53 protein-coding genes and 2 pseudogenes (1 of these 55 cut by a window edge) are annotated in these 57,394 nt (G+C 54.2%); 32 read left to right on the top strand and 23 right to left on the bottom strand.

Going from position 1 to position 57,394, the window contains the following annotated elements; genetic code table 11:
- Positions 1–49: 49 nt before the first annotated feature.
- Positions 50–658 carry an undecaprenyl-diphosphate phosphatase gene (ybjG, locus tag HF650_RS08220; protein ID WP_187801924.1) on the top strand — a complete coding sequence of 203 codons (609 nt, stop codon included), beginning with the start codon at positions 50–52 and terminating at the stop codon, positions 656–658.
- 64 nt (positions 659–722) lie between these two features.
- A complete protein-coding gene (deoR, locus tag HF650_RS08215; protein ID WP_187801923.1) occupies positions 723–1,481 on the top strand; it encodes a DNA-binding transcriptional repressor DeoR in 759 nt (252 codons plus the stop codon).
- 29 nt (positions 1,482–1,510) lie between these two features.
- Here the strand turns inward: deoR and dacC are convergent, their stop codons facing one another.
- A complete protein-coding gene (dacC, locus tag HF650_RS08210) occupies positions 1,511–2,713 on the bottom strand; it encodes a serine-type D-Ala-D-Ala carboxypeptidase (protein ID WP_187802634.1) in 1,203 nt (400 codons plus the stop codon).
- 233 nt (positions 2,714–2,946) lie between these two features.
- On the opposite strand from dacC, the gene HF650_RS08205 reads away from it, so the two are divergent.
- Positions 2,947–3,576, top strand: a complete 630-nt coding sequence (locus HF650_RS08205; protein ID WP_187801922.1) for a glutathione S-transferase family protein — start codon at positions 2,947–2,949, stop codon at positions 3,574–3,576.
- A gap of 163 nt (positions 3,577–3,739) precedes the next feature.
- Here HF650_RS08205 and HF650_RS08200 read toward each other — a convergent pair whose 3' ends face one another.
- Both HF650_RS08200 and HF650_RS08195 read right to left on the bottom strand, forming a co-directional pair.
- A complete protein-coding gene (locus HF650_RS08200) occupies positions 3,740–4,846 on the bottom strand; it encodes a PQQ-dependent sugar dehydrogenase (protein WP_187801921.1) in 1,107 nt (368 codons plus the stop codon).
- 131 nt (positions 4,847–4,977) lie between these two features.
- On the bottom strand, positions 4,978–5,361 hold the full coding sequence (locus HF650_RS08195; RefSeq protein WP_187801920.1) for a biofilm formation regulator BssR: 384 nt from the start codon (positions 5,359–5,361) through the stop codon (positions 4,978–4,980).
- Between the two features lie 183 nt (positions 5,362–5,544).
- On the opposite strand from HF650_RS08195, the gene HF650_RS08190 reads away from it, so the two are divergent.
- Positions 5,545–5,910 carry an SH3 domain-containing protein gene (locus tag HF650_RS08190; RefSeq protein WP_187801919.1) on the top strand — a complete coding sequence of 122 codons (366 nt, stop codon included), beginning with the start codon at positions 5,545–5,547 and terminating at the stop codon, positions 5,908–5,910.
- An 11-nt stretch (positions 5,911–5,921) separates the two neighbouring features.
- On the opposite strand, the gene HF650_RS08185 is transcribed toward HF650_RS08190, so the two are convergent.
- Complete coding sequence (locus HF650_RS08185; protein WP_187801918.1) at positions 5,922–6,971, bottom strand: NAD(P)-dependent alcohol dehydrogenase; 1,050 nt, start codon at positions 6,969–6,971, stop codon at positions 5,922–5,924.
- Between the two features lie 109 nt (positions 6,972–7,080).
- Between HF650_RS08185 and HF650_RS08180 the strand changes: the two genes are divergently transcribed.
- Positions 7,081–7,464: a helix-turn-helix domain-containing protein gene (locus HF650_RS08180; protein WP_139568160.1), complete on the top strand. Its 384-nt coding sequence runs from the start codon at positions 7,081–7,083 to the stop codon at positions 7,462–7,464.
- 18 nt (positions 7,465–7,482) lie between these two features.
- On the top strand, positions 7,483–8,064 hold the full coding sequence (locus HF650_RS08175) for a phosphoglycerate mutase family protein (RefSeq protein WP_187801917.1): 582 nt from the start codon (positions 7,483–7,485) through the stop codon (positions 8,062–8,064).
- Positions 8,065–8,073: 9 nt separating this feature from the next.
- Here HF650_RS08175 and HF650_RS08170 read toward each other — a convergent pair whose 3' ends face one another.
- Complete coding sequence (locus tag HF650_RS08170) at positions 8,074–9,132, bottom strand: alpha/beta hydrolase-fold protein (RefSeq protein ID WP_223284285.1); 1,059 nt, start codon at positions 9,130–9,132, stop codon at positions 8,074–8,076.
- On the bottom strand, positions 9,077–9,742 hold the full coding sequence (locus HF650_RS08165) for a DUF2625 domain-containing protein (protein WP_187801916.1): 666 nt from the start codon (positions 9,740–9,742) through the stop codon (positions 9,077–9,079). Before HF650_RS08165 ends, HF650_RS08170 begins: the two co-directional genes overlap by 56 nt.
- A 210-nt stretch (positions 9,743–9,952) precedes the next feature.
- On the opposite strand from HF650_RS08165, the gene HF650_RS08160 reads away from it, so the two are divergent.
- On the top strand, positions 9,953–10,321 hold the full coding sequence (locus HF650_RS08160; RefSeq protein WP_187801915.1) for a hypothetical protein: 369 nt from the start codon (positions 9,953–9,955) through the stop codon (positions 10,319–10,321).
- Positions 10,321–10,779, top strand: a complete 459-nt coding sequence (locus HF650_RS08155; RefSeq protein WP_187801914.1) for a DUF3828 domain-containing protein — start codon at positions 10,321–10,323, stop codon at positions 10,777–10,779. The genes HF650_RS08160 and HF650_RS08155 overlap by 1 nt, the downstream gene beginning before the upstream one ends.
- 52 nt (positions 10,780–10,831) lie before the next feature.
- Here the strand turns inward: HF650_RS08155 and HF650_RS08150 are convergent, their stop codons facing one another.
- Positions 10,832–11,434, bottom strand: a complete 603-nt coding sequence (locus tag HF650_RS08150) for a LysE family translocator (RefSeq protein ID WP_187801913.1) — start codon at positions 11,432–11,434, stop codon at positions 10,832–10,834.
- A gap of 13 nt (positions 11,435–11,447) precedes the next feature.
- Positions 11,448–11,834 carry an NUDIX hydrolase gene (locus HF650_RS08145; RefSeq protein WP_187801912.1) on the bottom strand — a complete coding sequence of 129 codons (387 nt, stop codon included), beginning with the start codon at positions 11,832–11,834 and terminating at the stop codon, positions 11,448–11,450.
- Positions 11,835–11,938: 104 nt separating this feature from the next.
- Between HF650_RS08145 and HF650_RS08140 the strand changes: the two genes are divergently transcribed.
- Both HF650_RS08140 and HF650_RS08135 read left to right on the top strand, forming a co-directional pair.
- Entirely contained in the window at positions 11,939–12,688 is a 750-nt protein-coding gene (locus HF650_RS08140) for a DeoR/GlpR family DNA-binding transcription regulator (RefSeq protein ID WP_187801911.1), read from the top strand.
- 15 nt (positions 12,689–12,703) lie between these two features.
- On the top strand, positions 12,704–13,453 hold the full coding sequence (locus tag HF650_RS08135; RefSeq protein ID WP_187801910.1) for a nucleotidyltransferase domain-containing protein: 750 nt from the start codon (positions 12,704–12,706) through the stop codon (positions 13,451–13,453).
- Here the strand turns inward: HF650_RS08135 and HF650_RS08130 are convergent.
- Positions 13,450–14,784 (bottom strand): PLP-dependent aminotransferase family protein, encoded by a 1,335-nt coding sequence (locus tag HF650_RS08130; RefSeq protein WP_187801909.1) that lies wholly within the window; start codon positions 14,782–14,784, stop codon positions 13,450–13,452. The two genes, HF650_RS08135 and HF650_RS08130, sit on opposite strands and share 4 nt — an antisense overlap.
- 102 nt (positions 14,785–14,886) lie before the next feature.
- Between HF650_RS08130 and HF650_RS08125 the strand changes: the two genes are divergently transcribed.
- The 5 genes from HF650_RS08125 to rimO all read left to right on the top strand — a co-directional run bounded on the left by HF650_RS08125 (position 14,887) and on the right by rimO (position 18,543).
- Positions 14,887–15,777, top strand: coding sequence for a DMT family transporter (locus HF650_RS08125; protein ID WP_187801908.1), 891 nt, complete (start codon positions 14,887–14,889; stop codon positions 15,775–15,777).
- Positions 15,778–15,849: 72 nt separating this feature from the next.
- Entirely contained in the window at positions 15,850–16,194 is a 345-nt protein-coding gene (locus tag HF650_RS08120; RefSeq protein ID WP_187801907.1) for a cupin domain-containing protein, read from the top strand.
- A 1-nt stretch (position 16,195) separates the two neighbouring features.
- Positions 16,196–16,501 (top strand): hypothetical protein, encoded by a 306-nt coding sequence (locus HF650_RS08115; RefSeq protein WP_187801906.1) that lies wholly within the window; start codon positions 16,196–16,198, stop codon positions 16,499–16,501.
- An 84-nt stretch (positions 16,502–16,585) separates the two neighbouring features.
- Positions 16,586–17,062, top strand: coding sequence for a DUF943 family protein (locus HF650_RS08110; RefSeq protein ID WP_187801905.1), 477 nt, complete (start codon positions 16,586–16,588; stop codon positions 17,060–17,062).
- Between the two features lie 155 nt (positions 17,063–17,217).
- The gene (rimO, locus tag HF650_RS08105) at positions 17,218–18,543 is read left to right on the top strand and encodes a 30S ribosomal protein S12 methylthiotransferase RimO (protein WP_042716724.1); all 1,326 of its coding nucleotides are present in this window, start codon (positions 17,218–17,220) and stop codon (positions 18,541–18,543) included.
- Between the two features lie 251 nt (positions 18,544–18,794).
- Here rimO and HF650_RS08100 read toward each other — a convergent pair whose 3' ends face one another.
- Positions 18,795–19,865: a LacI family DNA-binding transcriptional regulator gene (locus tag HF650_RS08100; protein ID WP_187801904.1), complete on the bottom strand. Its 1,071-nt coding sequence runs from the start codon at positions 19,863–19,865 to the stop codon at positions 18,795–18,797.
- Positions 19,866–20,068: 203 nt separating this feature from the next.
- On the opposite strand from HF650_RS08100, the gene HF650_RS08095 reads away from it, so the two are divergent.
- Both HF650_RS08095 and HF650_RS08090 read left to right on the top strand, forming a co-directional pair.
- Positions 20,069–20,254: a hypothetical protein gene (locus tag HF650_RS08095; protein ID WP_187801903.1), complete on the top strand. Its 186-nt coding sequence runs from the start codon at positions 20,069–20,071 to the stop codon at positions 20,252–20,254.
- Between the two features lie 55 nt (positions 20,255–20,309).
- Positions 20,310–21,575, top strand: coding sequence for an MFS transporter (locus tag HF650_RS08090; RefSeq protein ID WP_187801902.1), 1,266 nt, complete (start codon positions 20,310–20,312; stop codon positions 21,573–21,575).
- 225 nt (positions 21,576–21,800) lie between these two features.
- On the opposite strand, the gene HF650_RS08085 is transcribed toward HF650_RS08090, so the two are convergent.
- Entirely contained in the window at positions 21,801–22,190 is a 390-nt protein-coding gene (locus tag HF650_RS08085; protein WP_187801901.1) for a hypothetical protein, read from the bottom strand.
- Positions 22,191–22,446: 256 nt separating this feature from the next.
- Between HF650_RS08085 and HF650_RS08080 the strand changes: the two are divergent.
- Positions 22,447–22,563, top strand: a pseudogene (locus tag HF650_RS08080) (integrase); the annotation flags it as partial.
- A 68-nt stretch (positions 22,564–22,631) separates the two neighbouring features.
- On the opposite strand, the gene HF650_RS08075 reads toward HF650_RS08080, so the two are convergent.
- Together HF650_RS08075 and HF650_RS08070 are read right to left on the bottom strand one after the other, a co-directional pair.
- A complete protein-coding gene (locus HF650_RS08075; protein WP_187801900.1) occupies positions 22,632–22,904 on the bottom strand; it encodes a hypothetical protein in 273 nt (90 codons plus the stop codon).
- Between the two features lie 897 nt (positions 22,905–23,801).
- On the bottom strand, positions 23,802–23,975 hold the full coding sequence (locus HF650_RS08070; RefSeq protein ID WP_187801899.1) for a hypothetical protein: 174 nt from the start codon (positions 23,973–23,975) through the stop codon (positions 23,802–23,804).
- A gap of 1,090 nt (positions 23,976–25,065) precedes the next feature.
- Between HF650_RS08070 and HF650_RS25235 the strand changes: the two are divergent.
- Positions 25,066–25,551, top strand: a pseudogene (locus tag HF650_RS25235) (tyrosine-type recombinase/integrase); the annotation flags it as partial.
- A gap of 122 nt (positions 25,552–25,673) precedes the next feature.
- On the opposite strand, the gene gsiD reads toward HF650_RS25235, so the two are convergent.
- The 4 genes from gsiD to gsiA are packed head-to-tail and all read right to left on the bottom strand — an operon-like array spanning position 25,674 to position 31,001.
- Positions 25,674–26,585, bottom strand: coding sequence for a glutathione ABC transporter permease GsiD (gsiD, locus tag HF650_RS08065; protein WP_034813897.1), 912 nt, complete (start codon positions 26,583–26,585; stop codon positions 25,674–25,676).
- 2 nt (positions 26,586–26,587) lie between these two features.
- Positions 26,588–27,508 carry a glutathione ABC transporter permease GsiC gene (gene gsiC / locus HF650_RS08060; protein ID WP_187801898.1) on the bottom strand — a complete coding sequence of 307 codons (921 nt, stop codon included), beginning with the start codon at positions 27,506–27,508 and terminating at the stop codon, positions 26,588–26,590.
- A 49-nt stretch (positions 27,509–27,557) separates the two neighbouring features.
- Positions 27,558–29,096: a glutathione ABC transporter substrate-binding protein GsiB gene (gsiB, locus tag HF650_RS08055; protein ID WP_187801897.1), complete on the bottom strand. Its 1,539-nt coding sequence runs from the start codon at positions 29,094–29,096 to the stop codon at positions 27,558–27,560.
- A gap of 33 nt (positions 29,097–29,129) precedes the next feature.
- Positions 29,130–31,001 (bottom strand): glutathione ABC transporter ATP-binding protein GsiA, encoded by a 1,872-nt coding sequence (gene gsiA, locus HF650_RS08050; protein ID WP_187801896.1) that lies wholly within the window; start codon positions 30,999–31,001, stop codon positions 29,130–29,132.
- Between the two features lie 172 nt (positions 31,002–31,173).
- Between gsiA and moeA the strand changes: the two genes are divergently transcribed.
- The 6 genes from moeA (at position 31,174) to HF650_RS08020 (ending at position 39,148) form a co-directional block, all read left to right on the top strand.
- A complete protein-coding gene (gene moeA / locus HF650_RS08045; RefSeq protein ID WP_187801895.1) occupies positions 31,174–32,406 on the top strand; it encodes a molybdopterin molybdotransferase MoeA in 1,233 nt (410 codons plus the stop codon).
- A gap of 2 nt (positions 32,407–32,408) precedes the next feature.
- On the top strand, positions 32,409–33,179 hold the full coding sequence (gene moeB, locus HF650_RS08040; protein ID WP_187801894.1) for a molybdopterin-synthase adenylyltransferase MoeB: 771 nt from the start codon (positions 32,409–32,411) through the stop codon (positions 33,177–33,179).
- A 180-nt stretch (positions 33,180–33,359) separates the two neighbouring features.
- The gene (locus HF650_RS08035) at positions 33,360–34,259 is read left to right on the top strand and encodes a glycyl-radical enzyme activating protein (protein ID WP_187801893.1); all 900 of its coding nucleotides are present in this window, start codon (positions 33,360–33,362) and stop codon (positions 34,257–34,259) included.
- Between the two features lie 4 nt (positions 34,260–34,263).
- Entirely contained in the window at positions 34,264–36,696 is a 2,433-nt protein-coding gene (locus HF650_RS08030) for a formate C-acetyltransferase/glycerol dehydratase family glycyl radical enzyme (protein WP_187801892.1), read from the top strand.
- A 226-nt stretch (positions 36,697–36,922) separates the two neighbouring features.
- Positions 36,923–37,738: a Cof-type HAD-IIB family hydrolase gene (locus HF650_RS08025; RefSeq protein ID WP_187801891.1), complete on the top strand. Its 816-nt coding sequence runs from the start codon at positions 36,923–36,925 to the stop codon at positions 37,736–37,738.
- Positions 37,739–37,882: 144 nt separating this feature from the next.
- Positions 37,883–39,148 carry a DUF1479 domain-containing protein gene (locus tag HF650_RS08020; RefSeq protein WP_187801890.1) on the top strand — a complete coding sequence of 422 codons (1,266 nt, stop codon included), beginning with the start codon at positions 37,883–37,885 and terminating at the stop codon, positions 39,146–39,148.
- Here the strand turns inward: HF650_RS08020 and HF650_RS08015 are convergent.
- Positions 39,145–40,218, bottom strand: a complete 1,074-nt coding sequence (locus HF650_RS08015; RefSeq protein WP_187801889.1) for a LacI family DNA-binding transcriptional regulator — start codon at positions 40,216–40,218, stop codon at positions 39,145–39,147. The two genes, HF650_RS08020 and HF650_RS08015, sit on opposite strands and share 4 nt — an antisense overlap.
- Positions 40,219–40,522: 304 nt before the next feature.
- Between HF650_RS08015 and HF650_RS08010 the strand changes: the two genes are divergently transcribed.
- Together HF650_RS08010 and HF650_RS08005 are read left to right on the top strand one after the other, a co-directional pair.
- Positions 40,523–41,824, top strand: a complete 1,302-nt coding sequence (locus HF650_RS08010) for an MFS transporter (RefSeq protein ID WP_187801888.1) — start codon at positions 40,523–40,525, stop codon at positions 41,822–41,824.
- Positions 41,825–41,839: 15 nt separating this feature from the next.
- Complete coding sequence (locus HF650_RS08005; protein ID WP_187801887.1) at positions 41,840–44,206, top strand: glycoside hydrolase family 31 protein; 2,367 nt, start codon at positions 41,840–41,842, stop codon at positions 44,204–44,206.
- 546 nt (positions 44,207–44,752) lie between these two features.
- Here HF650_RS08005 and HF650_RS08000 read toward each other — a convergent pair.
- On the bottom strand, positions 44,753–46,345 hold the full coding sequence (locus HF650_RS08000; protein ID WP_187801886.1) for an ABC-F family ATPase: 1,593 nt from the start codon (positions 46,343–46,345) through the stop codon (positions 44,753–44,755).
- Positions 46,346–46,552: 207 nt separating this feature from the next.
- Here HF650_RS08000 and ldtB point away from each other — a divergent pair, with 207 nt between their 5' ends.
- Positions 46,553–47,473 carry a L,D-transpeptidase gene (gene ldtB, locus HF650_RS07995; RefSeq protein ID WP_187801885.1) on the top strand — a complete coding sequence of 307 codons (921 nt, stop codon included), beginning with the start codon at positions 46,553–46,555 and terminating at the stop codon, positions 47,471–47,473.
- A gap of 191 nt (positions 47,474–47,664) precedes the next feature.
- Here the strand turns inward: ldtB and HF650_RS07990 are convergent, their stop codons facing one another.
- The 3 genes from HF650_RS07990 to HF650_RS07980 are packed head-to-tail and all read right to left on the bottom strand — an operon-like array spanning position 47,665 to position 51,117.
- A complete protein-coding gene (locus HF650_RS07990) occupies positions 47,665–48,381 on the bottom strand; it encodes a GntR family transcriptional regulator (protein ID WP_023481777.1) in 717 nt (238 codons plus the stop codon).
- A 16-nt stretch (positions 48,382–48,397) separates the two neighbouring features.
- Positions 48,398–49,717, bottom strand: a complete 1,320-nt coding sequence (locus tag HF650_RS07985; RefSeq protein WP_187801884.1) for a PTS transporter subunit EIIC — start codon at positions 49,715–49,717, stop codon at positions 48,398–48,400.
- Between the two features lie 23 nt (positions 49,718–49,740).
- Positions 49,741–51,117 (bottom strand): glycoside hydrolase family 1 protein, encoded by a 1,377-nt coding sequence (locus HF650_RS07980; protein ID WP_187801883.1) that lies wholly within the window; start codon positions 51,115–51,117, stop codon positions 49,741–49,743.
- Between the two features lie 315 nt (positions 51,118–51,432).
- Here HF650_RS07980 and HF650_RS07975 point away from each other — a divergent pair, with 315 nt between their 5' ends.
- Genes HF650_RS07975 through HF650_RS07960 form a run of 4 tightly spaced genes read left to right on the top strand, consistent with a single transcriptional unit; the run spans position 51,433 to position 56,894 of the window.
- Complete coding sequence (locus tag HF650_RS07975; RefSeq protein WP_130053402.1) at positions 51,433–52,281, top strand: TnsA endonuclease N-terminal domain-containing protein; 849 nt, start codon at positions 51,433–51,435, stop codon at positions 52,279–52,281.
- Positions 52,268–54,388, top strand: coding sequence for a hypothetical protein (locus HF650_RS07970; protein WP_057521438.1), 2,121 nt, complete (start codon positions 52,268–52,270; stop codon positions 54,386–54,388). Before HF650_RS07975 ends, HF650_RS07970 begins: the two co-directional genes overlap by 14 nt.
- A 2-nt stretch (positions 54,389–54,390) precedes the next feature.
- Positions 54,391–55,854, top strand: coding sequence for an ATP-binding protein (locus HF650_RS07965; RefSeq protein WP_130053403.1), 1,464 nt, complete (start codon positions 54,391–54,393; stop codon positions 55,852–55,854).
- Positions 55,855–55,883: 29 nt separating this feature from the next.
- Complete coding sequence (locus HF650_RS07960) at positions 55,884–56,894, top strand: TniQ family protein (RefSeq protein WP_187801882.1); 1,011 nt, start codon at positions 55,884–55,886, stop codon at positions 56,892–56,894.
- A 182-nt stretch (positions 56,895–57,076) separates the two neighbouring features.
- On the opposite strand, the gene HF650_RS07955 is transcribed toward HF650_RS07960, so the two are convergent.
- Positions 57,077–57,394, bottom strand: partial view of a hypothetical protein gene (locus tag HF650_RS07955; protein WP_130053476.1) — the 3' portion only. 606 nt of this gene lie beyond the right edge of the window; only the last 318 of its 924 coding nucleotides appear in the window; its start codon lies off the right edge, out of view; its stop codon occupies positions 57,077–57,079.

Genomic DNA, 57,394 nt, shown 5'->3' with positions numbered 1-57,394 from the left:
TGGTGAGCGCTTTGATCAATACGGACTGTCATCAAAGAGTAACCTGTCTATGTTAGAGAGCCTGAATCACACCCTGTTTTACTGGATCAACGCCACGCCCGACTCGCCGGCCTGGCTCCTGACCGTTGCCCACTTTGTTGCCAAAGATCTGATCAATATCGTGCCGCTGCTGGCGGTTGGGCTGTGGCTATGGGGGCCGCGCAGCCAGGTCAGCGCCCAGCGTCAACTGGTGATCAAAGTGGCACTGGCGATCGTCGTCAGCCTCTCGCTTTCATGGATTTTAGGCCATACCTTTCCGCACGACAGACCTTTTGTCGATCATGTCGGCTATAACTTCCTGCCGCACGCGGCGGATGACTCCTTCCCAAGCGACCACGGTACGGTGATCTTCACCTTTGCCGTCGCGTTTTTTGCCTGGCACCGTTTCTGGTCCGGCGCGGCCCTGATGGTGACGGCGCTGGCCATCGCCTGGTCACGCGTTTATCTCGGCGTCCACTGGCCGCTGGATATGCTCGGTGGCTTGCTGGTTGGCATCTGCGGCTGCCTGGGCGCGCAAATTCTGTGGCAGGCCTTCGGTGAGAAGATTTATCACACCGCGCAGCAGATCTATCGTCTCTGTTTTGCCTTCCCGATCCGTCGCGGCTGGATGCGTGACTAAGCGCCAGGGCGCAGGTAAGATAAAGGCCCCGCTTATGCGGGGCTTTCTTTTATTCGGGTGAATTATGGAAACAAGACGTGACGAGCGGATCAACCAGCTGCTGGCAGCGCTCAAGCGCAGCGACAAGCTCCATCTGAAAGAGGCAGCCGGCCTGCTGGGCGTTTCTGAAATGACCATTCGTCGCGACCTCAGCGCCAACAGCGCTCCGGTGGTGCTGCTCGGCGGCTATATTGTGCTCGAACCGCGCTCCGCCAGCCACTATCTATTAAGCGATCAGAAAAACCGCCTCGTCGAAGAGAAGCGCCGCGCGGCAAAGCTCGCCGCCGCCCTTCTGCAACCGCACCAGATGGCCTTTTTTGACTGCGGCACCACCACGCCGTGGATCATCGACGCACTGCCTCAGGAGCTGCCCTTCACCGCCGTCTGCTACTCGCTGAACACCTTTCTGGCACTGCAAGAAAAACCGCTGTGCCGCGCCATTCTCAGCGGTGGCGAATTTCACGCCAGCAATGCCATTTTTAAGCCGCTGAACTTCAATGAAACCCTGAGCAACCTGCGCCCGGACATCGCTTTCTACTCTGCGGCGGGCGTACACACGGAGCAGGGCGCGACCTGCTTTAACCTTGAAGAGCTGCCGGTAAAGCACTGGGCAATGAACAGCGCCCAGCGCCATGTGCTGGTGGTCGATCACAGCAAATTTGGCAAAGTGCGCCCTGCCTGCATGGGCGCGTTAAACCGTTTCGATGTGATTGTCAGCGACCGCCGGCCGGATGATGGCCTGGTCAGCGCGGCGAAAAAAGAGCAGATCACCCTTCTCTACTGACCTCGCCCGCCAGGCACGGTCACGTGCGGTTATGAGAACCAGCTACCAAACCACTGGTGGAACTTCAGCAGGACAAAATCCCACATCCGGCCAAAGAAGCCCGCTTCATTCACTGCTTCCATCACCACCAGCGGGCGCTGCTCAATGGTTTTGTCATTGAGCTGGAAGTTGATGGTGCCCACCACCTGGCCCTTCTTCAGCGGTGCTTCAAGCTCCGGCTGATTGAGGGTGAAGCTCGCTTTCAGGTTTTTAAACTGCCCTTTGGGAATGGTGATCGATCCCGCCTCGCCTGCGCCAAGCTTCGCTTCACTGCTGTCGCCAAACCAGACGCGCTGGCTGACAAACGTGGCGTCAGGTTTCACTGGTGTGACCGTTTCGAAAAAGCGGAAACCCCAGGTGAGCAGTTTCTCTGACTCGTTAAAGCGGATGCGATCGGTTTTCGCTCCCAGCACCACGGAGATGAGGCGCATATCACCCTGGGTTGCCGAGGCGACGAGGTTGTAGCCTGCCCCCTCGGTGGTACCGGTTTTCATGCCATCCACGTTCATGCTGGTGCTCCACAGCAGCCGGTTACGGTTGGGCTGGCGGATCTTATTGAAGGTGAACTCTTTCTCTTTATGGATCGCGTACTCGTCCGGCACGTCGTGGATTAACGCTTTGCCGAGCAGCGCCATATCGCGCGCAGTGCTGAACTGCCCCGGCGCATCAAGACCGTGGACGGTTTTGAAGGTGGTATTGGTCAGGCCGAGCTTTTGCGCATAGCTGTTCATCAGGCTGACAAAGGAGTCCTGGCTCCCTGCGACATAATCGGCGATGGCGATGCTGGCATCATTGCCGGACTGAATAATGACCCCTTTATTCAGATCTGCCACTGATACCTGATCGCCAGGTTTGAGAAACATCAGTGACGAGCCGCGCAGCGCCGGGTTGCCGGTCGCCCACGCATCTTTGCCGACGGTGACGGTATCGGTCAGGTGGATTTTCCCCGCTTTCAGCGCCTGGCCGACCACATAGCTGGTCATCAGTTTGGTCAGGCTGGCAGGGTCGAGTTTTTCGTCGGCGTTGCCCTCCGCCAGCACTTTGCCGCTGGCGTAATCCATCAGGATCCACGCCCGGGCATCAACCGGGGGTGCGGCAGGGGTTTGTTCCACTGCATATAACGAAGGGGAGAAGAGAAACAACAGCGCGGATCCTGCTGCCAGGCCGCGAAGGGATAGAGAGAACTGCGTCATATAAGCCACCCGAGTATCCTTTCAATAAAACGTCACATCACCGTGCCGTAACAAACGGTGAGTAATAACGCACAAACGAAACGAAAAAAACCGCTACTGGGTAAAGTTTTTAAAGTTTACGCAATAACAGCCTGTTGCGCGCCTGTTGTGCATTATTTTTCTAAGTCGTTGCCAGAACGTTAAGTTTCGCCCACGATAGATCCACTGAAACACACTTTTGCACGGGGGTAAAAATGATCACGCTATGGGGACGGAATAATTCGACGAATGTCAAAAAAGTGCGCTGGCTGCTGGATGAACTGGAGCTGCCCTATGAGCATATTCTGGCGGGCCGGGAGTATGGCGTTAATCACGATCCTGAATACCTGGCGATGAACCCTAACGGGCTGGTGCCGCTGTTGCGCGACGACGAAACCGGTGCCGTGCTGTGGGAATCGAACACCATTGTGCGCTACCTGGTTGCACAGTATGGTCAAAGCCGGTTGTGGCTGGAGTCTCCTGCCGCACGGGCGCAGGGCGATAAGTGGATGGACTGGGCGCTGAGCACGCTGGCACCGAAACATAGCCCGCTGCTGATGAACCTGGTGCGAACGGCAGCAGAAAATCGCGATCATGCGGTGATTGCGTCGTCAAAAGAGGCGCTCGATAACGCGTTACAGCTGCTTGATGATGCGCTGGCAAAGACGCAGTGGCTCTCGGGCGAGGCATTTGGCTGTGGCGATATCGCCGTCGGCCCGTTTGTCTATAACCTGTTTAATATTCCCGGCCTGAGCTGGGCCACGCACCCGCATCTGCAGCGCTGGTACGCGCAGCTTTGTGAGCGCCCGGCGTTTCGCCATAACGTGATGATCCCGGTGACGTGATCGATTAATTGCCGGATGGTTTGATTGCCGGATGGCGCTGGCGCTTATCCGGCCTACTCGGTTTCAGCAGCTTCATTCCCGTAGGCCAGATAAGGCGCAGCCGCCATCCGGCAAGACAAACCGCATATACGCTATGTGGGATAACCAACGACATACGGCGCGATTACGATGCCGGGCTCACCTTCCACAACTCGCCGTTGCTCTCGTCTGTTAAGACATACAAATACCCATCCGGGCCAACGCGCACGTCGCGGATACGGTGATTGCGATCGCCAAGAATGCGGCCATCTTCACTCACCTTGTTGCCATCGACGCTCATCACAATCACATCCTTATCCTTCAGCGCGCCGATAAAAAGCTTGTTCTTCCATAGCTTAAAAGTATCTGCATTGTAAAAAGTCATGCCGCTGACCGCCGGAGACTCCTTCCAGTAGAAGATTGGCTGCTCGGTCCCCTCGACAATGCCGCCTTTCGCTTCCGGGATCTTCAACCCGCTGTAGTTGATCCCCCAGGTGGCAATCGGCCAGCCGTAGTTTTTACCCTTTTCAGGCACGTTGATCTCATCCCCGCCGCGCGGGCCGTGCTCATTTAGCCACAGCGCCTGGCTCCAGGGGTTGATCGCCATCCCCTGCGGGTTACGAATGCCATAAGACCAGATCTCCGGTCGCGCGCCCGGCTTGTCTGCAAACGGGTTATCCGCCGGCACCTTGCCCTGATCCGTCAGCCGCACCAGCTTGCCCTGCAACTTATCCAGCTCTTGCGCCGTCGGGCGCTGATTGTTCTCACCCAGCGCAATCCACAAATAGCCTTTGCCATCAAACACTAACCGACCGCCAAAGTGGTTGCCGGTTGAAAGCTTAGGCTGCTGGCGGAAAACGGTCTGGAACTGCTCCAGCGCTTTACCATCGGCGCTCAGGCGACCAAACCCGACGGCGGTTCCCGCTTTACCATCCTGCCCCGCTTCGGCGTAGCTCAGCCATACGCGTCTTGATGAGGCAAAATCGGGTGCCAGCGCCACATCAAGCAAACCTCCTTGACCCTGCGCCCACACTTTTGGCACACCGCTTATCGGATCGGAAAGCCCCTTGCCCGCCTGCCAATGGCGCAGCTCGCCGCCCCGCAGGGTGATCAGCATTCCGCCGTCATCGGGTAAAAAGGCCAGCGCCCAGGGGTGATCGAGTTTCGTTTGCAGGACATCAACATTCACCGCAGCCGGGGCGGCAAGCACAGAGGTGGAGAGAAAAAGTAATGACAGAGGAAGATGGCGCACAGGGCACTCCTTTATTAAGCGGTAAGCCTCGATAAAGGTTAGCCATCGATTTCGCGGGTGGGTTTGCTTTTACAAAAGCTTAAGCATAAAGGGGAGCGGGCTCCCCTTATGGGTCAGGGTGTGGAAGCGTCTCAGGCTTCAGCAAGCGGAGAGTGCTCATTCAGGTATTGAATGCTGTAATCGAGGATATTGAGCGAAAGCTCCAGCTTATCGACGTTTACCGAGATAAAGTTGGCACAATCTCTTCGCCCGCTCATCAGTGAAACGGCGGCGGAAGAGAGCGCCTCTTCGGCACTGTACATAGCACTGCGCGTATCGCGATCCTGTATCTCTTGCAATCTTTCGCTTTTATCGCGGATCTCCAGCGCCAGGGCAAAAAACATCTCACGCAGACGATCGTTTTCGTTGACCGACATATACCCTTTCGCTTTGCGCATCTGGATATAGGCCGCAAGGTCTGTTCTGGCAGTCATCAACTTCATTACCAAACGACGAGCGAGTTCATCAGCGGTCATACTTATACCTCCCTTGTCAGCCATTGGGCAGATAAATAGTATGGCTGCTTTTTGACCAAGGGTATGGGTTTGGTCAATAATATTCTCCTTTTGACGATCTTTTACACAGACCGCGCCAGCTCTGGGCTGGCCTGCCGTTTCGCTTGTTAAAAACGCGCTTCGTGATGTCAGGAGAGAAGGAGAATGAAAGCAGTCTCTTACCCGCTGCCAACCAGCGTAAAAGTGATGCGTGATTATCGCTCGGCCTATCCCGATCCGCTGACCATCCGCGAGGGGGAAAGAGCACAAATTAGCCACTGCGATCTGCAGTGGCGCGGCTGGATTTGGGTAACGTTAGATTCGGGAAAAGCGGGCTGGGCGCCGCAGCAGCTCTTTACACCGGTTAGCGCCCATGAAGGGATCTGCCAGCAAGCCTACTGCGCACACGAACTCACCGTGCAAACCGGCGAGCAACTTACGGTGCACCAGAGCCTTAACGGCTGGTATCTGGCAGAAAAAGCGGACGGCGACCTCGGCTGGGTGCCGCAGGAGCACGTCGCGCTTGTGTGAGGCTGGGCCAGTTACCAGCGTGTAGCCTGCATATCGATAACAAAGCGGTATTTCACATCGCCTTTCAGCATGCGGGCGAAGGCGTCTTCAATTCCCTCACCGCCGATCATCTCTACATCCGCCGTGATGCCGTGCTGGCCGCAGAAATCGAGCATCTCCTGAGTCTCGCGGATGCTGCCAATCGACGAGCCGCTGATGCTTAAACGGCGAAAGACCATCGGTGTGATGTTGGGTGACGCATGCGGCTGATCGGGGATCCCCACCAGCACCAGGCGGCCGTTGGTTTTCAGCGTCGCCAGGTAGGGGTCGAGATCGTGGGGCGCCGCGACGCAGTCGATAATAAAATCCAGCGACGTTTGGCAGGCAGCCATTTGCGCCGCATCGCGCGAGACAACCACGCGTTTTGCGCCGAGACGGCGGGCATCTTCGCCCTTCTCCGGCGAGGTGGTAAACAGCGTTACCTCGGCACCCAGCGCGCTCGCCAGCTTAACCGCCATATGCCCTAACCCGCCAAGGCCGACAACACCCACCGCATCACCCGCTTTAACGTTGAAGTGGCGCAGCGGCGACCAGACGGTAACGCCTGCGCAGAGCAGCGGGGCCACGCCCGCCAGCGGCAAGTTTTGCGGTACCGAGACGACAAAATCCTGATCGACAATCACGCTTTCGGCGTAACCGCCCCAGGTGCTCTCGCCGGTGTATTTATCAATCCCGTTATAGGTGGCGGTAAAGCCCGCTTCGCAATACTGCTCTTCATGCTGTTTGCAGAAGTGGCATTCGCGGCAGGAGTCGACCATCACCCCGACGCCAACAATATCGCCAACCTGAAAGGCGGACACTCCCGCGCCGGTGGCGCTGACGCGGCCGACAATCTCATGTCCCGGCACCAGCGGATAGCGGCTTACCGCCCACTCATTGCGCGCCATATGCAGATCGGAGTGGCAGACGCCGCAGTAAAGAATGTCGATTTTGACATCCTGGTTTTGCAGCGGGCGAAGGGTAATGTTGCCGGGCGTCAGCGGTTTTGCGGCATCGACCGCGACCAGTGCATTGATTTTCATAAGGTCTCCAGATGGGCTGGCGTTAATAACGTGAAGACGGCAGACTATAGTCCGCAAGGTTCACAATTGATAGTAGTTACCATTTGGTGACCAATGATGAGGGCTTTCTATGCCAGCCTGGGTTGATGGCAAACTCTTTTTTTATGCGGATTCGCCGCCGCGCCGCCTGATGGATCTCTTCTCCGTCAAGTGGAGCACCATGGTGCTCCACGCGCTCTACCACTGGCCTGACGAGCGCGCCCGCACTGGCGAGTTGCAGCGCAGCCTGCAGGGGATCTCCAAAAAAATGCTCTTCCAGACGCTAAAAGAGCTGGAGCAGCGCGGCCTGATCGCCCGCCACGTTTATGACGTCGTCCCGCCGAAAGTCGATTACCGCCTCACGCCGCTGGGCAAAACCTTCGCCGGGCCGATTGAGCAGATGTACCAGTGGGGGCTGGAGAACCAGGCCGCGCTGGATGAGATGGAAGCCCATTACCGTAAAGCACAGGGCTAAAACGCACAGGAGCGTGAAATGGAGATAGTTTTAGTACGTCACGGCGAGCCTGAATTTAGCGCTCAGCAGGGTTCGGCACGGGTCAAAGCCACGGACATGCCCGGCTGGATTGCAGGCTATGATGCCTCCGGCATCATTGGCGAACCCAATTGCCATGCCGTTCTGGCGGATAAGCGCCGCGCTTTTGTTATTAGCAGCCCGCTGCCGCGCGCCCGGGCCTCGCTACAGGCGATGAACCTCACCCCCGATTTGATTGCCGACGATCTGCGCGAAGCGCCGTTGCCGATATTTAACCTCCCCTGGGTTCAATTCTCGCCGCAGGCGTGGCTGGTGCTGTTTCGTCTCTGCTGGCTCAGCGGCGCGCTGGCCGGGCCGGAATCCAGAAAGCAGACGATGCATCGGGCAAAGAAAATGACGCATACGCTGATCGCCCATGCGCAGCAGCATGAGCGCGTGATCGGCATGGGGCACGGCGTAATCAACCGACTGATTGCGCGCGAACTGGAGAAGGCAGGCTGGGTAAAAAGCGCGCATACCGGAAACGGCTACTGGTCATCGGTGACCTTTACTGCCGCCGGGCGTGATAACCCCGCAGCATAAAGAGAGCAGTTATTTCTCCGCCTGCGAGATCTGGCGTAACGCCGCCTGCAGCGAGGCGGTGAACATCGCCCCATGCGTCAGGCCAGGGAACACGCGATAGGTAGCGGAAACGCCATGCTGATTAAGCTTTTTGAGCGTACTGCGAACACGCGGCAGCACGCCAGACTCGCTGTTCTCATCCTGCGTGCGGCGATCCCCATCCCCCTCCATAAGATAGAGATGCTTACCCGCTGCCTGCTGCGGCGAGAGCGCTTCCATCGCTTTCAGCAAGCGAAAATCATTACGCGCCAGCGAAGGCACGGCCGAAAAAGTGGCAGTGAAAAAGGAGGAGGAGAGCCAGCTCTCCAGCACGAACAGCCCGCCATAGGAGTGGCCCCACAGCCCGCGCTGCGCTGGGTTGATGGCAATCCCCTTTTCCACCGCAGGCGCGATGCGCGCCTCCAGTAGCTGGCGAAAGGCGGTACTGCCGCCGCCCGCTCTGCCGCGCAGCTGCTCCGTTTCGGTACCCGCCGGCGTGTAATCATACGCCCGGCTATCGAGATCGAATGGCAGATCGGTTTGGTACCCGATCGCTACCAGCACCGGCGGGTTGGCAGCAAAGAGTTTGTGTAAAAACGCCTCCGAAAGCTTATCCATCGCCGCGTTGCCATCCAGCATATAGAGCACCGGGAAACCGCCAGGTGGCGCGCTTTTGTTGGGCACGCCGGTCCATACTTTGTAGTGACGTTTGCCATCAAGGGAGTCAAATTGCTTTTGCGTGAAGTGATAGTAAGCCGAGCCGCGATCGGCGATGTTCGACCCAAGCGGGGCCATATCTGGCCTGGCATACGCCGTTTGCCAGCCGAGCAGCAGAACCAGCGCCGCCAGACGCACAGCATGAAAACAGTGAAACAGACCCCTTTCTCCCGGTACATCAGCCGCAAAGGCTGGAGATAACATCAGGGTGGAGACGTTAATAGGAATCATTATTGATTGCAACAGGAATGGCAGTCGTTTTCGCTGCCCTTTACCTTTATGGCCGAGAATGATCCCCTGCCAGCTGCTGCGCGAGCCGCCACTGTTCGTCAACAGGCGTCACCGTGCGCTTGCGCTCTGCGGCGGACAACTTCGGCTCGGTCCAGAGAAAGGGAAAGAAGGCGTAAACCTGTTCTCCGCTGAGTGCACGCACCTCTTCCTGCCAGCCGGGCCAGCGCACCGTCTGGTAGAAGAGCGCCAGATCGCCGCACAGCGCCCACTCGACAAACGCAGAGTAGCCCACTTCCAGCCCTTCCCAGGCCAGCGCATCCGGCGCGAAGTAGTAGACGTTGCCAATGTCCTCTCCGAGGCCGCCACCGTTGAGGGCAAAAAAGCCACCCGACGCATCATCGGCAATCAGCAGGGCACCAAATGAGGCTGCGTCAGTCACCTCTTGCGTCCAGCTCACCGGATCACGCATCAGCCGCGCACTGCCGGAGCCGAGGATCCTAAGCCAGCCATCATCAATCAGTAGCCCGCCGGTTTCATACACCAGTGCTCCCAGCGGTGAGCGGGTAGTGACCTGGAGTTGCAGTAGCACCTGTTCGGCACGCGCCTTCTCTTTCGGCAACACCTCATAAGGGTTGCTGGAGTCGTTGAGCCAGCTTTGCACCACTGCCCAGCCCGGATCGTGCAAATCGAGTAGTTCAGTTAATGTTTTCATTTCAGTTCCCGTCAACGCGGCCTCATCCTCACTTAAACGCCTGAGATCATAACGTAAAAGCGGGTCATAAATAGCGTGTAGTAAAGGTGCTAAGACCTACCAAATTCTGCACTTCCATCCAGGATAAATCTTATTCTCCGGCCCCTTCCCCACGGTAGGATTGCTGCGCGTAAATCGCATATTGAATGGTTTCATTTCTAAGGGAATTTTATGGGATGGGATAGATCTGCAGCGGTAGATTATCTGGTAAAACATGCGCACGCGAAATCACGTTCAGAGTGTGCAAAATATACCCGCCTGGCAATTGCTGCAGGAGGAATAAACCTGGTACAAACACGCTACGCAAAAGATTATGGCGATTCGCTGCTAAAAGCGGGCTTTGTTGCCCTGCCGCAATCAACCACGCCACAAAAAGGCGATGTTGCGATTATTCAGCCATATGCGGGCGGGAATGGTATCGGGCACATGACAATGTTTGATGGGACTACCTGGTATTCGGATTTCAAACAGCGCGATATGTATCCGGGACCGGGTTATCGTCGGCTTCATCCACCATATGTTATCTACAGGAAAAATTGATGCGCCTGATAATATCGCTGCTGCTCTCGCTCTATCTGCCTTTCGCCAGCGCCAATACCGCGACCGAGGTGCAGAAAAACGTGACCGCGTTTTATAACTTCTATCTGCATGCCTTTGAGAACACGCCGCCGGATGAAATGATCAAGATGAAGGTGATGCATAAGTGGGTCTCAAATAAGCTGCTTACGCGTATGGCTGAAATTTATGACATGCCGGAACAGGAGCTTCTCTCAGCAGACTATTTCACCTACTCTCAGGACTACGACCCGGCGTGGATCCCACGTCTGAAGGTTTCACCCGCTCGCCCTGACGGCGATAGCATGATGCTCGATGTCTGGTTAGGTATTGAAGATAACAAGCTGGCTCATCTTCAGGTGTGGACACGTAAAGAGGCGGGCGCATGGAAGATCTGGCGGGTGATTGACGCCGGGGAACATATCGAACAAAAACTCTATTAAGCCTTGCGATAGCTCGTGGCGACACGGGCTATTATCAACATTGTGACTGCGCTCAGTGCAATACCATTAGCGCGGAGAAGATGATCAGCACAACTCCGCCCGCAAGGTTCACCCCCCTCTTTACGTTTGCCGGGTTCGCTCTCTGCGCGGAGAAGATTAGCACATTGCTCAGTGCGATAAGCCAGACGCCCATCACCAGAACATGCACCGTTGCCAACAGCAGATAGTGGCTGACATCGCCCCGACTGCCGGCAAATTGCGATACCACTGTAAGATAAAAAACGATCGCCTTCGGGTTAAGCACATTCGCCAGCCACGCCTCTTTCAGCGTCACCGTGGGTCCATCTTCTTGCAGCGTAACCTCTTTCGTGGTTAAGCCACTGCGGATCAACTGCACGCCAAGCCATATCAGATAGGCTGCGCCCGCATATTTCAGGGCATTGAACAGTGCGGGAGAGGAGACGAGGATCGCCGTCACCCCAAGGCCAATCAGCAGCGCGTGGGTATAGATACCAAGCGCGGTGCCCGCCAGCGTGCGCAGCAACCCGCCCCGCCCGCCGGCCAGGGCGCTGTTCATTGCGAGGGTAAAGCTCGCGCCCGGAGAGAGCGCGACAGGTAAAAGGACGGGGATAAACCCCATAATGTTGATTTCCATTAAGTACCGTTCGTTATGCCAGAGATGACGCCCGTGTTTCGCCATCGGGGATCTCATCAAGGGCGCGGTAAATCGTCAGGCCACGCTCGCGTCCGATGCGCACATCGTTATCGGCGCCCGCTGAGTCACCGGGCAGTCGCAAAATGGCGTCGCAGTGCTGGATCAGGCGATGGGCTACGGGGTACAAAAAGGTCTGGCTAATCTCATCGCCAATCTTTTTCGACCCGGCCGCTTCCGCCAGCGGCATCGCCAGCCACTCACCAATCACCGGCGTGTGGCCCTTTTCGAACACTATCGCGGCAACCCGCGCCATCTCATCCAGGTTCTGTTTGATTAACGTATCATCACCGTTGGTGCCGCTGCGTACGGGTCCGGCGATTAAAATAAGCATGGCGTGCATAGTTTCCCCTGTAAACTGCGTAAAATTAGGATCGTCAGGCTGACAAACGGCACGCTAACATGCATAATCGTGCAAGATCAAGATAAATCGTGAAAGGGGAAATCGTGTTATCCAGTCAACGTAAGCAGAAGATACTTGAGATGCTGGCGCGCGATAAGCAGGTCTTGTCCCGTGAATTAAGCCAGCATTTTGCTATCTCTGAAGACTCTATTCGCCGGGATTTAAGGGAGTTAGCGGCAGAAGGACTGCTGCAACGGGTGCACGGCGGTGCGCTGGCGGTGTCGGCGGCTATTGCGCCGTTTGAAGTGCGCAAAAGCGTGAACATTCATGCAAAACGCGTCATTGCGCAGAAAGCGGTGGATCTTATTCAGCCTGGCAATATCGTTATCATCGACGGCGGCACGACCTCGGAAGAGATGATCACCCTACTGCCAGCAGATCTGGCCTTTACCGTAGTCACCCACAGCCCGACCATTGCCGCCGGATTGATTAACCTGCCAAATGTCGACGTGATCGTTATCGGCGGGCAGTTATATAAACACTCGATGGTCACCGTGGGCGCATCAATGATTGAGTCCATTCGCCGTATCAATGCTGATCTCTTTTTTATGGGCGTCACCGGCGTGCATGAGCAGGCTGGCTTTACCACGGGTAACTATGAAGAGGCCTGCGTGAAGCGTGCTCTTTCGGCGCGCGCGGCGGAAACCGTGGTGCTGGCGTCGCCGGAGAAGATCAACTCCGCTTCGGCTTTTGGTATCGGCGACCTGACGCTCGCCAGCACGCTGCTGGTCGATAAGCCGCTTGATGAGAAGATGAGCGCCCTGTTCCGGCAGTTGCAGATCAGCGTCCTGTAAGCGGAGGCCCTTTCGATGGTTGATGCCGACGGTTTTATCGCCTGTTTACCCGTCACCCCGCTGCAACCGGCGTTTCACCCGGCGGTGGATGATGTGATCGACCTGCTGTACGCAAGGCTCGGCGCGGTCGTGCACAGCCTTTACCTCTACGGCAGCGTAGCGAAAGGTGCGGCGGTGGCGGGCGTCTCGGATCTCGATGTCTGCCTAATCACCCGGCGCACGCTGAACGCGGCAGAGCACGATTGTCTCCGGGAGATAGCCGCTCGCGCGCAGGCACTGCATCCGGTTATCAGCAAAGTCGATTTTGATTGCGGCACGCTGGCAGAGGTACTGGCCTCCGAAAATCAGTTCAGCTGGGGTTACTGGCTCAAGCACCACTGCCGCTGCGTGGCGGGCGAGGATCTCGCGAGCCGCTTTCCGCGCTTTACCCCCTCGCGCGCGATTGCCGTGGCGGTAAACGGTGATTTTATTCCCGTCCTGCAAGGCTACCTTCTACGACTGGCGGAGACGAGCGATGGGCGACAGCTCAAGCGCGCTGCGGCGCGTAAACTGCTGCGCGCCACCAATCTGCTACGCCGCAAAGAGGATAACGACTGGCCCGAGACGCTGGAGGAGTATGCCAGCCGGGTTGTACGACGCTTTCCGCAGCAGCGACAGGCCATCGGCTGGCTGCTGCAACAGTGCCATACGCCTGAGGATGATACGGCGCACTTCACCGCCTGTCTTAAGGCGCTAATGCGCTGGCTGGATGAGGCACGCCGCTAGCGGCTCGCTTCATACTCTATCGCTTCGCGAATGGTCAGCAGCGCTGTGCGCAGGGTGTCGATAGCGACCGAGCCGAGGGCAACGCGCAGCGCCTGCGGCGTTGATTGCGCGGTGCTGAAGGGTTCGGCGGTGGAGAGGGAGATATTGTTATCCATTAGTTGTTTCACCACCCGATCGGCACGCGACTCTTCAGCGAGCGGCAGCCAGGCAAAGTAAGAGTCGGGATGAGACACGCACGGCAGACCGGTCAGCGTTTCGTGCAGGATGCGCTGGCGCAGCCGGGCATCTTCCCGCTTGCGTTTTTCAAGTTCAGCCACCCTCCCCTCCTCTATCCAGTGGCTGACCAGCGAGGTCATGAGCGACGGCGCATTCCAAGTCGTGGCGCGGATCGCTCGCTCCAGCGCAGACCGCAGTGCGGGCGGGCAGATCACCGCCCCGACCCGCAAACCGGTCGCCACATTTTTTGAAAATCCACTGACATAGACCGTTCTTTCAGGCGCGAAACAGGCGAGCGGCGGCGGCGCGCGGCGAACCAGCCAGGCGTAGGCGGCATCTTCAATAATTAGCAGATCGTGGGCACGGGCGATATCGGCCAGCGTTTTGCGCGACTGGCGGTTCGCCACCCAGCCCAGCGGATTATGCATGGTCGGCATGGTATAGACCGCGCGAATACGCCGCTGCTGGCAGAGCTGGCGCAATGCCGCCAAATCCGGGCCACCTTGCGCTGCCGGGATCGCCACCAGCTCCAGATGATAGAGCGTAGCCAGCGCTTTAAAACCGGGGTAGGTCAGCGTGTCCACCGCTACCACATCGCCAGGCTTAAGTAGCCCCATCACGGCAATAGCCAAACCGTGCTGCGCGCCATTGACCAGCAGCAGATTTTCAGCCGCCGGACGAAACGCGCCCTGCGTAAAGTGCGCGGCGAAGACCTCCCGCTCAGTGATTCGCCCACCATGAGGCTGGTAACGCAGATGCGCCTCAATATTGCCCTCCACCGCCATGCGTTTAAGGGCCTCGCGTAGCATATCGCTCTGCCCGCCGACCGCCGGATAGTTGAAGTTGAGTTCCAGCACATCGCTGGCGACGGCAAGCTGATCGATGCCGTGACCGGGAGGAAGAGCAATCTCTCTGACAAACGTGCCGCGGCCGGTTTCACCGCTGACCAGCCCCATCATCTCCAGCTCACGATAGACGCGGGTAGCTGTCGCCAGCGAAATATGCTGCTGTCCAGCGAGGCAGCGATGCGTAGGCAAGCGAGTGCCGGGTGGCAGCTCGCCGGAACGGATCTGAATAGCGAAACGATCAACCAGCTGTTTGTAGCGCGCTTTCATCAAATGTATCCATGACAATAATTTGATTGTCCTAAACACCTCAACCTACCATTCAGCCCATCAATGCTCAAGCTCCTACTAATCACTGATAACGAGGTTAAGATGGAAAACTCCGCGCTAAACAAACCGGCGCACCCTGCGCTGGCAGGCTGGCTCAACGGCCTGCTTGGAGTGGTAATTTTCAGCGGCTCGTTACCCGCCACGCGCATCGCCGTACTGGAGATGACGCCCTTTTTTCTCACCTTCCTGCGTGCCTCGCTCGCCGGGGGAGTGGCGATTGTTCTTGTTTGCGCCTTGCGCGAACCGCGCCCGCAGCGCGCGCAGCTGTTCCCGCTGCTGATCGTCTCCGGCGGCGTGGTGATTGGTTTTCCGCTCCTGACCGCGCTGGCGCTACAGCATGTCACCTCCGCCCACTCGATTGTTTTTCTCGGCCTTCTGCCGCTCTGCACGGCGATTTGTGCGGTGTTGCGCGGCGGCGAGCGGCCAAAGCGCGCCTTCTGGCTCTTCTCACTGCTTGGCAGCCTGCTGGTGGTAGCCTTCGCGCTGGCGCAGAGCAACGCCGTTTCGCTGATCGGCGATCTGCTGATGCTGGCAGCGGTGGTAGTCTGCGGGTTGGGCTATGCCGAAGGAGCAGCCTTAACCCGCACGCTCGGCGGCTGGCAGGTGATCTGCTGGGCGCTGATCCTGTCGCTTCCGGTGATGCTGCCCGCCGCCTGGCTGACGCAGCCCGGCACGCTCGCTAACATCAGTGCGTCAGCCTGGTACGCGCTGGGCTATGTCTCGCTCTTCAGCATGCTGATCGGCTTTATCTTCTGGTACAACGGCCTTGCCCGCGGCGGGATTGCCGCCGTTGGCCAGTTGCAGCTGTTGCAGCCCTTTTTCGGCCTTGCCCTCTCTGCCCTGCTACTCAACGAGAGGGTCAGCCCGCTAATGCTGCTGGTGACGCTGGGCGTGATCCTCTGCGTGATCGGCTCGCGGAAGTGCGCCCGCTAATTCAGGCAGGTTATGTCGTGCGTCGATGATGGGTATAACGGTAGGGAAAGAGGTGTACATCAGGAGAAGTAAATGATTTCCAAAGAGAATGCCGAGCACTATCTCTGGGGCGCGGGGTGCGACGGCTGGTACCTGGTGAAGCGGCCAGAGATGATGATCATTCACGAGAAGATGCCCGCTGGCACGCAGGAGCAGCGCCACTACCACTCCGTTTCGCGACAATTCTTTTTTGTACTGAGCGGCGTGCTGACTATGGAGCTGGCGGGCGAAAAACAGGAGATTGCGGCCCAGCAAGGGATTGAGATCCCACCATTAGCAAAACATCAGGCACGCAATGATTCTGATTCGGCGGTTGAGTTTATCGTCTTCTCTCACCCCACCCCGCGCGGCGACCGTACTGATATTACGGAGTCGTAAAATGAACCAGAGTGCGGAAGCGATACGGATTCTCGACGCAAATATCAACGTCCCGTATGGCATTTTCAGCATCATTGACGGCAGCGGCTACTTTCCGCCGCTGGCCTTTCTGAATGCATTCTTGTTACAGGGCAGCGATCCCTGCGACCAGGATGGCCGGATGGGCACCTGGCGCCCCTTTGCGCTGACTTCTGAGGAGTATGCCACCGTTAAAAAATGGTGGTTTGAGGCCAATGAAAACGCGGTGGTCGCCGACCTTGGCTGTGCATGCTGGGATGAGTGGGTGCAGGAGATTCTGAATAATTGAATATTTGGATTACTCTTTTTTCAAGGTAGGGTATAAAACATGCCAGGCTACTGAGAACGTAAGCGATCGCTATGGATAATAAATATGCTTGAGCCAAAAAATATCAAATATATATTAACAGCCGGGCTAATTATCATGCTTACGCTTGTTTTTTTTCGCTCTAATACGTTTTCCAGCAATAGCAAAATTATGGCTGTTTTTAATGGTGCAGTATTTATTAAAAACCCACCAGCCACAGCTAAAGATAAACTGGCATGGTGGAGAGAAAATCAAACTGCTCTTAAAGAAAATTATAAGGTTGTCCCGCAGAGCGGATTCTTTAGAGTTCCGGTGATGGATTTTGGCGAGGGTTTCGTTGAATTGCCTCATGCTAATTTCTTAAACGGCGTAAGCGAAGATGATTATATTTGCAGTCAAGAAATAAAAAGCCCCAAACGATGCATAAAGAAAAACACGCTGTTTGCCATTTCGGGAGAGGGTAAAAATAAAATATTCATCGATGTGGGTGATGAAGTGTATATTCAAACACCTGACGGGAAAACTTTCTTACGTAAGAAATAGCGTATGAACATCTGCCCCCCCCTCAAGCAGCCTGAAGCGACACGGATACAAGATCACCATTGGCGTAAACTAGCAGGTACTTCCCTCTATAATTCCGGGCAATAGCCCTGTACAATCCCTCGCCTAAGATCCTATAACTGATTACTTTTTGAACTATGAGCAATGTGAACCTGCAGCCGAAAATCGGCTTTGTCTCTCTTGGCTGCCCAAAAAATCTCGTCGACTCCGAACGCATCCTTACGGAGCTGCGTACCGAAGGTTACGATGTTGTCCCGAGTTACGATGATGCCGATATGGTGATCGTCAATACCTGCGGTTTTATCGACAGCGCCGTGCAGGAGTCGCTGGAAGCGATCGGCGAAGCGCTGAATGAAAACGGCAAAGTGATTGTCACTGGCTGCCTGGGTGCGAAAGAGGATCAGATCCGCGAAGTGCACCCAAAAGTGCTGGAGATCACCGGCCCGCACAGCTATGAGCAGGTTCTCGCCCATGTTCATCACTATGTGCCGAAACCGCAGCACAACCCCTTCTTAAGCCTGGTGCCGGAACAGGGCGTGAAGCTGACGCCGCGCCACTACGCTTATCTGAAAATTTCCGAAGGGTGTAACCACCGCTGCACCTTCTGCATCATTCCGTCGATGCGTGGCGATCTGGTGAGCCGCCCGATTGGCGACGTGCTGTCCGAGGCGAAACGTCTGGTTGATGCCGGCGTTAAAGAGCTGCTGGTAATTTCGCAGGATACCTCTGCGTACGGCGTTGATGTGAAGCACCGCATGGGCTTCCACAACGGCGAGCCGGTGAAAACCAGCATGGTTGGCCTTTGCGAGCAACTGGCAAAACTCGGCGTCTGGACCCGTCTGCACTACGTTTACCCTTACCCGCACGTGGATGATGTGATCCCGCTGATGGCAGAAGGCAAAATTCTGCCCTACCTCGACATCCCGTTGCAGCACGCCAGCCCGCGCATTCTGAAGCTGATGAAGCGCCCTGGCGCGGTCGATCGTCAGCTGGCACGCATCAAGCGCTGGCGCGAGATCTGCCCGGAGCTGACGCTGCGCTCCACCTTTATCGTCGGCTTCCCTGGCGAGACCGAAGAAGATTTCCAGATGCTGCTCGACTTCCTGACCGAAGCGCGCCTCGATCGCGTAGGCTGCTTCAAATACAGCCCGGTTGAGGGTGCCACCGCCAACGAACTCGCGGATCAGGTGCCGGAAGAGGTAAAAGAGGAGCGCTGGAACCGCTTTATGCAGCTGCAGCAGCGCATCTCCGCTGAGCGTTTGCAGGAGAAGATTGGTCGCGAAATCCTGGTGATGATCGACGAAGTGGATGAGGAAGGCGCGATTGGCCGCAGCATGGCCGATGCCCCGGAAATCGACGGCGCGGTCTATCTGAACGGTGAAACCAACGTCAAACCGGGCGATATAGTCCGTGTGAAAGTGGAAAACGCTGACGAGTATGACCTGTGGGGCACACGCGTTTAAGCGATAAAAAAACCCGGCGCCCGCCGGGTTTTTTGTGCTTATTGCCAGCGAATATCTCAATGAACATGTAGGCCGGATAAGCGTTTACACGCCATCCGGCAATGTGCTCGCTGGTATCTGATGTTGCGGCACGTTTGTTGTTCAGGGATATAAAGCCGCGGGTAAGCAACATTGGGCGGCATCACTTTCAGGGAGTGCCTGTGGACGTTGATTAATAAGATGGGTCGCTCCACGGACAGAATCTGTAGATCTTACAGCTTTTTCACCAGTGTTTTTAATTGCGTAATTAGCTGCGCGTTATCATCCCCGGTGTGACCGGCTACGGGCCAGGTTGACTGACGAATAACCAGTCGTGTAGGCAGCAGTTCACGGATCCTTATTTGCGGGTCGGCCATGAGCTGGATAAGCAACTCTACGGCCCGCTTACCCAGTTTGTTGAAATCCTGCGCCACGGTCGTCAACGGCGGCTGGAAGTAAAGGCTATCTGCTGTATCGTCATAACCCGTGACGGAGACTGCCTGGCTCCCGTTGCGATTGAGCTGCGCCAGAGCACTCAACACGCCGAGTGCCATCTGATCGTTCGCCACAACGATGGCACTTATCTTCGGGTACTGATGTAACAGTTTGAAAGCATTGTGCCAGCCGCTGGCCGCACTCCAGTCGCCAAAAACCGTCACTGCATTACTGACCCCAAGTCGATGCAACGTCTCACGCCAGCTGCTCAGGCGCATGCGCGCTGAAACAGAACTTTCAGGTCCGGCAAGCAGACCGAAATCCCGGTGCCCCAGTTCCCAGAGATGATGAATGCAAGCGCTACAACCATCAAGATGGTCAAAGCGCACGCAGCAGACATCGGTCTCTGGCGAAATATCCAAAAACAGACAGCAGATATCCGGATTCTCACTTACCAGCTTTTCGGCAATACTGCCCTCCAGCGGCAGATTAATAATTGCACCACGAATATTCTGTGCGCGAAACTCATTTAGCCGTGCCTGAAGTGAGGTGTAATCGACGATCGCAGGCATCGCAATAGCGACCTCAAGCTGGTGTGCGCTGGCGTGACTTTTTATAGCCGCGGCAATTTGTGAGGGTGCATGCAGGGTCAACGACGCGGTAATCAAACCAATCGACGGCGCAGACTTCCCCGCCAGCAATTGTGCCGAACGGTTAGGCACATACAGCAACGCCTGCATCGCGCTGATAACCTTGTCGCGGGTGCGTTCAGACACAACCCCAGGTTTATTCAGTACACGCGAAACCGTCTGTTGCGACACCCCGGCCTTGCGAGCCACATCTTCTAACGTTGCCGTACGGCGCTGCATAAATCACTCCTTTACACGTCCGCAACAATGTCGTCCGCTAACATTTTATGTCTCAAACACGACAAAATTACATCATTTCCGTGGTATTTCGTGATCGTGTATGAGTTTCACTTTCGCAAGTATTGTGGCTTTAAGCAAAATATCTGATAACTCACTCATCTTGTCTAGCGAACGACATTGTCATTTATCAGGCGAATATACCTATGCAATATCACGATCCCCGGACGTCGCCGGGCCACCTGTTTAATGACGTGCTGGCGCGAGAGGCCTGGCAACGCCCGACAGGCTGCTACGCATTGACGTTAAGCCTGGAGGAAAACGGGCAGGCTGGTGACCAGACGCAGATTATCTTCGATGGCGATAACACCCTGAACGGGGTGAAATCGTGAAACCACCAAAAAGCGGCTTTACTAATGACGCGTATCACAGGATGGAATATAGACAATGAAACTCTCTGAACTCGCGCCAAGAGAACGGCATAACTTCATCTACTTTATGCTCTTCTTTTTCTTCTACTACTTCATTATGTCGGCCTACTTTCCCTTTTTCCCGGTCTGGCTGGCGGAAGTTAATCATTTAACCAAAACAGAAACGGGGATCGTTTTCTCCTCAATCTCGCTGTTCGCGATTATATTTCAGCCAGTATTTGGCCTGATATCTGACAAACTGGGGTTACGCAAACATCTGCTGTGGACCATTACGATCTTGCTGATCTTGTTTGCGCCCTTCTTTATTTTTGTGCTGTCTCCGTTATTGCAGTTGAATATTTTCGCCGGTGCGCTAGCGGGCGGTATTTATCTGGGGGTGGTCTTCTCCAGCGGTTCCGGGGCGGTAGAGGCCTATATTGAACGCGTCAGCCGCGCGAACCGTTTTGAATATGGGAAAGTGCGCGTTTCCGGTTGTATTGGCTGGGCACTGTGCGCGTCTATCACCGGTATACTGTTTGGCATTGATCCCAATATCACCTTCTGGATTGCCTCAGGTTTTGCACTGGTGCTGGGAGTGCTGCTGTGGATGTCACGTCCGGAAGGGAGCAACAGTGAACTGGTAATCGACGCGCTGGGAGCCAACCGTCAGGCCTTCTCGATGCGCACCGCTGCGGAACTATTACGCATGCCACGCTTCTGGGGGTTTATTGTCTATGTAGTTGGCGTCGCCAGCGTATATGACGTATTTGATCAACAGTTTGCCAACTTTTTTAAAGGCTTTTTCTCCAGTCCGCAACACGGAACAGAAGTATTCGGTTTCGTCACCACCGGAGGGGAATTACTTAACGCAACGATTATGTTCTTTGCCCCTGCCATCGTGAACCGGATTGGCGCGAAAAACGCGCTGATCACCGCCGGTATTATTATGTCAGCGCGTATTCTGGGTTCTTCTTTTGCCTCTTCAGCTATCGAAGTGGTGATCTTAAAAATGCTGCATATGTTTGAACTCCCGTTCTTGCTGGTGGGCACCTTCAAATACATATCATCCGCCTTTAATCCGAAACTGTCGGCAACGCTGTTCCTGATTGGTTTTAACTTATCGAAACAGCTTTCAGGTGTTGTACTCTCCGCATGGGTCGGAAGGATGTATGACACCGTTGGCTTCCACCAGGCTTATCTCATTCTGGGCAGCATTACGCTGAGCTTTACCATCGTCTCACTCTTTACCCTGAAAGGGAGTAGAACACTGCTCCAGACTACCGAATATAACAGCGCAGCCTAATAATAAGAGCCCGCTCTACAAAGCGGGCTTAATAGTTTATAGCCTTTGATGTAATGACCGAATAACAGATTGGCGCCAGGAGCGGATGTCACAAACGCCAGATTAGTCAGGACTGATTTCTAGACGTATATGACCCGCCTGAATGGGATACTTACATCTTCATTGAAGGGAGTGCTATAACCGAATCATTAAATTGGGAGTATTGCCATCAATTGCATCGGATTGTTATGAGTGAACACTAAAATCGTTTTGCCCTGCTATTTCCCACGCTGAAGCAAACTCGGTTGCCGTTGGTGGAATAATATCAAACCAGTCAAAATTAAAGACTTTTTCTCTCTGTTTATGTAAATCACCTGTCGTATCAAACCCATCGCCAGGTAATCCAGTCTCAGAATTTACAACCAATACACTTAATGGTGGTAACTTGTTTTGAGCACAAAAATGTAGAATATGACCTAGTTGACGATCCATTGTACCTGCGCCTTTATAACCAAGAATATCAGCAATCTCTCTATATGTAGTTATCTTACGCTCATAAGAGAATCCGATAAGAATTTGCCATATTTGTAATGCTCTATTCTCAAGGGTATTTTTTTCAGAAAAATATTGGACCATAGATTCCTCTTCGGAGTTACGATACACGTAACAGGCATATTAAATAAACGTAATGGTTTTGTGTGTCCTGCAACTAAAGGGAGAGCACACTGCTTGCGATACTTCTTCCTTCAATAGAATATCATGATCAAAGTTGTCCGCCATTCCCCAATTTTCAGTAGTGCAGCGTTATAGAGTGGAAATATCTGCCAAAGAGAGTAATTCGCTCATAAGGCACAACCATACTCAAATTTCCCACATTGCAGGAGATTTGAGTATGAACACGTCGCCATGGAACAAAGGCCGTATCGTCGGTCAAAAAAGATCACTTCAGATATCTTATATCTGGGGGATTCGCATCCTGCTTGAACTGGAAAGTAAAACGCGGGATTTAACCCCGCTTTCCATGTGGAGATGGCAGAAACGCGCTGAGACGTTTTCTGAGGGGCGTGCAACCAGATGTTATGGTAAATCGGGCGGGTATTCCTCTCCGATACTGTGCAGAAAGCGGTGGCCGGATTCTGATACGCGATAGTAGTTCATTCCTGATGGGCTTCCGCCTGGTACTATATCGACCAGACCTGCTTTAGACAGATTATCGACAAGCCTTACGACGTTACCAATGCCATTCATTTTTCTGACACTCATTGCCCTATCAAGATTGTACCAGGTCCAGTTAACGTCATTTCTGGAGGCCAGAAGTTTCAAAATATTCAGTTCTGTATGATTTACCATAATGGTGCGTCCGGGTAATAGAGCTCTTGTCTGCTGGAGACCTACAGTCGCTTAGCTCTTTGTGATCAGATATAGGTATATAAATGATTATGCGTTTTTAGTTAAGTGTGTTTATTATGATGGTAGAATAATATAGTATGTTATTCTAGTTTTTTTCCATAATGGATTAACTTGTATGAATTTTAATTTAAAAAAAAACAGCCTATTTCTTTATGATGGTGCTTTCTGTTATTATTTTTTTGTTCTTGATGTTCGCTATCTATTCGTTCGGAGAAACTCTTTTGTATATTAAATCAACTGGAGGACTATCTGCACTAAATTACCCAGAGGTCACAGGGCATCTTGTTATTATGTTCTTTGGGTTGGGTTGCTTTTATTTTTGTCTTAAAGCCACACAAAAACTAAAAAAACACTGATTATCCTTCGCCTAATTCACTAGACAACCTCATTAAAATCTCGTCCCATATGGCGAGATTTTTTCTTTTTATTATAAGGGCATCCAATAATGTCCCTGCATAGGCTTCAACAAGAAAGTAGAATATATCCAGCTCGCCGGCCACTCTAAGCGCGCTATATACCTCGCAGTTATCCCCTCTAAATCTTTCCGATGTATAAATTACTCAAAGCGTAGAGCCGCCGATTGAATATATTGTAGTTATTATTACCTCGGTAATTATTTTTTCTATAAACTTTTGAGAAAAATTAGATGTTAGATCGTTTATTGCCGCTGCATTTATGAATGTTTTTACGGTAACTGTTACCTATATATCACTGGCATAATTAAGATTATTATTTTGTATTTCGTGTACACACCTTTTTTTTACAATGTTTATTATTGCTGCTGAGATCTTAATCGCGCAACCCTCTTTTCAATTGATAGAGGAGTCTGTATGCATCTTATTTATTTCTAATACGACTCTCTGTGCCAATAAACCTAATGGTTATGGTATCAATGTCATTTACAAAACCTAAAACAACATCTCCAAATTTTGCATAACGTATGTAAAATGATTTTTTTCTTTTTTGTAATATCACAAGCGTTCTATTTGCAAGCTTGTCTGATTCTGTCATGGTATATTTCATTATATTTAAGTTGTTTTTTTGCTTAATCATTTTATCAGATTAATTACTAAGTAAAGGTTTTTGTTTGTCGTATTAAATTACTTGTGTTTTAAGCTTTTAATTTATATTGGAGTTTTGTCAATGGGGGGCAGGCTATTGGGCTTCGATTGCCTTTCTATTTCTTTCAGAACATAAAGGTTGAGGTGATGGTCTGTAGGGAGAGGCGATTGTGAGGTAGTTCAATCAACGGGATATAGAAGTCTGCTTAAATTAAAGGATCTTCTTGAGATCCTTTTTTCTGCGCGTAATCTTTTGCCCTGTAAAAAACCCCCTGCCAACAGTGGTTCGTGTGCCGGAATTAAGAGCCAGCAACTCTTTGTTCCGATGGTAAATGGCGCTAATTTCAATACCCTGTAGACACCCTCGACTCCGTGAAGCCAGTTACCAATGGCTACCTTCACTGGCGATATTCCGTGTCTGTTCCGGGTTGGACTCAAGTGATACTTACCGGGACGATGTGGTAGTCTTGCTGAATGGGAGGCTTGCATACAGCCCGGACTGGAGCGAACTGTCTAAACGGAACGGTGCGTGGGGATTCAGGGAAAGCTTCCACCACAACACGGACGCCGCATGACGGGAACAGGAGAGCGCAAGAGGGAGCCATCAGGGGGGCACGCCTGGTTGCTTTATACTCCATCAGGTTGCACTGCAACTGATTGAGCATCGTTTTTTCTTGGTTATTTTATATCTTCTTAAAAAAAGGAAGGTGGGATGAAATTATTAAAGGGAGCTTTTCTAAAGGAATTTTTTTCTGGTATTTTTGTTAACATCGTTATCGTCTTATTATTTATTTTTTTCTATTTTTTTTTATTCCAGATTATTGGTTCCTGTGTAGCTTATTGACTTTAATAATATACGGTTGCGTTGATGTTTTTCTTTATCAGAAAAAGAAAAGAAAGAAATGAAAGATAGAGGGGGATCTTTTTAGTCAGGGTGACAGGGAGCAGGGCTTAAGTTATAGGATTCCTTTAGACTATCTCGTGCTACGAGTCATCTTGTGCCTGGAAACGAAAAAACTACCCTGGCAGGTGGTTTTTTTCGAAGTTTAGCTCTGTTTAATATAGCTCTGGGCAGTAAACTACGCGGCTGTGATCTGGTTAAGCTAAAAGTTTCTGATGTAGGCTATGGGCACTCTGTTTCGGGCAGAGCGACAGTGCTGTAGCAAAAACGGGAAATCTCATTCAGTTTGAACTGACTAAGGGAACCCGTAAGGCTTTAGCAGCATGGATCAAAATGGCTCATCTAGTAGTAGCGACTGTCTGTTCCAGTCCCGCGTCGGTTCTTCACAACATATCTCAATCAGGCAATATAACCGTATTTCTCATGAATGGATTAATACGTTGATTCTCGACGAGACTCTGTACAGTACGCATTCTATGCGAGGAACCAAGCCATATCTGATCAATAAAAAACGAAGCATCTTCGAGTTATCCAGCTACTGTTAGGTCACAAAAAACTCGAAAGTACAGTCCGTTATCTCGGTATTGTGGCCTGCTCCCGGCTGTGTATTACATACCACTATTAGTCCTACATCCCTGCGGTTATAACAAATGCGAACTTCCGCTCCTCGCTCGGAGCGGACCTCAGTTAAATCTCTCTTCTCGATGAGTTGTGGCTCGCGTTAGTTTTATTAACTGCGCCCCCTGCTCACCCCTTAATTTTCGGATCCAGCGCATCGCGCAGCCCGTCTCCCAGCAGGTTAAACGCCAGCACCGTGACGAAAATCGCCAGCGACGGGAAGAGCGCCACATGCGGGGCGATCACCATATCCGCGCGGGCTTCGTTGAGCATCGCGCCCCATTCAGGCGTCGGTGGCTGCGCGCCGAGGCCGAGAAACGAGAGGCTGGCCGCCGAAATAATCGAGGTGCCAATGCGCATGGTGAAATAGACCACGATGGAGGAGACTGTGCCCGGCAGAATATGGTGGAAGAGGATCACCGCGTCGCTGGCACCAATGCTGCGTGCTGACTCGATAAAGGTTTGCTGTTTCAGCACCAGCGTATTGCCGCGCACCAGTCGGGCAAACGCAGGGACGGAAAAGACCGCCACGGCAATAATCACATTCGCCATACCGCTGCCCATTACCGCCACCACGGCAATCGCCAGCAGAATGCCGGGAAAAGCGAACAGTACATCGCAGATGCGCATAATGATGCGATCCCACCACCCTTCGTAGTAGCCCGCCAGCAGCCCCAGCACCGTGCCGATCGCCGCGCCAATCAGCACCGCGAAGACACCCGCTGCCAGCGAGATCTGCGCGCCCACCAGCACGCGGCTAAAGATATCGCGCCCGAGCGAATCGACGCCGAACCAGTGCACCAACGATGGCCCCTCGTTCAGCCGGTCATAATCAAAGTAGTTCTCCGCATCAAAGGGGGCGATCCACGGCGCAATCACCGCCAGCAGGATCAGCAGCAGGACAAACAGCCCGGCGGTCATGGCCACGGGCTGACGGCAGAAGCGCCGCCAGAACTCATGCCACGGAGTGCGCACATGACCCGGTTTTACCGTGGGCATGGCATTTAAAATCGCCTGTCGACGCCAGTTTAACAATCGCATCCTTACTTATACCTGATAGCGGGATTAAGGGCGGCGTAGAGAACATCCACCACTAAATTGATAAGAATAAACTCCAGCGAGAAGAGCAGCACTTCCGCCTGAATCACCGGGTAGTCGCGCATCTCCACCGAGTCGACCAGCAAACGCCCGAGCCCCGGCCAGTTGAAGACCTTCTCCACCACAATCGACCCGCCGAGCAGGAAGCCAAACTGCAGCCCCATCATCGTCACCACCGGGATCATGGCATTGCGCAGGCCGTGCTTGAGGATCACCCACTTTTCGCTGACGCCCTTTGCCCGCGCGGTGCGCATATAGTCCTCATTGAGCACTTCAACGAAGGAGGCGCGGGTGAAGCGCGCCATAACGGCAGCCACCGCTGCGCCAAGAGTGAGCGACGGCAAAATGTAGTGCCGCCAGCTATCCGCGCCAACGGTCGGCAGCCAGCCCAGCTCAACGGAGAAGACCTGCATCAGCAGCATCCCCAGCGCAAAGGCCGGGAACGAAAGGCCTGTGACTGCTATCGCCATTCCCAGATGATCGGGCCAGCGGTTGCGCCACACGGCGGCGGCGATACCCGCGCCCAGGCCAAAAAACATCGCCCACAACATGCTAGAGAGGGTGAGCAAGAAGGTCGGCATAAAGCGGCTGGCAATCTCATCCACAACCGGGCGGCGGGAGGCCATTGAAACGCCGAAATCCCCCTGCAGCACATTGGTAACATAGTGCCAGAACTGCACCCACAGCGGCTGATCCAGCCCGAGCTGTCGACGCACCAGTTCAATCACCTCGGCGTCCGCTTCCGGCCCGGCAATCAGGCGCGCCGGATCGCCCGGCAGCAGGTGGACAAATAGAAACACCAGCACGGCCACAATCAGCAGCGTCGGAATCAGGCCCAGCAAGCGTTTAATAATATAATTCAGCATCTCATTTTCCCTCACTCCGCCCCCAGTTCAGCAAGGCGGCGTGAGTTATCTATTGCAAATCGGCGTTATCAAAACTAAAGCCGGTATCCGGCATGATGTAAAAACCGGTCAGCTTTTTGTTATGCGCGGAAACCAGCTTCTCAACCACCAGCGGCACCCACGGCGACTCTTTCCAGAGGATATCCTGCGCCTCTTTATAGAGCCGCGCTTTTTCATCTGTGCTGGTGGTTTTCAGCGCGTCGGCCAGATCTTTATCCACTTGCGGATTACTGTAGAAAGCGGTGTTGAACTGGGTTGGCGGCCAGTTCCATGAGGCAAACAGCGGCGAGAGCGCCCAGTCGGCTTCGCCGGTGGAGGAGGTCCAGCCGGTATAGAACATACGCACTCCGCTCTGCTTCTGCCCTTTCGCTTCGACTTCCGCTGCGCGCTGCCCGGCATCCATCGCCGTCACCTGCACTTTGATCCCCACCTGCGCCAGCTGCTGCTGGGTAAATTGCAGCACCTTCTGCGCGGTGCTGTGATTATGGGAAGACCAGAGCGTGGTGGTGAAGCCCTGCGGATAGCCCGCCTCTTTCAGCAGCTCGCGCGCTTTAGCCGGATCGTAGGGCCAGGGTTGATAGCTCTGCGAATAAGCGATGGTCGGTGGCAGCACGCCGGTCGCCGGCGTGGCAAAACCGGCAAACGCCACTTTCACCAGCGCCTGGCGGTTAATGGCATAGTTGATTGCCTCGCGCACTTTCGGGTTGTCGAAGGGCTTTTGCGTCACGTTCATGCTGATGTAGCGCTGCATTATCGACGGGCTGGCAACCAGCTCCAGCTTACTGTTGCGTTTAAGTACCGCCGCCTGCTCATAGGGGATCGGGAACGCAAACTGCGCCTCGCCGGTCTGCAACATCGCCGCGCGGGTGTTGTTATCTACCACCGGGCGCCAGGTGATGGAGTCCAGCTTCGGCAGGCCCTGCTGCCAGTAACCGGCAAACTTTTTCACCTTCACAAAATCGGTCTGGTTCCATGCTTCCAGCGTATAGGGGCCGGTGCCGACCGGATGAAAACCGATCTCTTTGCCATATTTTTTCAGCGCCGCAGGCGAAATCATCGCCGACGCCGGGTGGGCCAGAATATTGATAAACGCCGAGAAGGGCTGCTTAAGGGTGATCTTCACCGTGCTCTCATCGACGGCCTCGGTGCTGGCGATATTTTTATAAAGGTTGTAACGCTTAAGGCTGTTGGCCGGGTTGCTGGCGCGGTCGAGGTTCGCTTTCACCGCTTCGGCGTTAAAATCGGTCCCGTCCTGGAACTTCACCCCTTTGCGCAGCTTGATGGTGTAGATCAGCCCGTCGTCAGAGACGGCGTAACTCTCTGCCAGCACATTGACCAGCTTCATCTCTTTATCGAGGCCAAACAGCCCCTGATAGAAGGATTTTGCCACCGCCTGCGAGAGCGTATCGTTGGCGTCATAGGGATCAAGGGTGGTGAAGTTGGAACCGACCGCTACCACCACATCTTTCGCGGCAAACGCCGGGAGGGCGCTCAGCGCGGCAACCACGCCTGCAACGGCCCGCCAGTGTCGGGAAATGATCTCTGTCATGCTGCTCTCCTGAAAAACCCTGTCTGTCATCAATTAAAAACGCGACTGCGTGCTGCCGGGCGTCGTTCTGGCGACGAAGTGACCCGGCCCCACATTTTGCAGCTGTACGCGCTGCATGGTTTCCCTGCGTTTACGAATATTGCTCGGCATATCATCGGATAAGAGCACCCGCTGCGGCGGCTGGTGGGCAGGATCGGCCACCGGCACCGCCGACATCAGCTTGCGGGTATAGGGGTGCTGCGGGTTCTCAAACACCGCGCGGCGCGGGCCGATCTCAACAATCTGCCCGAGATACATCACCGCCACACGGTGGCTGATCCGCTCCACGACCGCCATATCATGGGAGATAAAGAGAAATGCGATCCCCAACTCGCGCTGCAGATCGAGCAGCAAATTGATGATCTGCGCGCGAATCGAGACATCCAGCGCCGAGACGGACTCATCGGCGACCACTACGCGCGGGTTCAACGCCAGCGCGCGGGCAATGCAAATACGCTGCCGCTGGCCGCCGGAAAACTCGTGCGGATAGCGCCAGGCGTGCTCCGGCTTCAGTCCGACGCGCTCCAGCAGCCACTCCACACGCTGATGTGCTTCCGCTTCGCCGAGAAGATTGTGCACGCGCAGCGGCTCAATAATCGAATCCCCCACCGTCTGGCGCGGATCGAGCGAAGCATACGGGTCCTGAAAAATAAACTGAATATCGCGGCGCACCAGCTTCATCTTATGATCCGGCAGGGTATCAATGCGCTCGCCGTTAAAGGTGATCGAGCCACCCTGGCTCTCCACCAGCCGCAGCAGCGCGCGCCCGGTAGTCGATTTTCCGCTGCCTGATTCACCGACAATCGCCAGCGTTTCGCCAGGCCAGAGATCGAAGCTGATGCCCTCTACCGCATGCACCTCTTTGGTGATGCGGTTTAGCAAGCCGCCGCGCAGGGGGAAGCGCGCCACCAGGTCGCGAACCTGCAAAATCGGCTCGCCGGGCACCACGGTGTTCTGCTCCGTTTCCGGCTCCTGCACCTGCGGGTTTTTCGCCGAGATGAGCGGGAAGCGGCGCGGCAGATCGCTGCCGTTCATCGCGCCAAGCTTCGGCACTGCCGCCAGCAGCGCTTTGGTATAGGGGTGCTGCGGGTCGCGGAAGACGCACTCGACGCTGCCGCTCTCCACCGCTTCGCCCTGGTTCATCACCAGCACGCGATCGGCAATATCTGCCACCACACCCATATCGTGGGTAATAAAGATCACACCCATCGACATCTCTTTTTGCAGCACGGCGATAAGCTGCAAAATCTGCGCCTGAATGGTGACATCCAGCGCGGTGGTCGGCTCATCGGCAATCAGCACCGCCGGGCGACAGGAGAGCGCCATGGCGATCATTACCCGCTGGCGCATGCCGCCGGAGAGCTGATGGGGAAAACTGGAGAGAATGGATTGCGCTTCGGGAATGCGCACCAGGTCGAGCATACGCCGCGCTTCGCGCATCGCCTGCTCGCGGCCCAGTTTCTGATGGAGGCGAATCGACTCGGCAATCTGCTCCCCAACCGGGAAAACCGGGTTGAGCGAGGTCATCGGCTCCTGGAAAATCATCGCGATATCCGCCCCGCGCACGCTGCGCATCTGCGAGGAGGAGAGCGTGTTGATATCGACCTTCTGGCGGTTACGCCGCGTCAGGCAGATATGATCGCAATTCACTTCGCCGCCCGCCTGCTCAATCAACTTAAGCAGCGAGAGCGCAGTAACCGACTTCCCGGAGCCAGATTCGCCGACAATCGCCAGCGTTTCGCCCCGTTTCAGATTAAAAGAGAGGTTACGTACCACCGGGGTAAGCTGCTTCTCATGGCTAAATGCGATATTCAGATTGCTGACGTCAAGAACCACGTCCGCCTCTGGTTCAAAGCCTTGCGACACCCCACACTCCTTCTCTACGATAGCTGTGCCTTTGTGAAAGACGATTTCTGAATATAGGAAGTCGTTACAACGATGTAAAGCAATGTGATAACAATGAGCTAGACGCAAGTCATATTGACCCCTCCCCTTTTCTGCCATAATGGCCGCTTCTCGCGTTGACTGGATAGAAATTATGGAATCTGCAAATGGCCTGATCTCCCTGGAGACGGCGCTGTCGAAAATGCTGTCACGCATTTCACCGCTCACTGAGCATGAAACCCTGCCGCTGCTCGCCTGTTTTGGCCGCGTCGTGGCGCAAGATGTTATCTCCCCGCTGAATGTCCCCGGTTTTGATAACTCGGCGATGGACGGCTATGCCGTGCGCCTGGCGGATCTCAACGGCGGCAACGCACTGCCGGTGGCGGGCAAAGCCTTTGCCGGGCAGCCCTTTAGCGGCGAGTGGCCGCAAGCCACCTGCATTCGCATTATGACCGGCGCGCCGATCCCCGCGGGCTGCGAGGCGGTGGTGATGCAGGAGCAGACCGAGCAGACCGATGACGGCATCCGTTTTACCGCCGAGGTGCGCGCCAACCAGAACATTCGCCGTGCGGGCGAAGATATTGCCAAAGGTGCCAGCGTCTTCACGGCGGGCACGAGACTGACCGCCGCCGAGCTGCCGGTGCTCGCCTCCCTTGGCATTGCCGACGTGAGCGTGGTGCGTAAGGTGCGCGTGGCGCTCTTCTCCACCGGGGACGAGCTGCAACTGCCGGGCCAGCCGCTGGCTGACGGGCAGATTTATGACACCAACCGCCTGTCGGTTCACCTGATGCTCGCCCAGCTTGGCTATGAAGTGATTAACCTCGGCATAGTGCCGGACGATCCGCAGAAGCTGCGCGACACCTTTATCGCCGCCGACAGCCAGGCGGACGTGGTGATTAGCACCGGCGGTGTATCGGTGGGCGAAGCGGACTACACCAAAACCATTCTTGATGAACTGGGTGAAATCGCCTTCTGGAAACTGGCGATCAAACCGGGCAAACCTTTTGCGTTCGGCAAGTTAACAAATAGCTGGTTCTGTGGCCTGCCGGGCAACCCGGTCTCTGCCACGCTCACCTTCTACCAGCTGGTGCTGCCGCTGCTGGCGAAACTGAGCGGTCATTGCGCGGATGTGGCACCACTGCGTTTTCGTGCTCGTGTTATTGACGGGCTGAAAAAGTCACCGGGGCGTCTCGATTTCCAGCGCGGGATAGTCAGCCGCGGCGAAGATGGCACGCTCGAAGTGCGCACTACCGGCCATCAGGGTTCGCATATTTTCAGCTCCTTTAGCCAGGGTAACTGCTTCATCGTGCTCGAGCGCGAGCGCGGGAATGTGGCGGCGGGCGAATGGGTAGATGTGGAGATGTTTAACCATCTCTTCGGAGGCTAAAAATGGCACAAGAGCTCAGTGACAGCGAGATGATGCGCTACAACCGACAGATCACTCTGCGCGGGTTCGATTTTGACGGCCAGGAGCGCTTAAAAGCGGCGCGTGTACTGGTGGTCGGGCTCGGCGGTCTTGGCTGCGCGGCAGCGCAATATCTGGCGGCGGCGGGCGCGGGAACGATGACGCTGCTTGATTTCGACTCGGTAGCGCTGTCAAACCTGCAGCGCCAGACGCTGCACGGCGATGCGGATATTGATCGTGCCAAAGTGGACTCTGCCCGCGAGTCGCTGCTGCGCATCAACCCGAATGTCGAGTATGTCACCGTCAATGCGCTACTTGATGAAGCGGCGCTGTTTGCGCAGATTGCCGCGCACGATCTGGTGCTGGACTGCACCGATAATGTGGCGATCCGCAACCAGCTCAACGCTGGCTGTTTTCAGCACAAAGTGCCGCTGGTCTCCGGCGCGGCAATCCGCATGGAGGGGCAGATCAGCGTCTTTACCTGGGCGGATGGCGCGCCCTGCTACCGCTGTCTGAGCCGCCTGTTTGGCGAGAGTGCGCTCACCTGCGTCGAAGCAGGCGTGATGGCACCGCTGGTCGGCGTTATCGGCTCGATGCAGGCGATGGAAGCGATTAAGGTGTTGGCCCATTACGGCACGCCCGCCGCGGGCAAGATCGTGATGTACGATGCGATGCAGTGCCAGTTCCGCGAAATGAAGCTAATGCGTAACCCGCAGTGTGAAGTGTGCGGCGATGGCGCCTCGCCCGCAGCTTAATTGCCGGATGGCGGCGTAACGCCTTATCCGGCCTACGGGGTTGCAATTTCTTAGGCCGGATAAGCGCAGCGCCACCCGGCAATTTCCCTTGCGGGCACAAGACGTAAACCGCGAACCCCATCACAATAACTTTCATTCGAAAGCTATTTAATCTCCATATGAAATATGTGGAGATGATCGATGATTTTCAATATCCAGCGCTACTCAACCCATGACGGCCCCGGCATCCGCACCGTGGTGTTTCTGAAAGGGTGTCCGCTGCGCTGCCGCTGGTGCCAGAACCCTGAAAGCCGTGCCCGTACCCGCGACCTGCTGTTTGACTCTCGTCTCTGCCTTGCGGGCTGCGACTTGTGCCAGCGTGCCGCGCCTGCGGTGATTACACGCGCGCAAAATACCCTGCTGATCCAGCGTGAAAAGCTCACCGATGAATCGCTGGATACCCTCACCGGCTGCTGCCCGACCGAGGCACTGAGTGTTTGCGGCGAGAAAAAGTCGGTGGCGGAGATCATGGCGACGGTGCTGCGCGACAAGCCCTTTTACGATCGCAGCGGCGGCGGCGTAACCCTCTCCGGCGGGGAGCCCTTTATGCACCCCGCACTCGCAGAAGCGCTGCTGCGCGAGAGCCATCAGCACGGCGTCCATACCGCCGTTGAGAGCTGCCTGCATGTGCCGTGGCGTTATATCGAACCCTCGCTGCCGTGGGCGGATCTCTTTCTCGCCGATCTTAAACATGTCGATGAGAATGCCTTTCGCGCCTGGACGCACGGCTCTGCCGCGCGCGTGCTCAATAATCTGCAACGCCTCGCCCGCGCCGGGAAGAAGATGATTATTCGCGTGCCGCTGATCCCCGGCTTTAACGCCGATAAAGCCGCCATTGAAGCGATCACCACCTTTGCCGCTGACCAGCTGCGCGTCGGCGAGATCCACTTTCTGCCCTATCACACGCTGGGCATGCAGAAGTTTGACCTGCTCGGCGAACCCTATACCGCTCCTGAAAAACCGCTCAACGACCCTGAACTGCTGGCATTCGCCGCGGCATTTGCCCGCCAGAAAGGGCTGGCGACGACACTGCGAGGATAAGACCATGACCCTGTTGCAACTTAACACGCTGCCTGAGCGCATCCGCGCCCATAAACAGGCACTGATCTCGATTGTAAAACCGCCGATCTGCACCGAACGTGCGCTGCACTACACGCAGATTTATCAGCAACATATGGACAAACCGCTGCCGGTGCGCCGCGCACTGGCGTTAGCCCATCACCTGGCGCAGCGCACGATCTGGATCAAACATGACGAGCTGATTATCGGCAACCAGGCAAGCGAGGTGCGCGCTGCGCCAATCTTCCCGGAGTACACCGTTTCGTGGATTGAGAAAGAGATTGATGAGCTGGCGGATCGCCCCGGCGCAGGATTTGCTCTCAGCGAAGGGAACAAACGCGTTCTGCACCAAGTCTGCCCGTGGTGGCGCGGCCAGACGGTGCAGGATCGCTGCTACGGCATGTTTACCGACGAACAAAAAGCGCTGCTGGCGAGCGGCATTATCAAAGCCGAAGGCAATATGACCTCCGGCGATGCGCACCTGGCGGTAAACTTCCCGCTGCTGCTGGCAAAAGGGCTGGATGGCCTGCGTGAGCAGGTGCGCGAGCGCCGTTCGCGGATTGATTTAACGCAGCTTGCGGATCTGCACGGCGAGCAGTTCCTGAAAGCGATTGATATCGTGCTTGAGGCCGTCAGCCTGCATATTGTCCGTTTTGCTGACCTTGCGCGCAGCATGGCGGCTGACGAGTCGCGCGAAAGCCGCCGCGACGAGCTGCTGGCTATCGCCGAGAACTGCCAGCTTATCGCCCACCAGCCGCCGCGCACCTTCTGGCAGGCGCTGCAACTCTGCTACTTTATCCAGCTGCTGTTGCAGATTGAATCTAACGGCCATTCGGTGTCGTTTGGCAGGATGGATCAGTACCTCTACCCCTTCTGGCGTCGCGATGTCGAGTTGCAACAGACACTGTGCCGTGAGCAGGCCATTGAGCTGTTACAGAGCTGCTGGCTGAAGCTACTGGAGGTAAACAAAATCCGCTCCGGTAGCCACTCGAAAGCCTCGGCGGGCAGCCCGCTCTACCAGAATGTGACCATCGGCGGACAGGTGTGGCACAACGGCCAGTTCCGCGACGCGGTTAACCCGCTCTCTTACGCCATCCTCGAATCCTGTGGGCGGTTGCGCTCCACCCAGCCCAACCTCAGCGTGCGCTACCACGCCGGGATGAGTGACGATTTTCTCAACGCTTGCGTACAGGTGATCCGCTGCGGGTTTGGCATGCCGGCATTTAATAATGATGAGATTGTCATTCCAGCCTTTATCGCGCTGGGCGTGGAGCCTGCCGATGCTTACAACTATGCGGCGATTGGCTGTATCGAGACCGCCGTCGGCGGCAAGTGGGGCTACCGCTGCACCGGCATGAGCTTTATCAACTTCGCCCGCGTCATGCTGGCCGCACTCGAGGGCGGGCGCGACGCCACCAGCGGCGAGGTTTTCCTGGCGCAAAACGAGGCGCTGTCGGCGGGCAATTTCGACGGCTTTGATGACGTGGTAAAGGCATGGGATCGGCAGATCCGCTACTACACGCGCAAATCGATTGAGATTGAGTATGTTGTTGACACCATGCTTGAGGAGAGCGTGCCGGATATTCTCTGCTCGGCGTTGGTCGACGACTGCATTGAGCGGGCAAAGAGTATTAAACAGGGCGGAGCGAAGTATGACTGGGTCTCCGGCCTGCAGGTGGGCATTGCCAATCTCGGCAACAGCCTTGCAGCCGTGAAAAAGTTAGTGTTTGAGCAGAGCCTTATCGGCCAGCAGCAGCTGGCCGAGGCGCTGGCGGCGGATTTCGCTGGCCTGAGCCACGAACAGCTGCGCCAGCGGCTTATCAACAGCGCGCCGAAGTATGGCAATGATGATGAGGGCGTTGATGCCCTGCTGGTGCGCGCCTATCAAACTTATATCGATGAGCTGAAGCAGTATCACAACCCGCGTTACGGGCGTGGGCCGATTGGCGGCAAATACTACGCTGGCACCTCATCGATCTCCGCCAACGTGCCGTTTGGCGCAGCAACCATGGCCACGCCGGACGGGCGCAAAGCCCATACGCCGCTGGCAGAGGGGGCGAGCCCGGCCTCCGGCACCGACCATCTTGGGCCGACGGCGGTGATTAATTCAGTCGGCAAACTGCCGGTTGGCGCGATCCTCGGCGGCGTGCTGCTTAACCAGAAGCTCAACCCCTCGACGCTTGAAAGCGACGGCGACCGGCAGAAGCTGATGGCGCTGCTGCGCACCTTTTTTGAGGTGCATAAAGGCTGGCATATTCAGTACAACATTGTCTCGCGCGAGACGCTGATCGCCGCGAAGCAGCACCCGGATCAGTATCGCGATTTGGTGGTGCGCGTCGCCGGGTATTCAGCGTTTTTCACCGCCCTGTCGCCGGATGCGCAGGACGATATTATTGCCCGCACCGAACATACGTTGTGATGCCAGGGTTAGAAACCATTACGCGTTAACCCACTCTTTCGGGTTGCAGGAAGGCGGCAAGGTGGTGCATCCCCGGGCGTTTACAAACAGTAAATGACCGGGGTAAGCCAACGCACCTGCGACTTGAAAGAGGACGGTTAAACTTTCGAATGAAATTAAATTTGTGCTTCAGGTCTCATTCTCTCTAGAATGTTGCTCCTCGTTATGACATTCAGGAGCGCTATATATGACCGTCAAAGTTATCGTCACTGATATGGACGGAACTTTCCTCGATGACGCCAAAAAGTACGATCGCACGCGGTTTATGGCGCAATTCGAGCAACTCCAGCAGCGCAATATCGAATTCGTGGTTGCCAGTGGCAACCAGTACTACCAGCTCATCTCCTTCTTCCCGGAGCTTAAAGATCGCATCTCCTTCGTCGCCGAAAACGGCGCGCTGGTCTACGAGCACGGGCAGCAGCTGTTCCACGGCGAACTGACCCGCCACGAATCCCAGGTAGTGATGGGCGAGCTGTTAAAAGGCGGTGGCCTGAACTTTGTCGCCTGCGGGCTGGAGAGCGCCTATATCAACGAAGCCGCGCCGCAAGAGTTTGTCGATCTGATGGCGGAGCACTACCACCGCTTAAAGCCGGTGCGCGACTTCACGCAGATTGACGATACGCTGTTCAAATTCTCCCTCAATTTGCCGGACAGCGAGATCCCGGCGCTGGTCGATGAGCTGCACACCTCGCTCGACGGGATTATGAAACCGGTGACCAGCGGCTTCGGCTTTGTCGATCTGATTATCCCTGGCCTGCATAAAGCGAACGGTATTACGCGTCTGCTCAAGCGCTGGAACCTCTCCCCGCAAGCGTGTGTGACGCTGGGCGATAGCGGCAATGACGCCGAGATGTTGCGCATGACCGACTACTCTTTCGCCATGGGCAACGCCACCGATGCGATTAAAGCCATCGCCCGTCACCAGACCGACGACAACAACCACCACGGCGTGCTGAATGTGATTCAGGCCGTGCTGGATAACGCTGCCCCGTTCGACCGCTGATCCCCCTGCCGACGCCCGCCGTCGGCACTCTCTATCTGCCTTTTTCCGCTTTGTGCAATCCATCAAGTTTTTAAACTTGCATTAACTTATTTTTAACTTAGATTGTCATTTGTAATCTTTATAACTTTCGAATGAAAGAAAGAGGTGCCTATGACGTTTACCCATGAAACGCTTCCTGCCGATCACAAAACCGCCATCCGCCAGATGAAACAGGCGCTGCGTGAGCAGATTGGCGATGTCCAACAGCTCTTCGATCAACTCAGCGCGCATATTAGCGAGCGCGTGGAGGAGATTAAGGCGATAAAAGCACGCGGCGAGTCCGTCTGGCCGCAGCTGAACTATGCCGATATCGCCGCCGGGCGTGTAACAGAAGCGCAGCGCGCGTTGATCAAACGTCGCGGCTGCGTGGTGATCAAAGGCCATTTCCCGCGTGAGCAGGCGCTGGGCTGGGATCGCGCGATGCTCGACTATCTAGCGGAGAACCATTTTGATGAGGTCTATAAAGGCCCCGGCGACAGCTTTTTCGGCACGCTGGAAGCCTCGCGCCCGGAGATCTACCCTATCTACTGGTCACAAGCGCAGATGCAGGCGCGTCAGAGCGATGAGATGGCCGCCGCACAATCTTTCCTCAACCGGCTGTGGCGGTTTGAGAGCGAGGGGCGCACGTGGTTTAACCCCGATGTCAGCGTCATCTACCCGGATCGTATTCGCCGCCGCCCGCCGGGCACCACCTCAAAAGGGCTGGGCGCGCATACCGATTCCGGCGCGCTGGAGCGCTGGCTGCTTCCGGCCTATCAGCGTGTCTTTGCCAACATCTTTAACGGCAAACTCGATCAGTACGATCCGTGGGATGCAGCGCACCGCACCGAAGTGGAGGAGTATACGGTTGAGAACACTACCAAATGTTCAGTCTTTCGCACCTTCCAGGGCTGGACGGCGCTTTCGGAGATGATCGCCGGTCAGGGGTTGCTGCACGTGGTGCCGATCCCCGAGGCGATGGCCTACATTCTGCTGCGCCCGCTGCTGGATGATGTCCCGGACGATGAGCTGTGCGGCGTGGCCCCCGGCCGCGTGCTGCCAGTTTCAGAGCAGTGGCACCCGCTGCTGATGGAAGCACTGAGCAGCATTCCACCGCTGGAAGCGGGTGACTCCGTCTGGTGGCACTGCGATGTGATCCACTCGGTCGCCCCGGTGGAAAATCAGCAGGGCTGGGGCAATGTGATGTATATCCCCGCCGCCCCGCTGTGTGAGAAGAACCTGGCTTATGCCCGCACGGTGAAAGTTGCCCTCGAGCAAGGCGCTTCGCCCGGAGATTTTCCGCGTGAAGATTATGAACGCGACTGGTCAGGCCGCTTTACGCTTGCCGATTTGAACGCGCACGGTAAGCGTGCGCTGGGGATGGAGCGTTAAGCATCATACAGCCCGTCGCCAGCCACGGCGGTACGTCGCTGTCCCGGTCGTATCCGCCGCACCGACTCGCGCACCACCAGCGTGCCGTTTAGCAGCAGCGAGCCGGTCGGTGCCTGCGGGCGGATGAGGCGCTGCTGCAATAACTGCACCGCTTCTGCGCCAAGTTCATCACGCGGGACATGCACTGCGGTGAGCGGCACATCCTGGATCGCCGCGAGGTTAAAGGCGTCGATGCTCATCACCGACACATCCTGCGGCACGCGCAGGCCGCGCTGCAGCAGCGCCTGCACCGTCCCCTGCGCCATAAAATCCCCGCTGACCAGGAAAGCGGTCGGCGGCGTTTTGCTCGCCGGATCGTCCAGCCACTCCGCCACCCGCAGCGCTGCCTCTTTGGCGCTAAAGCTGGGTACGGTGATGAGATCCCGTTTGCTGTTAAAACGCAGGTTCTGCTGCTGCCACACCGCTTTAATACCTGCGAGGCGCAGATCCATGGTGTAGCGGCGCAGGCACATCACATTCACCACATCGCGGTGGCCCATATCAAAGAGATAGCGGGCGGCGAACTCGCCGATAGTGCGGTGATCTGGCGCAATCGAGGGCAGGCGCATACGCCCATCGCGGCAGTTGATCAGTACGCAGGGTTTGCCGATATCGGCCGCCAGCTCGTGAATATGGGTATCGTCAATGCCAAGCAGGATCGCCGCCTGGGTCTCTGGCGCATTCATGCGCGCCAGAAATTCATTGGCGTCGCTGTCCAGCTCCTCCAGCGCGCAGTAGCGCAGCCGCACATCGTGAGGCTCCAGCGCTTTGTTGATGCTCTGAATCACGCGGTAGTAGAAGATATCGGAACGCTCATCAAAAGCGCGCTGCGGCGCAAAGACAGTCAGGTTATTGAGCAGCAGCCGCCCGGCAGCAATTCCCTCCATCACTCCCAGTTCACGGGCGCAGGCCAGCACCGCCGCGCGCGCCTTTTCGCTGGTGTTGGCTTTTCCCGCCAGCACCCGCGAAACGGTGCTGGTCGACAGATTTGTGCGCCGGGCAATTTCGCTGATTTTGAGCTTTTTATCCATTCTGTGATCTTGCTCCGTTTGTGAAATGGGAAAATTTCCATGGTGTGGAAATGCTGATATTTATGGCTTCAATTGCATTTTGCCGCACTATTTCACCGACTGATGAGAATCTTTGCACAAAATCGACTTTAGCCGCACTTTTTTCTCCCCTAGGGTAAATGTGTCATACAACTTCCATACTAGTTGTGTGTGTTCTTAAGACAAAAACCAAGAAAAAAATCATCACGCGTGCCTGGCGGTATAACAACTTTTCGCCCGGCCGCGATAACGCAACGTCCCTACAAAACGATGAGCGGAGAACACCATGAGCCAGGGGATTAACAACGACGTGGCGGCCACAAGCAGTCGCCGGATCTTCAAAAAATTACGCTGGTGGATGCTGGTACTCTTTCTGTTTGGCGTGACGGTGAACTACATCACCCGTAACTCGCTGGGTATCCTGGCGCCAGAACTGAAAACCAGCCTCGGTATCACCACTGAACAATATTCATGGATTGTCGGCGCATTTCAGCTGGCATACACCCTGTTCCAGCCGCTCTGTGGCTGGTTGATCGATGTGATTGGCCTGAAAGTGGGCTTTATGGTCTGCGCGATCATCTGGGCGCTGGCCTGTATGTTCCACGCAGGCGCAGGCAGCTGGATCCATCTGGCGATTTTGCGCTTCACCATGGGCGCGTCGGAAGCGGCGGCAACGCCCGCTAACGCCAAAACCATCGGCGAGTGGTTCCCAAAATCGGAGCGTCCGGTCGCCGCTGGCTGGGCGGGCGTTGGCTTCTCCATCGGCGCGATGCTGGCACCGCCGATTATCTACTTCGCCCACGCCTCATTTGGCTGGCAGGGGGCGTTTATGTTCACCGGCGTGCTGGCGCTGCTGTGGGTGATTTTGTGGTGGGCGTTTTATCACAACCCGGACAAGCACCCGAACCTGAGCCGCGAAGAGCTGGCCTTTATTCAGCAGGATAATGAGCCACCGGCGGTGAAACTCCCCTTCCTCACCGCCCTGAAAACCGTCTCGAAAAATAAACGCTTCTACGGTATCGCCATTCCGGCCTTTATGGCGGAACCGGCCTGGGCGGTGCTGAGTTTCTGGGTGCCGCTCTATCTGGCGAAAGAGCACGGTATGGATCTGAAACAGATTGCGATGTTCGCCTGGCTCCCCTTCCTCGCCGCCGACCTCGGCAGCGTGGCGAGCGGTTATCTCACCAAACTCTATACCCGCTGGTTCGGCTGCTCGCGCGTCAACTCGGTGGTTGCCAGTTCCCTGACCGGCGCGTTCCTGATGATCTCGCTGGCAGTCGTGGCGATCACTCGCGATCCCTATATCACCATTGTGCTGATCTCGATTGGCGGCTTCGGCCACCAGATCATCTCCTGCATGTTGAGCGCGCTGGTGGTTGAGTCCTTCGACAAAGGCCAGATGGCCACCGTCAACGGCATGCGCGGCTCGGCGGCGTGGATCGCCAGCTTCCTCTTCTCACTGCTGATTGGCGTTACCGCCGACAAGATTGGCTTCAACCCGCTATTTATTGCCATGGGTTTCTTTGACCTGATTGGCGCTATTTTCCTGGTGGCATTTATTGCTGAACGTCGCGCAAAACGCGCCTGATTGTGGAAGTCTGCTATGAAAACGCTGAAGAACTGGACGTTACAAAAACAGAGCGCTCATCACGTTGAGCTATTGATCGATGGGCAACATACGCTCTGCCTCTATGTGCTGGAAGCGAACCTGTTTCGCGTGCTGATTAAGCGCAAGGGCGAGCTGGCGCTGGCACGCACCTGGAGCATCGCGCCAAAGGAGGATGTGCCGTGGGAGGGGCGCAGCCGCGAGGATCTGAGCGGTTTTAGCCTGCCCGCGTGGACGCTCGAACAGCAGCAGGAGACGCTGACCGTTGAGAGCGAGCAACTGCGCGTAACGGTGCATCAGCCATTGTGGCTGGAGTGGCACTACCGTAATGACGCAGGCGAGTGGCAGTGGCTGGCAGGCGATCGCCCGACCAGCGCTTATCAAATCAATGCTCACGGCGACGGCGTGGCGCACTACCTCAGCCGTAAAAAGGAGGAGCGTTTTTACGGCCTCGGCGAGAAAGCGGGCAACCTGCAACGCACCGGCCAGCGCTATGAGATGCGCAACCTGGATGCAATGGGCTACAACGCAGCAAGCACCGACCCGCTCTATAAACACGTGCCCTTTACCCTCACCCGCCGGGATGATGTCAGCTACGGGCTGTTTTACGACAACCTCAGCAGCTGCTGGCTGGATCTCGGCAATGAGATCGACAACTACCACACCGCCTATCGCCGCTGGCAGGCGGAAGCGGGCGATATCGATTACTACATTTTTACCGGTGCGCGTGCGCTGGATGTCACGAAAGCCTTTGTGCGCCTGACGGGCAAAACCCTCTTCGGGCCGAAGTGGAGCCTTGGCTACAGCGGCTCGACCATGCACTACACCGATGCACCGGATGCGCAAAACCAGCTGATGAACTTTATTCGCCTGTGTGAAGAGCATGCGATCCCCTGCGACTCGTTCCAGCTCTCGTCGGGTTACACCTCGATCAACGGCAAACGCTACGTCTTTAACTGGAACTACAACAAAGTGCCGCAGCCGAAGGTGATGAGCCAGGCGTTTCACGATGCCGGGCTGAAGCTGGCGGCCAATATCAAACCCTGCCTGTTGCAGGATCATCCGCGCTATCACGAAGTGGCAGAGAGAGGGCTGTTTATTCGCGATTCGGAGAACCCCGGGCCGGAGCGCTCCAGCTTCTGGGATGACGAGGGTTCGCATCTCGATTTCACCAACCCGCAGACCATCGCCTGGTGGCAGGAGGGCGTCACCACGCAGCTGCTGGAGATGGGTATCGACTCCACCTGGAACGACAATAATGAGTTTGAAGTGTGGGATGGCGAAGCGCGCTGCGCCGGCTTTGGTAAGGAGATCGCCATCAAACATATTCGCCCGGTGATGCCGCTCCTGATGATGCGCGCCTCGATGGAAGCACAGCAGCGTTTCGCGCCAGATAAACGCCCTTACCTCATCTCCCGCTCCGGCTGTGCCGGGATGCAGCGCTATGTGCAGACATGGAGCGGCGATAACCGCACCAACTGGCAGACGCTGCGCTACAACACCCGCATGGGGCTGGGAATGAGTTTGTCCGGGCTTTATAACGTTGGACACGATGTCGGCGGCTTTTCCGGCGATAAACCCGATGCCGAGCTGTTTGTACGCTGGGTGCAGAACGGCGTGATGCATCCGCGTTTTACCATCCACTCATGGAATGATGACCAGACGGTGAACGAGCCGTGGATGTACTCGGCGGTGACCCCGGCGATCCGTAGCGCCATTGAGCTGCGCTACCGTCTGTTGCCCTATCTCTACACCCTGCTGTGGCAGGCGCATGCCGATGACGAGCCGATGCTGCGCCCGACCTTCCTCGATCATGAAAACGATGCGCAGACCTTTGAGGAGTGCGATGACTTCCTGCTCGGCCGCGATCTGCTGGTCGCCAGCGTCGTTGAGCCGGGTCAGCGCGAGCGTTCTCTTTGGCTGCCCGCCAATGAGAGTGGCTGGTACGATTTTTATACCGGGGCATGGTATGCGCCAGGCCAGTGGGTGACGCTGGATGCGCCGCTGGAAAAATTACCGCTGCTGGTACGCGCCGGGGCCGGTTTGCCGCTGAGCGACCGCATTCGTCATGTAGAGGCGAAAAGCGATACCTTCCGCGAACTGCAACTCTTCCCGCTGAAAGGTACCGGGCGCTCCAGCGGCCTGCTGTTTGAGGATGATGGTGAGTCGTGGGGTTATAAAGAGGGCAATGCGCTGTGGTTAAACTGGGAGATGGTGTGCGACAGCGAAACCATTAACCTTGAGGTTACCGCGCGCGGCGATTACCGCCCGGCCTGGCAGACGCTGAATGTCACCCTCCCCGCCGGGGAAAAACGCCGGTTAGTGATTAACGGCGAGCCGGCAACGGCGTGGTCATTCAGGTAAAAACATGCCGGATGGCGCGTAAACGCTTATCCGGCCTACGGGATCGGAGCGGTTTTGTAGGCCGGATAAGGCGTAAGCCGCCATCCGGCATTTAGCATGCATCTCACCGCCGGATGGCGCGTAAACGCTTATCCGGCATACGGGATCGGAGCGGTTTTGTAGGCCGGATAAGGCGCAAGCCGCCATCCGGCATTTAGCATGCATCTCATCGCCGGATGGCGCGTAAACGCTTATCCGGCCTACGGGATCGGAGCAGTTTTGTAGGCCGGATAAGGCGCAAGCCGCCATCCGGCATTTGGCATGCATCTCACCGCCGGATGGCGCGTAAACGCTTATCCGGCATACGGGATCGGAGCGGTTTTGTAGGCCGGATAAGGCGTAAGCCGCCATCCGGCAATCCGTTCCTTTATCTGCTCAGCATTTACCAAAGTATTTCGCGTTGCAGGAAGGCGGCAAACCTGAGTATCCCCGGGAGCTTACTGAAGTCAGTGACCGAGGTACGAAGGTGCAGCCAACGCACCTGCGGCGTGAAAGACGACGGTAAATTTATTCGATACCTTTGGTACGCAAATAATCTTCATAGTTACCGGTGAAATCGACCACGCGCTGCGGCGTAAGCTCAATCACGCGGGTTGCCAGGGAGCTGACGAATTCACGGTCGTGCGAGACGAAAATCAGCGTCCCCTGGTACATCTCCAGCGCCATGTTCAGGGATTCGATCGACTCCATATCCAGGTGGTTGGTCGGTTCGTCCATCACCAGAATATTCGGTTTTTCCATCATCAGCTTGCCGAAGAGCATACGCCCCTTCTCGCCGCCGGAGAGCACCTTCGCCGGTTTCTTGATATCGTCCTGGCTGAAGAGCAGACGACCCAGAATACCGCGCACCGCCTGCTCGTCGTCGCCCTCCTGTTTCCACTGGCTCATCCAGTCAAACACCGTCAGGTCGTTATCAAAATCCGTTGCGTGATCCTGCGCGTAGTAGCCGATGCGGGCGTTTTCCGACCACTTTACCGTGCCGTTATCCGGCGTAAGCTCGCCGACCAGCGTTTTCAGCAGCGTGGTTTTACCGACGCCGTTGGTACCAAGAATGGCGATCTTCTCGCCTACTTCCATCAGCATGTTGAAGTTTTTAAACAGCGGGCCGTTATCGAAGCCTTTAGCAAGCTGCTCCACTTCCAGCGCGTTACGGAACAGTTTCTTATCCTGCTCGAAGCGGATAAACGGGTTCTGACGGCTGGAGGCTTTCACCTCGTCAAGCTTGATCTTATCGATCTGGCGGGCGCGAGAAGTTGCCTGACGCGATTTGGAGGCGTTGGCGCTAAAGCGGCTGACGAAGGATTGCAGCTCGGCAATCTGCGCTTTCTTCTTGGCGTTATCCGCCAGCAGACGTTCGCGCGCCTGGGTCGCGGCGGTCATGTATTCGTCGTAGTTGCCCGGATAGACGCGCAGCTCGCCGTAGTCGAGATCGGCCATATGGGTGCAGACCATGTTCAGGAAGTGACGGTCGTGCGAAATGATGATCATGGTGCTGTCACGCTCGTTCAGCACCTGCTCCAGCCAGCGAATGGTGTCGATGTCCAGGTTGTTGGTCGGTTCATCGAGCAGCAGAATATCCGGGTTAGCGAACAGCGCCTGCGCCAACAGCACACGCAGCTTCCAGCCGGGGGCGACTTCGCTCATCGGGCCGTAGTGCTGCTCCACCGGAATACCGACGCCGAGCAGCAGTTCGCCCGCGCGCGCTTCCGCCGAGTAGCCATCCATTTCGCCATACAGCACTTCGAGATCGGCCACTTTATAGCCATCCTCTTCGCTCATCTCGGCAAGGCCGTAAATGCGGTCGCGCTCCTGCTTCACTTCCCACAGCTCGGCGTGACCCATGATCACCGTGTCGAGCACGCTGAAGGCTTCGAAGGCGAACTGGTCCTGGCGCAGCTTACCGATGCGCTCATTGGGATCGAGAGAGACGTTGCCCAGCGACGGCTCTAAGTCGCCGCCGAGGATCTTCATAAAGGTGGATTTACCGCTCCCGTTCGCGCCGATCAGGCCGTAACGGTTGCCGCCGCCAAATTTGACGGAAATGTTTTCGAACAGCGGCTTACTGCCGAACTGCATGGTGACGTTGCTGGTGACTAACACGGCGATATCCTGAAATATGTGACAAACGCCATAGTATGCCACAATTCCGAATTAGATTCTTGCCCGCTGTCAGACCGCTACACTGCAAACAACGGGAAAAAAGTGTGATTTCGTCAACATCTGAATTCCCTGGACGGGGGAATGCACATATAATGCGCTTCCTGCATTCTCAACCCAACGGCCAGTGTGGCAATAATCTCGCACAACATGAATATGAAATTAAGAACTCTCTTCGCGGCGGCCTTTGCTGTCGTGGGATTTTGCAATAGCGCGTCTGCTGTGACTTATCCGCTGCCGACTGATGGCAGCCGTCTGATCGGTCAGAACCAGGTCGTAACCATTCCTGAAGGCAATAGCCAGCCGCTGGAATATTTTGCGGCTGAATACCAGATGGGTCTCTCCAACATGCTGGAAGCTAACCCGGGCATTGACGCCTATCTGCCGAAAGGCGGCACGGTAATGAACGTTCCGCAGCAGTTGATCCTGCCGGATACCGTTCATGAAGGGATTGTGATTAACAGTGCGGAGATGCGCCTCTACTACTATCCGAAAGGCACCAACACAGTGATCGTGCTGCCAATCGGTATCGGTCAGTTGGGTAAAGATACCCCGATTGCCTGGACCACCAAAGTCGAGCGTAAAAAAGCCGGTCCGACCTGGACACCGACGGCAAAAATGCACGCCGAGTATCAGGCAATGGGTCAACCGCTGCCGCCGGTGGTACCGGCTGGCCCGGATAACCCGATGGGTCTCTACGCACTCTATATTGGCCGCCTGTATGCGATCCACGGCACCAACGCCAACTTCGGTATCGGCCTGCGCGTCAGCCACGGCTGCGTGCGTCTGCGTAACGACGACATCAAATTCCTGTTCGAGAACGTGCCGGTCGGCACTCGCGTGCAGTTTATTGATGAGCCGGTAAAAGCGACCACCGAGCCGGATGGCAGCCGCTATATCGAAGTTCACAACCCGCTCTCCACCACCGAAGCGCAGTTTACCGGCGGCGAAATCGTGCCGATCGCGCTGACCAAAGCGGTGCAGGCGGTGACCAGCCAGGCAGACGTTGATTCAAGCGTGGTTGACCAGGCGATCCAGAACCGTTCCGGTATGCCGGTACGTCTGAACTGATTGGCGGTTGGTTTGAATGCCGGATGGCGCTTCGCTTATCCGGCCTAAAACTGATTTAAAAAGCGGAGCGTCGGCTCCGCTTTTTTTATGTTGGTTGCCTTATTGAGCCTACAAAATCCGTTACCGGCAACATACGACGTAGGCCGGATAAGGCGTAGCCGCCATCCGGCAATAATAAAAGCGGCGCTTATTTATCCGTGGTTAACCACAATCACCCCGCCGTGATCGTAGCGGTAATGGCAATGGGCATACTCCAGCGGCGTGCCATCCTCCAGGTAGATAACCTGCTCCACCTCCAGCACCGGATCGGTCTCGTCACAATTGAGGTACTGCTTATCCTCGTCGCAGGGCTTCAGCGCACGGACAATGCGGTACGACCCCATAATTTTTAGCGCCAGATCGTCCTGCACATAGCGAAACACCGAGCTTTCCAGATGGCTGCGGTTAAGCCCCGGCACCAGGTTTACCGGCATCAGCGTGAACTCCAAAGACACCGGTTCCCCCTCCAGCAGACGCAGGCGCACAAAGTCATACACCGGCTCATCCGGCCCCACCAGCAGCGAAGCCTGCTCCTTTTCGCTGGCAAAACGCAGATCGAAGCGCACAATCTTGCTGGTCACTTCGCCGACATTCTCCCAGGTTTTGGTGGCACCAAAATAGTCGCTGCCCGGGAGATCCCAACGCGACAGCTGAAGGAAGTTTTTGCGGATAAAGGTACCCTGCCCCTGGCGGGTATAGACCAGCCCCTCAACAATTAGCTGACGCATCGCCTGCTGGATGGTCATGCGGCTGGTATTAAACTCCGCCGCCAGCGCGAACTGGTCCGGCAGCGGCGCGCTGGCAGGGTACTGCTGGCTAAGAATGCGCCGCTTAATTTCCCGCGCGATGGTGATATATTTTGCCGCCATGACCCGTCCCGGTAATTTAGTCTATCCCATTGTTTCTTAAGGCCACTCTCTCGGCAATTTTGAGGAAAGGCAGGTAGAAGAATACACCAAAGATGATGATTATCAACTGAACCACCACCGCCCGCCAGTCGCCCGCCGTCGCCAGCCAGGCGCTTAAAATCGGCGGCGTAGTCCACGGGATCATCACCACGCAGCGCGCCATCCAGCCCATCGTCGTGCAGAACCAGGCGAACCAGATGCCCAATGCCGGGAGTAGTACAAAGGGGATCATCAGCGGCAGGTTAAAGACAATCGGCAGGCCGAAAATCACCGGTTCGTTGATGTTGAACAGCCCCGGCGAAATGGCCAGCCGTGCCACCTGCTTTGCCGACTGCTGCCTAGCGAAGATAAAAATGGCGATCAGTAGCGACAGCGTGCTGCCGGTGCCGCCAATCATGCCGAAGGTCGGCACAAAAATGCTGTTGATAATATGCGGGATCGGCTGACCGTTGGCGAAGGCCAGCATATTCTCATTAGTGTTAATGAGTAGCAGCGGTTCGAGGATCACGCCGTTAACCACCGTCTGGTGAATACCGAGCGTAAAGAGGAAGTTACCGAAGCTGTAGATAAAGAGCGTGCCCGGCAGGCTGGTGTTGATCTGGCGCAGCGGCTGCTGGATCAGGGTGGTAATGAGATGGATCAAATCCGTGTGCAGCAGGTTCGCCAGCAGCGCTGCCATCATCGCGAAGATCGACAGGGTGATGATGGTCGGGATCAGCGCCGAGAAGGATTGCCCCACCGCCGACGGCACATTGTCGCCAAGCGAAATGGAGAAGCGCTTCACGCTGGCGACACGGATAAAGAGCTCCGTCGAGAGCAGGCCGATAATCACTCCGGCGAAAATGCCGGTGGTGCCGATATTGGCAAACGACAGCATCTGCGCGACGCTCACCGTCGTTTTACTTCCCACCGGCACCACATCGAGCTGCATCGGCATCATGATGATAAAACTGGCAATCGCAATGACCACCGCTGAGACCGGGTTTTCGAAGTTCTTATTGCGCGCCAGCGACCAGGCGGTCATTGGCGCAATCAACAGGGCCGCGATATTCAGCGTGCCGTTAATGACCGCTTCGCCCCACACCTTAAAGCGTGCCAGCGTCTCCCCCTCCAGCACCCAGGGGAAAATGACGTTATTGATCAGTACCGCCAGCCCGGCGAGGATGAAGATCGGCATCACTGCCGCGAACGCGTCGCGCAGGGATCGCAGATGCACCTGATTTGCCAGGCGGGCGGAGAACTCCACGAACTTATCGACGAATAACTGCATTTTCGGCGTGATTTTTGTCTCAGACATTGCGCTGCCCTCTTATCACTGCGTTACAGGTCACGCCCGTTGCTACGGATCACCCGTTGCAGCCAGCGGTAGCTCTTTTTCGGTACGCGTCGCATATCTTTCAGGTCGTGGTTATCGCGGTTGACGTAGACCACGCCGTAGCGTTTACGCATATCCCCCTGGGAGCTGAGAATGTCGATAAGTCCCCAGCCGAGATAGCCAATCACCTGCGCGCCATCTTCAAACATCGCATCCTGCATCGCCTGCAGGTGATCGCGGTGATAGGCAATGCGGTACTCATCATCAATCGGGTTGACGCCGTCCCACTCCTCAATCACGCCGATGCCGTTCTCAATCGGGAAGACCGGCAGCCGCCAGTCGTTGTAGTAGCGGGTAATGATGGCGCGAAAACCGAGCGGATCGATCTGCCAGCCCCACTCCGTCGCTTCAAGGTAAGGGTTAGGCTTGTCACCTTCGTGCAGGTAGTAGTTGACCGGCGTATCCGTGCCAATGGCGTCGCTATCCAGCGTTTTGCTGGCGTAGTAGCTGAAGGCCATAAAGTCGTTTTTGACGCGCGCGATCTGCGCCAGATCCTCATCCCGGTAGATATCGCCGAAGCCCTCTTTTTCCACCACCGCCATCACCGCCGGGCTGTAGCCCTGCCCGGCGTAGACGCGCAGCAGGTTCTGATTGAGGAATTCGTCATACTGCATGGCACAGAAGATATCGCGCGGTTTGCAGGTAGCCGGGTAGATCAGCTGGTGCGCGAGCATGCCGCCCATCAGTTTGCCGGGCTGGGTATCGTGCAGATAGTGCGTCAGCAGCACGTGCGCCATCATCACGTGGTGCTGAATCTGGTAAAGCTCGCGCAGAGTTTTTTCGCCCTTCAGGTAGCCGCCAACCTGAAACGCGCCGGGCATATGGTAGATATTCTGCTCGTTAAAGGTGAGCCAGTACTTCACCTTGCTGCCGAAGCAGTCGATCATCTTCTGGCCATAGCGCACAAAGGCGTCCAGCACGTGGCGATCGACAAAACCGTTATACTTTTCTGCCAGCGCCAGCGGCATATCGAAGTGGTAAAGGCAGACCATCGGCTCAATGCCGCGCGCCAGCAGACCGTCAATAAAGCGCGCGTAAAAATCGATGCCCTCCTGATTGAATTCACCGTCACCCTCAGGGCAAACGCGGCTCCAGGCGATCTGAAAGCGGTAGCAGTTCATGCCCAGATCCTGCATCAGATCGAAATCTTCCTCGTAGCGGTGATAGGAGTCGGTGGCGACTTTCCAGTCGGAGGCGAATTCGCTGGCTTCGCGGATATCGTAGACCGACATCCCTTTTCCGCCCTCATTCCACGCCCCTTCGGTCTGCATGCTGGAGACGGAGTTGCCCCATAAAAAACCGGTCGGTAATGTTCTGCTCATTGCGCTTTCTCCATGACTAGTCATTTCGTTTATATGACTAGTCATATAGCGAATGGCGAAATAACAGGCAAAGAGAGAAGCGCGGTTTTGTGACGCTGTCGCGTCATATTAAAGTTATGTAACTAATCACAGAGTTATGTCACTAATCACGTTTCTCATAACAAAGTTATGTCACTATCCTGAATAACGATCTGATTTGATGACGCTTTTACAGGCATTTGAGGCTATCTTCATTTTTTTGTAACCTGTGCAAACAGGACTACACTTATAAAAGGTGAAGTACATATCTTACTCGCCTGTTCTCATGAGGTTGTTATGAGCAGAGGAAGACGGTTTACATCGCTTGAGAGCTATGAAAAAGCACTTAAAGACGGGGTGGGTATCGGCTCTGGGGAAAACTATCAGCCATGGATTAGGCCACAAGACTTTAAACAATCTACAGGAATACGCTCAGCCATACGTGGTTTAAAAACATTCAGACAGCACAATACATTGTCCAGTATTGAAAGTGAATTTTACTACCTTGCCGAATTCAATGATGCTGTAATAGATATTCGCGAGCAATTTCCTCTTCTGCCGATCACTCTCACTCAAAATATTTCTCGCATTCTTAATGTTCCTCATCCGACATTACGCCGTAACGTCAAAAGCACAGACATCGCGGCAACGCCTGCTGTTATGACAACTGACTTCGTTCTGACATTCAGGAATCCAAATGGAAGCATCAAATACCGCGCTTACTCTATCAAACCAGATGAAATAATTTCCAAACGTGATGCAGAAAAGCAGGAGATTGAACGACTTTTCTGGGAGGGAATTAACATTCAGTTCCAGGTTTACACAGGTAGTAAAATTAATAAGATTAAGAGCGAAAATATTAATTGGTTTACTGCACCTTTTCGTATGAATGGGTTGCCAGATTTAAACATTGACTCTTCGATACTGAGAAGACTACCACCCGGCCAGTATATGATTTCTGATATTGTCAAAAAAATGTCTTTGTTCCTGCGAATCCCTCCTGAAAGATCACTTTTTATACTGAAATTTATGTTGGCAACTAAAAGCATTGAAGTAGATTTGACTTCGGACATCGTCAATTGTGGGTACATTTCAGTTTTACGTAACAGTGCATACGAGGTGGGCCTGACTAATGAAAATAATTGAGAATTCTGTATGGTCGGTCTCTGGTGTTGAAGGACTTTCCGATGTTCTTTACCGGGTTCTTGCACTGTACAGTGAAACTGGAAGCATGGTGTTATATGAAATTAGCGACAACAAAATCACACGTCCAAAGTTCTTCTACATTGAGCCTTTTAAGCTTGGCATTCAGGCAAAAAAAATTGTGCAACTCAACTATCAAATCCCCGTGTGGATGATGGCTACAGAAGATGAAATACCCGAAAAAAACAGACTTAGGCGAGATAAGAACTTCGCCTTAATCACCCCTCTAATATCAGACCGTGAATTTCTCTTTTTATACGCTCTCAATGAACGAAGTCCGATATTAAGAAATTATGCCACGAACAACAACATCAGCTACACCACGATAAGACAGTTGCTATCAAATTATTGGAAGTATGGGCGAGGTAAACAGTCACTGACACCTGCTTACGCAAAAAGCGGAGGAGTCGGTGGAAAAAAATCACTCAAATCTGTTTCAGTTGGTCGAAAAAAGAAGGGGCGCGTCATTGTTGACGGTCGGTCAGACATCTACGTCATGTCCGATCTTGATACTGCTAACATAAAAAAAATCCTCCAAAAATATTATCTCAAACCTCGAGGTAAAAGCCAGACGGAATGCTGGCGCATCTACCTTGAAGAATATTTTCCTGAACTGGTCTCACAAACGGATAAAGCAGTTATTCCCTATCCGTCTCTGGCACAGTTCAGATATTGTATTACCAAACTATTCTCGCTTGCCCAAATTGCACGGAGACGAACTACAGAAAGAGATTTCTTACTCAATAAACGCGCGTTAGCTGGTTCCTCAGCAAACACTGATACACTCCCTGGCTCAGTATTCGAAATTGATGCCACAGTTGCTGATGTACATTTGATATCTGAGTTGACCGGAAATGTGGTTGGCCGGCCAACAGTATATTTGGTTGTCGACCGTGCTACCAGAATGATAACGGGTATGCATGTTTCTTATCTTTATGCTTCGTGGCGAGCGGCTGCTCAGGCACTTGCTAACTGCTTTTCACCAAAAGAGGCATATTGTCAATTATTTGGTATCAATGATATCAGTGATAGCCGCTGGCCGTGCAGCCATGTCCCAACAAAGTTACTTTGTGATAACGCTGAATTGATTGGGCTGAAAGCTCAGTCAGCAGTGGTACCCTTCACAGAGTTAATGTTTGCCCCTTCCTACAGAGCAGATCTGAAAAGCATTGTTGAAAGCCGATTTCGTATACTAAACCATAAAGCAGTCCATAAACTACTGGGAACGACAAGAGGTGGATTTGTTGTTAGAGGGGAAGCGCGGCCACAGCTTAGCTCATGCTACACCCTTAAGGCCTTCACACAAATCATGATCCGTGCTGTAGATGAGTATAACCATGCTCTGAATAAAGAACTTCTCTATATAAATCCTCTTCTTCTTAAAAATAATCTAATTGCAACTCCTGTAAACAGCTGGAATATCAGTGTCGCAAATTTCCGTTTCAGCGGTTACCAGATATCTGAACAAGAAATCATATCCAAACTTCTGTACCCGGATAGTGCTAGCGTTACCGGAAAGGGCATTCAGTATGGAAATCGTTTCTATGAATGCTCAGATGATGAGATGGTGGCAGCAAGAAACTTTGGTCATACACGAATAGACGTGCGGATTAACGATAATTCAATGGACATGATTTATATAAGAAAAAGTAAGGACACCCCTTTTTCTCAAAGTGAACTCCTGTCCAGAAGAAAGATATTTCGAGGTATGCCCCACATGGAGGCGGAGGTGGTAGCAGACATCATTGATATACATAGAAGCAGCAATATAATCACAGCTGATTCTGTGGAGTTGCGCAAATTGATTCAAAAAAATGAACTGGACGGCGAAAATTTACTCAAGGCATTGAGAACTAAAGGACATGGCCGCTATAAAAACATCAGGGAAAACCGTAAAAATGAAGTTCTTTTTGCTCAACAAGGGGGTCCCATAAACACTAAAGATTATTACAATCTGCCTCCAGCTAATAACATTTTGATTTTACCCGGACCTGAAGCAAGGAAGGAGTGGCTTGCTAAACAAAATAATTATTATAAAAAGGATAAATAGGAATGACTGTACAAGCGATATATCGTAAGGCAGACTTACCGGAGTACAGAGGCAATCCTCTTATTGAAGCGCTGCCCCCCCAGATGTCGAGGGAAGAGGTTATGCTGTCTCTCAGCAATTTTCCCGAGATTGATGATAATGAGCGTGAACTCAGCAACTCTATCCGTGAACAGTACATTGACCGAATAGATGCCTTCCGCTGCCCTCAAGAATCTTTCTATGATTGTTATAAAGCGATAGTCCGGCTCTTGCGAACTGGTTATGTGAACCGCAACCCGCTTGACATTCATACAGTGCGTTTTCTTCATTACAGCATCGACGGAAGTCTGGGTAAGACCTTGGGTGACGGTTTTCATCGTCCCCAGGCAGGAACATTTTCTGTTACAGGTATGAGCGGAGTTGGCAAATCAACGATGCTCGAACAGGTACTAGGACATTTTCCTCAGGTCATTGACCATACTGAATATCATGGGCACGACCTTGCTCCACTTCGTCAGGTTGTCTGGCTCAAAGTAAATTGCCCCCCAAATTCGAAAGCACGTGATTTGACTGAAATCTTACTTGCTGTCATTGATGATGCCCTTGGATTCGAGCGAACGCCCCCGCCATCACGCAGTGGAACATTACTCCGGCTCATCGCTCAGAAAATTAAGACTTCATTCATTGGCGTGCTGGTCATTGATGAAATGCAAAGGTTGACCCGCACAAACGGTGATGAGCAGCTTATAAATTTTCTTCACGAAATTGTCGATACATTAGGGGTGCCACTGATTTTTTGCGGAAATACTGAATTTGAAGAGAAAATGCGGCAACGTTTACGTTTTGCAAGACGAGCTGAAACCGCAGGTTTCATGCGTCTCAATCCGCTCGCATATCAGACTTCAGACTGGCAATCTTTCATTCAGTACCTTTGGCGATATCAATGGACTAATGTCTACACCCCGCTTACTGATGAGCTCAACATTCAAATGCATAAGCTATCGAAAGGAAATCTGGCAATAGCTCAACGATTATTTGTGAATGCACAATTAAAAATTATTGGCACTGGTAATGAATTAATCACACCCGCTTTGCTAAGGCTTTCCGAATCTGTATTAACCAGTCGGTCAGACGAATTTATTGTTACGGATACGCTTATTTGTGCTGAAGAACAGCAAGGATTATCGGCTTTTGAGGAGATAATTAGAATAAGTGAAAAACCAGATGTCAGCCCGACACAATTTAAGATATCCAAGCCCAGACTCGTAAAATCGGTCCACAAATCATTTACTGTTACAGGTGATTTACAGCGACCTCAACACGAGGAATTTGCGAAGATGTTGAATAACTATACTGCGCAAACTGAGGCTATCCTCGCTGAACGATGCGAGGCAGTGCTATTTCGAGCTCTATCGCAAAACGATTGTCGATACAGTGCGCTGGAACATTACGATCTGCTTTGCAAAGATCCTTCAATCGAAACCTGATGCCCTGGGCAAATACAGCGTGGTGGTCTATGTTATTAAAACCATTTCCTAATGAAACTCTGCATGGCAGACTATGCAGAAGCCTTTCTGTAAGTGGGTATTCAGTACAAAAATTTACAAGAAGCCTTGGGCTGGAATCCAGATCATCATTCCATCCTTTCCTGACACAGCATTTGACAGACATTGCTGATGTTAACCACGAAAACCCCAGGCTCCTCTGGTTAGAACAAACTTTATTTCCTTTATGGGTATGGGCAATGCCCCGTTATGCAAAAGAACTGCGCCAGTTGAATGGTCCACCGGCACGCCTGCAATGGTTTTATCAACTTACTGGTAATCACAGCTCTCAAAGGATGCAACTTCACTTCTGCCCTGCATGCGCCAGAGAAGATGCGATGCATTATGGCGTGCCATACTGGCATTGCGAACATCAGATCCCGGGTGTCAGTGTCTGTTACCGCCACCGCTGTCAATTATTGTCTAGGCCAGTACCATCTAGCCCTCACATTGCTGTTGAATATTACCCTGATCAATTTTATGAATCGGAACAGTGTGACAATATTGACGTTGATTTTGCACGCTATGCCTGTGTTTTATTTTCTAACTTAGTGCATCAAATAGAAAACCCAATTATTGATGCAGATATTCACTTACCAAAGAGAATACAACTTAGTAAAGCTGAAAATTCAAGAAGGATAAAACTCGACACTGCACTCAATAACCTCGTCAAGTGTATATGGGATAGTGATACTGAACCTGCAGTGGTCGAAAAATTACGATTACTTCATTATATTTATGACCGCAGTGATAATATCCCCCCTTCACGTAAATTATTTCTTAAATTCTGTTTGCAACGATACTTCGCCATTTCAGACAAAGTGAACTTAGCAATAAAAGATGAATCTCAATATTATGAGGAGCGTCATTTATATGATAATAGAATATCAACAGCTGAAATAAAATCACTAATGCAAAAAACATGGCTCCACTCCTCCCTTGATCAGAACAAACCCAAAAGGAAACCTTCAACTGGTGAATAAGAAATATCATCTTACTTAATAGGAGACTATAAAGTGTAAATTGAACTAAAGCCATAATTATTTACTGTATAAATAATGATACATTTAATACTTCAAAAGGTTAAAACTTCAATATTCCTTCTCGCCTGGGCCAACCAAATAATAACAATCAAATAAAAACCTAGTGGTTGATTTCTTCATTTTCACTTTGATGATTTCTGCCACATTTCACAACCATAACACAATTTTTTATTCATAGAAAATTTGCATTTGATATTTCTAGCTTTCATTATTTTGAATTTAAAACTGTCCTTATAGATAACACCATATTTCTCTGTGGTAATAACAGTGTTTTCCGATATGAAATCATTAAATGCCTGCAGATTATCTTCATTTCGTTTTTTAAATATTTGTTTTACATAAGTTTCTGGATGTTTACTGAGTTCCCTTAAGAGATCTATACTATAAGGATCCCCAATTTTTTTTGGTAGCACAGTTAGCAGATAATTTTTATTGCAGTA

It is taken from the genome of Kosakonia sp. SMBL-WEM22, assembly GCF_014490785.1.
GTDB lineage: Bacteria > Pseudomonadota > Gammaproteobacteria > Enterobacterales > Enterobacteriaceae > Kosakonia.
The sequence above is the reverse complement of the archived record's forward strand: the minus strand, read 5'-3'. Positions and strand labels throughout refer to the sequence as shown.

What these genes read in the sequence shown, in the direction of transcription:
- HF650_RS08100 (WP_187801904.1), bottom strand. Translation starts at nt 19,865, where the DNA reads ATGCAGCGCCGTACGGCAACGTTAGAAGATGTGGCTCGCAAGGCCGGG.
- gsiB (WP_187801897.1), bottom strand. Translation starts at nt 29,096, where the DNA reads ATGACAGAGATCATTTCCCGACACTGGCGGGCCGTTGCAGGCGTGGTT.
- HF650_RS08185 (WP_187801918.1), bottom strand. Translation starts at nt 6,971, where the DNA reads ATGAAAATCAATGCACTGGTCGCGGTCGATGCCGCAAAACCGCTGACG.
- HF650_RS08125 (WP_187801908.1), top strand. Translation starts at nt 14,887, where the DNA reads ATGGAAAACTCCGCGCTAAACAAACCGGCGCACCCTGCGCTGGCAGGC.
- HF650_RS08035 (WP_187801893.1), top strand. Translation starts at nt 33,360, where the DNA reads ATGATTTTCAATATCCAGCGCTACTCAACCCATGACGGCCCCGGCATC.
- HF650_RS08110 (WP_187801905.1), top strand. Translation starts at nt 16,586, where the DNA reads ATGCTTGAGCCAAAAAATATCAAATATATATTAACAGCCGGGCTAATT.
- ybjG (WP_187801924.1), top strand. Translation starts at nt 50, where the DNA reads ATGTTAGAGAGCCTGAATCACACCCTGTTTTACTGGATCAACGCCACG.
- HF650_RS08155 (WP_187801914.1), top strand. Translation starts at nt 10,321, where the DNA reads ATGCGCCTGATAATATCGCTGCTGCTCTCGCTCTATCTGCCTTTCGCC.
- HF650_RS08085 (WP_187801901.1), bottom strand. Translation starts at nt 22,190, where the DNA reads ATGGTCCAATATTTTTCTGAAAAAAATACCCTTGAGAATAGAGCATTA.
- HF650_RS08160 (WP_187801915.1), top strand. Translation starts at nt 9,953, where the DNA reads ATGGGATGGGATAGATCTGCAGCGGTAGATTATCTGGTAAAACATGCG.
- moeB (WP_187801894.1), top strand. Translation starts at nt 32,409, where the DNA reads ATGGCACAAGAGCTCAGTGACAGCGAGATGATGCGCTACAACCGACAG.
- HF650_RS07970 (WP_057521438.1), top strand. Translation starts at nt 52,268, where the DNA reads ATGAAAATAATTGAGAATTCTGTATGGTCGGTCTCTGGTGTTGAAGGA.
- HF650_RS08075 (WP_187801900.1), bottom strand. Translation starts at nt 22,904, where the DNA reads ATGGTAAATCATACAGAACTGAATATTTTGAAACTTCTGGCCTCCAGA.
- HF650_RS08070 (WP_187801899.1), bottom strand. Translation starts at nt 23,975, where the DNA reads ATGACAGAATCAGACAAGCTTGCAAATAGAACGCTTGTGATATTACAA.
- HF650_RS08095 (WP_187801903.1), top strand. Translation starts at nt 20,069, where the DNA reads ATGCAATATCACGATCCCCGGACGTCGCCGGGCCACCTGTTTAATGAC.
- HF650_RS08005 (WP_187801887.1), top strand. Translation starts at nt 41,840, where the DNA reads ATGAAAACGCTGAAGAACTGGACGTTACAAAAACAGAGCGCTCATCAC.
- gsiC (WP_187801898.1), bottom strand. Translation starts at nt 27,508, where the DNA reads ATGCTGAATTATATTATTAAACGCTTGCTGGGCCTGATTCCGACGCTG.
- HF650_RS08115 (WP_187801906.1), top strand. Translation starts at nt 16,196, where the DNA reads ATGAACCAGAGTGCGGAAGCGATACGGATTCTCGACGCAAATATCAAC.
- HF650_RS08015 (WP_187801889.1), bottom strand. Translation starts at nt 40,218, where the DNA reads ATGGATAAAAAGCTCAAAATCAGCGAAATTGCCCGGCGCACAAATCTG.
- ldtB (WP_187801885.1), top strand. Translation starts at nt 46,553, where the DNA reads ATGAATATGAAATTAAGAACTCTCTTCGCGGCGGCCTTTGCTGTCGTG.
- gsiD (WP_034813897.1), bottom strand. Translation starts at nt 26,585, where the DNA reads ATGCGATTGTTAAACTGGCGTCGACAGGCGATTTTAAATGCCATGCCC.
- HF650_RS08145 (WP_187801912.1), bottom strand. Translation starts at nt 11,834, where the DNA reads ATGCACGCCATGCTTATTTTAATCGCCGGACCCGTACGCAGCGGCACC.
- HF650_RS08030 (WP_187801892.1), top strand. Translation starts at nt 34,264, where the DNA reads ATGACCCTGTTGCAACTTAACACGCTGCCTGAGCGCATCCGCGCCCAT.
- HF650_RS08165 (WP_187801916.1), bottom strand. Translation starts at nt 9,742, where the DNA reads ATGAAAACATTAACTGAACTACTCGATTTGCACGATCCGGGCTGGGCA.
- HF650_RS07980 (WP_187801883.1), bottom strand. Translation starts at nt 51,117, where the DNA reads ATGAGCAGAACATTACCGACCGGTTTTTTATGGGGCAACTCCGTCTCC.
- HF650_RS08150 (WP_187801913.1), bottom strand. Translation starts at nt 11,434, where the DNA reads ATGGAAATCAACATTATGGGGTTTATCCCCGTCCTTTTACCTGTCGCG.
- HF650_RS07985 (WP_187801884.1), bottom strand. Translation starts at nt 49,717, where the DNA reads ATGTCTGAGACAAAAATCACGCCGAAAATGCAGTTATTCGTCGATAAG.
- HF650_RS08175 (WP_187801917.1), top strand. Translation starts at nt 7,483, where the DNA reads ATGGAGATAGTTTTAGTACGTCACGGCGAGCCTGAATTTAGCGCTCAG.
- moeA (WP_187801895.1), top strand. Translation starts at nt 31,174, where the DNA reads ATGGAATCTGCAAATGGCCTGATCTCCCTGGAGACGGCGCTGTCGAAA.
- HF650_RS08120 (WP_187801907.1), top strand. Translation starts at nt 15,850, where the DNA reads ATGATTTCCAAAGAGAATGCCGAGCACTATCTCTGGGGCGCGGGGTGC.
- HF650_RS08090 (WP_187801902.1), top strand. Translation starts at nt 20,310, where the DNA reads ATGAAACTCTCTGAACTCGCGCCAAGAGAACGGCATAACTTCATCTAC.
- HF650_RS08010 (WP_187801888.1), top strand. Translation starts at nt 40,523, where the DNA reads ATGAGCCAGGGGATTAACAACGACGTGGCGGCCACAAGCAGTCGCCGG.
- HF650_RS08135 (WP_187801910.1), top strand. Translation starts at nt 12,704, where the DNA reads ATGGTTGATGCCGACGGTTTTATCGCCTGTTTACCCGTCACCCCGCTG.
- HF650_RS08130 (WP_187801909.1), bottom strand. Translation starts at nt 14,784, where the DNA reads ATGAAAGCGCGCTACAAACAGCTGGTTGATCGTTTCGCTATTCAGATC.
- HF650_RS08180 (WP_139568160.1), top strand. Translation starts at nt 7,081, where the DNA reads ATGCCAGCCTGGGTTGATGGCAAACTCTTTTTTTATGCGGATTCGCCG.
- rimO (WP_042716724.1), top strand. Translation starts at nt 17,218, where the DNA reads ATGAGCAATGTGAACCTGCAGCCGAAAATCGGCTTTGTCTCTCTTGGC.
- HF650_RS07975 (WP_130053402.1), top strand. Translation starts at nt 51,433, where the DNA reads ATGAGCAGAGGAAGACGGTTTACATCGCTTGAGAGCTATGAAAAAGCA.
- HF650_RS07990 (WP_023481777.1), bottom strand. Translation starts at nt 48,381, where the DNA reads ATGGCGGCAAAATATATCACCATCGCGCGGGAAATTAAGCGGCGCATT.
- HF650_RS08205 (WP_187801922.1), top strand. Translation starts at nt 2,947, where the DNA reads ATGATCACGCTATGGGGACGGAATAATTCGACGAATGTCAAAAAAGTG.
- dacC (WP_187802634.1), bottom strand. Translation starts at nt 2,713, where the DNA reads ATGACGCAGTTCTCTCTATCCCTTCGCGGCCTGGCAGCAGGATCCGCG.
- HF650_RS08025 (WP_187801891.1), top strand. Translation starts at nt 36,923, where the DNA reads ATGACCGTCAAAGTTATCGTCACTGATATGGACGGAACTTTCCTCGAT.
- HF650_RS08195 (WP_187801920.1), bottom strand. Translation starts at nt 5,361, where the DNA reads ATGACCGCTGATGAACTCGCTCGTCGTTTGGTAATGAAGTTGATGACT.
- HF650_RS07965 (WP_130053403.1), top strand. Translation starts at nt 54,391, where the DNA reads ATGACTGTACAAGCGATATATCGTAAGGCAGACTTACCGGAGTACAGA.
- HF650_RS08190 (WP_187801919.1), top strand. Translation starts at nt 5,545, where the DNA reads ATGAAAGCAGTCTCTTACCCGCTGCCAACCAGCGTAAAAGTGATGCGT.
- deoR (WP_187801923.1), top strand. Translation starts at nt 723, where the DNA reads ATGGAAACAAGACGTGACGAGCGGATCAACCAGCTGCTGGCAGCGCTC.
- HF650_RS07960 (WP_187801882.1), top strand. Translation starts at nt 55,884, where the DNA reads ATGTTATTAAAACCATTTCCTAATGAAACTCTGCATGGCAGACTATGC.